The following is a 57671-nucleotide window of genomic DNA, read 5'->3' as shown; positions in this document are numbered from 1 at the left end:
TTATTATTGTTTGAAAACATATACAATGTATGTGTTAAATGAATTACTTATGTTTTAGGAGGAAACTTAATGGAAAATAATAATATCGAAAAACTAACTATTTTTAATGATGTAATAAAGAATATTGGTCTAAAGTTATCAAATTCAATTGAAAATGAAAAGTTAAAAAAGCTATTTTATAATTGCTTTATAGATACAATTGATACCACAGTATTATATAAAGAAAGTGATACTTTCATAATAACTGGGGACATTCCTGCAATGTGGCTTAGAGATTCAACATCTCAAGTAGAACATTATTTACCTTTTATAAATGAATATCCTATATTAAAAGATTTATTTGTAGGACTTATAAATAGACAAATGAAATGTATAATGATTGAACCTTATGCTAATGCATTTAACAAAGAACCTAATGGTCAAAAATGGGACAACGATATAACTAAAGATAGTCCATGGGTTTGGGAAAGAAAATATGAAATTGATTCACTTTGTTTTCCTATAAGATTAATTTATAAGTATTGGAAAAAAACTAATGATTCAACATTTTTCAATGATGAAATATTAACAGTTTTTAATACAATAATAGATTTATGGATAACCGAGCAACATCACTTTGAAAAATCTGATTATTCCTTCCAAAGATTAAATTGTGCACCAAGTGATACTTTATGCAATAATGGACTTGGAAATCCAGTTTCATATACTGGTATGACTTGGTCAGGATTTAGACCTAGTGATGATGCTTGTAAATACGGTTACTTAATACCTTCAAATATGTTCGCCTCAGTAGTATTAAAATATGTTGAAGAAATTGCAGAGGTTATTTATAAAGATTCCTCATTAGCTTTAAAAGCTAAAAATTTAAGATTACAAATAGAAGATGGAATTGAAAAGTTTGGTATAGTTGAGCATAAAGATTTTGGAAAAATATATGCTTATGAAACTGATGGTCTTGGAAATTATAATTTTATGGATGATGCTAATGTTCCTAGCCTTTTATCTATTCCTTATATTGAATATAAGTCAATTGATGATGAAATATATCAAAACACTAGGAGATTTATCTTAAGTAAAAATAATCCTTATTATTATGAAGGGACAGCTGCCTCTGGTATTGGAAGTCCCCATACTCCTGATGAATATATTTGGCATATATCACTTTCAATGCAAGGATTAACTTCTAATAATGAAGATGAAATTAATTCTTTAATTGAAACTTTAGTTAAATGTGATGGAAATACAAACTACATGCATGAAGGCTTCCACTGTGATGATCCAGAAAAGTTCACAAGAGACTGGTTTGCATGGTCTAATTCTTTATTTGCGGATTTTATATATAAAAAAGTATTAAAGAAAAATAAGTAACAGTAATCATTTGTGAAGTATTAATTTTGTAGTTTACATGTAAAAGAGTTACAAATAAAACTACCCTATAGTTTGTAAAAATTAAAGACTGTCATAAAGACAGCCTTTAATTTTTATCTTATAAATTTCACATTGTTCCAAGCAAATTCTTAATTTAGTTCTGCTAAATCACTTCCTAAACTCTCCACTTTCACCTTTCAATTCTTAATTAAGAAACCAACTGTGAATTGTGCATTGTGCACTATGAACTTAAAATGATTGTTTAACTTTTCCTTAAATTTCAATGTATTGTGATTTATACAAGTTATAATACATTCCTTTTACTTTAAGTAAATCTTCATGTGTTCCCTCTTCTAATATTTTCTTATCTCCAACATACATTATTTTATTTGAATTTACTATTGTTGATAGTCTATGAGCAATAACAAAAGATGTTCTTCCTTTTAAAAGTTCTTCTATTCCTTCTTGAAGTAATGCTTCTGTTTCTGTATCTATACTTGATGTAGCTTCATCTAAAATTAATATCTTAGGATCTGATAATAAAACTCTGGCAAAGGATATAAGCTGTTTTTGACCAACTGAAAGACCACTTCCCTGCTCATTTAAATATGTGTTGTATCCATCATTAAAGTCCTTTATAAAATCATCTGCTCTTACTATTTTAGCTGCATTTATTACTTCCTCATCAGTAGCACTTAATCTTCCATATCTTATATTTTCCATTATTGTTCCTGAAAAGACAAATGGATCTTGTAGCATAACACCAACTTCTTTTCTAAGAGATTTTAATGTAACATCATTTATATCTGTTCCATCAATAAAAATATTTCCAGACTTTATCCTATAGAATCTAGATAAAAGATTAACTATAGTTGTTTTGCCTGCTCCTGTTGGTCCAACTAATGCCACTTTTTCTCCAGATTTTATATTCATATTTATATTCTCTAGAATAGGAATGTCTTTTTCATATTCAAAGTAAACATCTTTAAAAGTTACATCACCTTTAACATCTTTGAAAGTCTTAGCATCCTCTTTATCATATTCTGGCTTTTCATCCATAGCCTCAAAAATACGCTCTAAGTAAGCCATAGCATTTATTAAGGTGTTATAGAAGTTTCCTATATTGGTTATTGGAGCCCAAAATATCCAAACATATGATATAAATGCCACTAAAAGCCCAACAGAAATTCCACCTTTAAAAACTAATATACCAAAAATATAAATAAGAGAAATTGAAATTACAGATACAGTTTCTATACTTGGCCATACAAGAAAATTTAAACTTACTGCTTTCATCCAAGAATCACTACAATCTGTACACAATTCTTCATATATATTCATATTTTCTTTTTTTCTTGAAAATGATTGTGTTACCCTTATTCCGTTTATACTTTCATGTATATACGCATTTAAATTTGATTGCTTTGAACTTAATCTTTGATAGGCTCTTCTTTGAGCATTTTTAATAGATAACATAACTGTAAGAAGTATAGGAATACCTATTAATGTTACTAGTGTTAGTTTTATGCTTAAAAATGACATAAATATTATAGTCATAATAAGTGTAACCATATCTGCAATTAAGTTTACAAATCCATTAGATAAAATATCACTTAGTGAGTTTATATAATTAACTACTCTTACTAATATTTTTCCATGTGGTCTTGAATCATAATAATCAAATGGTACGTATTGTAGATTCTTAAATAAATCATGCCTCATATCCACCAATATACTTTGTCCAACTTCCCCCATTGTGTACATTCTATGTCTCATTATTATAGCTATTGATATAAATATTAATATATATAAAGTGGAAAGTAATATTAATCCATTAATATTGTTATTAGGTATATAGTTATCTAGTGCTGTTTTTACTATTACTGGTCCAATTAATGAAATTGAACTTGATAATAACATTAATAAAACAGATATAAAAATTTTAACTTTATATGGCTTCATATATCCTAATAGTCTTTTTAAATATTCTAAATTAAAGCCAGTTTCTAATTCTTCATCAACGTTATATTTATTTCTTGCCATTTCTTATACTCCTTCCACTTTTAAATTCAAATTTCCATATTGAGTATAAAATATATTTGAGTAATATCCATGCTCTCTTATTAATTCATCATGGGTACCTCTTTCTACTATTTCTCCATTATCTAAAACTAAAATTAAATCTGCTTGTTTTAAAGATGATATTCTATGAGCTATTATAAAAGTTGTTTTCTTTTCTTCCATATTTTTAAGCTCATATTGTATCTTTTTCTCTGTTTCCATATCAACAGCTGAAGTTACATCATCTAATACAAATATTGATGCATCCTTCATCATTGCTCTAGCTAAAGATACTCTCTGTCTTTGGCCCCCTGAAAGACCTACCCCTCTTTCCCCTATAATTGTTTCATATCCATCTTCTAAATTTTTAATAAAATTATGTGCTTGTGCCTTTTTAGATATCTTTTTTATTTCTGAAAAACTTGCTTTCGGATTACTAAAAGCTATATTATCTTTTACTGTATCTGAAAATAAAAATATATCTTGCATAGCAGTTGCTATATTTCCTCTTAATGTATCTAACTCTATATCCTTTATATTTATTCCATCTATATATATTTCACCTTCAGTAGCATCATAAAATCTAGATAATAAATTAATTATTAATGATTTACCAGAACCAGTATGTCCAACTAACCCTATTGTTTGTCCGGCATTAGCTTCAAAGCAAACATTATTTATAACTCTTCTTCCATCTATATCTAAACTTACATTTTCAAATCTTATATTACCTTTAAACTTATTAAGGTTTATTGTTTCTTCATTATTTTTTATACTACTTTCTGTTTTTAATAACTCTATGATTTTTTCTGATGATGCTATAAATCTTTGGGTATCATTTATTAAATATCCACACATTCTCATTGGGTTATTTAATGCCCATAATAAACTATTAAATATTATTAATTCTCCAAAGGTTATTTTATTTGTAGCTACTAATATTCCCCCAACTAATATCATAACAACAGATAAGCTGTTTGATAAAAACTCTAGTTTTGGAATATATTTTCTAGTAACTTTAATTGTATCCAAATTTCTTTCCTTATAATTTTTGTTTTCTACATTAAACTTATCTATTTCAAACTTTTCTCTTCCAAATGCTCTTACTACTCTATTTCCACTTATATTTTCTTGAACAATTGAATTTAATTTTGAATAAGCTTCTCTTATATTATGAAAAGTTGGTGAAATTTCTTTACTCATTTTGTAAGTTAATAAACCTATTAGTGGAGATATTAAAAGCATAAAAATTGTCAAGGTTGCATTAACATACATCATAGAAATTATTGCAAAACAAAATGTAGTTATAGAAGATATAATGTTATAGACTACCCAAGCAACAAAATGTCTTATTGCATCTGTATCTCCTGTCATCCTTGCCATAAGATCTCCTGTTTTAACCTTACTATAAAAATTAATATCTAACTCCATTAATTTGTCATATAAATCTTTTCTTATTTTAAATAATATATCTTGAGATATTTTTTCCAATATCATTTGATATATATAAGCTATAATTCCCTTAAATACAACAATAGAAATCATAACTGTTATAAGAGGAAGCAATAAATTAGTTTCATTTTCTCCTAAAACTTTATCTACTATCTTTCCTGATATAAATGGATTAACCATATTAATTGCACATGTAAATAATACTAACAATAATGCAAAAATATATTTGTATTTGTAATTCTTTAAATAACCAAATATCCATCTTAAATTGTCCATAATTAAGTCTCTCCTTATATTCTCCTTTATTTCTTTCTAAGTATGATTATATAGAAGTTATTGAAAATAAAAATGTATTATATTAAACTTTAAATGTATATTATTATACTAATAACTAATAATTATTTTGGAGATTTAAAATGAGTAATACCTATACAAATATAGATAGCTATAATCCTCAAATACTCTTTGTGATAGATGGATATTGTTCACCGGATATACCTGTCCCAGAAACTAACTACCATTGTCACGAAGATTTTATAGAGCTTTCCTTTGTAACTTCTGGTTCAGTTGATTATTTAATTGAAGGTGAAGAGTACACATTAAAGAAGGGACAAGTTTTAATATCTAATCCTGGAATTTATCACAAAGAATTATTTAATTCAAATACAAATTGTAGAGAGCTTCACCTTGGGCTAACTGACATTAATATATTTAATAACTGTAAAAAGGATTTTATAGATATAGGTGATAAAAATGTATTAACACTTAATACTTATAAGGATGAAATTTTGAAAACATGCCAAGATATAGTTGATGAACAGAAGAATCATAAACAAACTTCTCCCTTTATGCTAAAATCTCTTGTTATGAAAGTACTTGTACTTTTACATAGAGAAATAAATGAAGAAATCCCCAATTTAAATTCACAAGAATTTTCCTTTAAATCTCGTGAAAAGAAGGTATTGGTGGAAAGTATAACTAAATACTTAAATGAAAACTATACAGAAGATATTTCTTTATATACATTATCAAAAAATATGTATTTAAGTCCTGTATATATTTCTAAAATTTTTAAAGAACTTATGGGGGATTCTCCAATAAATTATTTAATACAAATAAGACTTATAAAAGCAAAGAATCTTTTAGAGGATTCAAAGCTTTCAATAAAAACTATTGCTAAGATGGTTGGGTATAATGATCCTTATTACTTTAGCAAGCTTTATAAAAAATACTATGGAATTTCTCCAAATAAAGCCAGAAAGATTGTTTAATAAATAAAACTCTGTCCTTAAAATTTAAAAATTCTTAAGGACAGAGTTTATTAATAAAGGAGCTGTCTATGCGACAGCCCCTTATTATTATCTACTACTTTTTCCATTCATTTATTTGTTTTTGCATTTCTGCAATAACTTTATCTATTCCTTGTTCTTTTAATTTAGAATTTAACTTTCCTAAATACTCATCAACATCTACAGAACCACTATAAATAGTTGCTTTAAATTCTTCTAAAACATTATTTATTGCTGCAATTTCAGTAGATACACTTGAAGAATCAAATTTAAATCCTAATGCTGGTGATACTTTTGATTTATCGTTGAAATCCTTAAATTCTTCCCATTTAGTTTCTGGCTCACCTTCTAATTTATAAGTTAAGAATAAGTTCCCTACTGAGAAGTATGGTACATCATAATTCTTTTGATCTGGATTGATTAACTTTATATGTTGATCTCCAACTTTATCATAGTGAACTCCTTCAATACCATAGTTGATTAAATTTCTAAAATATTCATCTGTACTTAATAAAGATAATACTTCAAAAGCTTTATCCTTGTTTTTTGAATTACTAGATATAGCAATTAATGATCCTGTAGTTGATCCATTAGTAATTAATGTATCACCGATAGGAGATGATACTACTGGATAATTTAATGCTTTTGACCAAAGTACATCTGCATATGGCTGTCCGTCACCTTTTGTTACAAGACGTTTAACTGATTTATCATCTTGTGCTGTTGCTGCATCTGCATTTATATATCCTGCTTTATAATACTTTCTTAAAGTTTCTAAGTCTTCTTTCATTTGTTGTGTTTCAAACATATTCTTTATAGTTAGTGAATTATCATTTATTTCTACTCCAACTGGATCAACTAATTGATCAAAGAATACTGTATATGAGAATCCCTTAGTTATATATAAAGGAGTTACATCTGGTTCATTTTCCTTTATTACCTTTAACCATGGTTCTAAATCCTTTAAGCTATGAAGGTCTTGATATGGTATATTGTATTTATCAACATATTCTTTAGTAAATACCCACATTGGTGCTACTCCAAGCTCCTTTTGATTTGGTACTCCATAAATTTTTCCATCTATAGTTGCACCTTCCCAGAATCTTGAATCAACAGTTTCTTTTAAATTTTTTCCTGCTTCTGAATTTAAATAATCATCTAATGCTAAAAAAGCACCCTTTCTTGAATTTCCTAAATAGTCACCAGCCCATGAACATGTAAATGCTAAATCATAATCTTCGCCAGAATTTATTACTACTGACATTTTTTGATTATAATCTCCAAAACCTATAAATTTCATGTCTAGGTTGACATTTATTTTATCTCCTAAGTATTTATTTGCTTCAGCTAAAACCTTGTCTAAATCTTTTGGTTCTTCACCGATTGCATACCAAGTTAGTTTAGTTGGTGTGTTACCTTTTGAGTTAGAATCATTTGTTGCCTTACCGCATCCTGTAAAAATAGCTGAAGTTGCCATTATAGCACAAGCTGCTAATGCAATCATCTTTTTTATTTTTCTCATGATTTTTTCTTCCCCCTTAATTTAATAACGTTTACAAGATGATTATAATATTTTAGTATATTATTTTATAGTGTACTTATTTTATATTTAATTAACTAAATCTAGATACATTATACTAATATGTAGATTTTTATTTCAATTAAAATAAAAAAGCCTTAAGTAAATATCTTTTATAAAGAATACTTACTTAAAGGCTTGTGTTTATCTTTTTAACATTTACCATTTCTTTGTAAATAATTAAATAATGCTCCTAAAAGATTTGCATCATTTTCAAATTTACATTTTTCAATTATAGGTCTTACTTTTGCAACAGGGATATTTTTCATTATTAAATCTAATTTTTCATTTATCTTATCTATAAAATCTTCTCTGCTGCTTATAGCTCCACCAATAACAATTTTTTCAGGATCATACATATATTGAATATTAAATATTCCTTTAGCGTTATTTAAATAAAATTCATCTATAGCATTAATACAGTCATAATCACCTTTTTCGGCTAAATCAAATATCTTTCTCCCATCTAATTCTTCTACATCTATATTTTTTAATTTTGCTACTGTATTTAATAATCCTCCTGTTGCAGCAATGGTACTCCAAGTTTCAAATATTATATTTTCTCCTTCTTTCTTAGTATTTAAAATACAATATCCGAATTCTCCACCATGAAGATTATTTCCCTTATGAATTTTTTTATCCTTTATAACTGCCCCTCCAATACCTGTTCCACATACTACAAATAGTACATCTTTATTATCCTTAGCTGCACCCTTCCAAACTTCTCCTAAAGCTGCACAATTTGCATCATTTTCTATTTCTAAATTAACCCCTAAATCCTCACCAAAGATTTTTTTGAAATTAGGTCCATGAATACAAGGTAGTGCACTAGCGCCTCCTATTATTCCAGTATCGCTATCTACTCCACCTGGTGCACTAACAGCTACCCCTGAAATTGAGTATTCTTCCTTAGCTTTATTAATTGCATTTTCCATATCAGTTTTAAAAAGTTCAAAATTATTTCTTTCTGATTTATAGCTTCCCTTAGTAATAAAATCTCCCTCTTCTGACATTATGGCATACTTCACACTGCTACCACCTATATCAAATACTATATAATTACTCATATATTTCCCTCTCATTCTTTAATATATTATATATAAATTATAAAACGTTTTCTTTCAAATTTCCAATTTAATGGACCATAAAGGTCCATTAAAATCCATTGTTCTCTGTAACTTCTTTTATCCATCTTCCTGATTTCTTTATTGTTTTCTTTTGTGTTTCTAAATCTAGTGCAATAAATCCATATCTATTCTTATATGCATTACACCAAGACCAACAATCTATAGGAGTCCAAGTATGATACCCAAAACAATTTGCTCCTTCTTCTATTCCTTTGTGAAGATGTTCTAAATGCTCCTTAAAAAAGTCTATTCTATAATTATCTTCTACAATACCTTCTGCATTTATATATCTTTCTTCACCTTCTACTCCCATTCCATTTTCTGAAATGAACCATGGTATATTGTTATAGTTATTTCTTATATTTATAGCTATATCATAAATTGCTTTAGGATATATTTCCCATCCCCTATATGGATTCATTCTTCTTCCTGGCATTTCATAATTATCAAAGTACTTATCTGGCATCCATTCCTTACTGTTACATGTTGTTTCCTTTGCCTTTACTCTTCTAGGAAAATAATAATTTACTCCTAGGAAGTCTATGGTATTTTCCTTTATTATATTAAGTTCTTCTTCTGTTGATTGCCAAATTACTCCTTCTTTTTCTAAAATTTCTATTAATAATTTTGGAAATTCCCCTTTTACTGCAGGAGAAAGGAATGATTCATTAAAGAATGTATCTGCAATTCTAGCTGCTTCTACATCTTCACTATTATTTATATCTCTTGGATATGATGGTGTTAAATTAAGTATTGTACCTATTTGACCTCCATCTTTATTATAATTTTTGTTTTTGAATACTTCTATTACCTTTGAAGATGCTAAGTTTATATTATATAATACCTGCATTGCCTTCTTACCATTAACTACTTTAGGATAATGGAATTGATATAAATATTGTCCCTCTACAATTACTACAGGTTCATTAAAAGTAGTCCAATATTTAACCCTATCTGCAAATAATTTAAATGCCGTTTCTGCAAACTTTACAAATAAATCTACTACATGCTTTGATTCCCATCCACCATACTTATCATATAATTCAACTGGTAAATCAAAATGATGTAAATTTATTACTGGAATAATTCCATTTTTTATAGTTTCATCTATGACATTATTATAAAATTCAATTGCATCTTCATCTGCTTCACCAGTTTCTAAATTTTTTATAAGTCTTGTCCATTGAATTGATGTTCTAAAACTATTTAATCCTATTTCTTTAAGCATTGCTAAATCTTCTTTATAGCTATTATAAAAATTAGATGTAACTTCTGGTCCCACTTTATTAAAAAATACTTCTGGTTCTATTTCATACCAATAGTCAAATATACTTTTATGTTTTTTATCAAATGATCCTTCACTTTGAGGTCCTGATGTAGCAGACCCCCACCAAAAGTTCTTAGGAAATATAAAATTCTTGTTCATACTAATTCCTCCTTTTGTTGTAAAATTAAAACTTTATATAAAATAAATTTATATATTCTTTAAACATTACAAGAAAATTATATAGCCATATTTTTTATTTGTCTAGACATTTAATATAACTATATATACTTATGTTATTGTAAAACTTATTTTTTATAGTAATATATTTATATACTGTATTTATATTTTATTAAAAATAATATATAGCTAGTAAAAGTGTAAAATTTGAAAAATTACTAACTTATTTAACAATCTTAAAGTAAAGGACGAAAGGATATTTACTATGCCCAAATACAAAGATATAAGTGATGAAATTAGATTACGTATAAGAAATGGAATATATAATTCTCCGACTAATCAAATTCCTGATGAGATAACACTATGTAAGGAATTTCATTGTAGCAGAATGACTATGAAAAAAGCTCTTGACTTACTAGTTTTTGATGGAATAATTTATAGAAAAAGAGGTCATGGAAGCTTTATTATGGATGTTCTTCCTGTGGATTCAAGAATAAATATTTCTGATAGAGATTTGAAGGGATTAACTAGATTAGTTAATAATAATGTTAAAACTGAAATTATAGAATTTAAATTAATCTTTGCTGATTATAATATATCAACTAAGTTAAATATTAATGAAAATTCTCCAATTTATGAAATAATACGTCTTAGATTAATAAATAATGAACCTGTTGTTATAGAAAATACTTACTTAGATGCAACACTAATAACTGGTCTTAATAAGGATATATTAAAAAAATCTATTTATGATTTTATAGAAAATGATTTGGACTTAAAAATAAGTAGCGCAAATAAAGTTATTCGTGCTGATAAAAGTACTGATATAGATAAAAGATACTTAAATCTATACGACAATGATCCAATTTTAGAAGTTGAACAAATAGCTTATTTAAATAATGGAAGAGCCTTTGAATATTCTATTTCTAGACATAGATATGATAAGTTTCAATTTACATCCTTTTCCGTAAGAATGTAAATTGCGAAGCAATTTTCTAGTGCACAGTTCACAAGGCACAGTTCACAGTTGTTTTCATTTTTTAGGTAACAGGGAATAGGTATCAGGTAACAAGTACTAAGTTTAGTTATCCTTACACTCAACTTCACTAAGTATTCGTCAAATGAACATCTACTTCAGATAAGCTTCAGTAGATGGGCTTTCATACTAAGTTTAGTTATCCTTACACTCAACTTCACTAAGTATTCAATGCCTGCTGTTTAAAATTTAGAATTTAATTGATATAAGGTAGGTCTTATTTAAAACTAAATTAAGCTTTCCCTTATATATTTAGTCATTATTTTTCTAAAAAAGAGCTAACACTGTTACCTGTTACTTTATCCAAGAAACTGTGAACTATGAATTGTACACTGTGAACTGAATAAAATTTCTTTGCAATTTTAAGCTATTACTGGATAACTTTTTAATACTGTAGCATTTCCTTTTATTTTATATTCTCCTAAAGTAGCAGGAATTAAATAGCTATCTCCTGTTTTTATTACTTCTTCAAAATCTTTTCCTACTATTACTCCTTCACCATCAACACAAGTGTACATATCAAACTTTTCTATATTACTTACATCTTTATACTCTGAAGTTATTGATATTTTCTCTATTCCAAAATATTCATTTTTGCATAATAAACTATGCTTATATCCTTCATAGCTAACTTCTTGCTTCTCACTTAAGTTTTCGCATTGAAGATCAAAATTTATAACCTCTAAAGCTTTTTCAACATGAATTTCTCTTGGTCTTCCATAATCGTAAACTCTATATGTTACATCACTGTTTTGTTGAATTTCTGCAATTATAACTCCTTCACATATAGCATGAACCAGTCCACTATTTATTAAGAAGCAATCTCCTTTTTTAACTTCAATTTTATTTAAATAACTTTCTACATTATTATTTTTTATAGATTCTTCAAACTGTTCTTTTGTACAATCTTTTGTGCCAACTATTAATGAAGCACCTGGTTTGGCATCAATAACATACCAAGCCTCTGTCTTACCATAATCATTTTCATACTTTGCTGCATATTCATCTCCTGGATGAACTTGAACTGAAAGCTTTTCCTTTGAATTTATAAGCTTTATAAGTAATGGAAACTTTTCAAGAGTTATCTTTTCTCCAACAAGTTTATCTCCATATTCTTTAATCAAATCATCAAACTTAGTTCCTTTTAATGAACCATTTTCAACTATTCCTGTTCCATTAGGATGACATGCTATATCCCAGCTCTCCCCTATTTCACCCTCTGGCATATTGTTTCTAAAGGTTTCAAAATCTCTTCCACCCCATATTTTTTCATAATATAAATTTTCAAATCTAATTGGATACATTAAATTACCACCTTACTTTAAATATTCTTTATTATCTATACCATTCAAAATTTATTGAATTTAAAACGTTTTGTTATTATATGTCTTGTAGCATTTTAGTGAAACTTACTAAGTTAATTATTACTTAAGTTTCATGTAATTTTATATTAAACCATATTGCCACATTTTTTAAGTATCATAATTATAGATTTTCATAAAAATTTATAGTTATAATATATAATCTTCTATACAATGAGAAACTGAATTTACAATATATCTTGTATGTTTTTTTAATTCTTCTTCTACATGATTAAAAGTAAATGAATTTGGTGTTATATTAAACATACTAATATCATTCCATGAATCACCTATAGTATATAAATTTTCTGATTTTATTAATTCTTGATTTGCTAGATATTCTACTCCATTTCCTTTAGAACATCCTATTGGAACAATATCTATATAAATATCATTTCTATATGCAATTATTTTGTCTCCATATTTGTTATTTATTTCATTTTTTAATTCTTCTATTTCAGCTTTTTCTTTATTTGGCATATGCAGAGAAATTAAGCTTAAATCATCATCTATTTCTTGTATTGAATTAACCTTTATTTTATTAGGATAAGGCAAGTTATTACACTCTGTTAATATATATGTCTTAAAACCTGATTCAACAGATATATCAACATTATCCTCATTTATTTCATATAATACTTTTTCTATTAATTCTTTTTCTATAATTTCTTGCTTTATTTTACTTCCTGTTGAATCCATTATAAGTGCACCATTTAATAAAACGAAATAATTCGCATGTATTTTGTATTGGTCTTTTAACATTTGAATTGCATTATAAGGTCTTCCTGTTGAAACAACTACTAAATTCCCCTTATTTTGAAGATTAAGTAATGCTTGTCTATCATCTGATTTAATTTTATTATTATTTATTAATGTTCCATCCAAGTCTGTAGCAAATAGTTTATTCATTTCTACCTCCAAATTTACTTGTTTGTAAGTATATATTTTTATAATATAATTCTACCACAATAATTCTTTTCTTCATAAATATAAAAGTAAAATATGTAAATTTTATTCTTCTATTATGACTATTTTAATGCCTCCCAGTGAAGCTTGTGAGAAAAAATTAAATTAACTAATTAATTTAAAAGGATTTATTTAGCTTTTAACTACTTTAACAGAAGTTATATGTGCTATAATTCATAAATTAAAAATAAATTTATAGGCTTAAAAGATAACCTTTTAAGCCTATATCATTAAAATTCTATATATGATTTAATTAATAATCTATACCATTATATTATTATAAGGTTAAAAGTTAGTAAAGCTTACTTAATTAAAATATAAAATTTGAAATCATACATATTATTTAATTTTTAAATATGCACTTTGAGATACTATTATTTAAATTCTATATCATCTCCGTAAACTAATTCAGAATTTTCTTTTATATATTTAACCAATTCATCTATTTGTGCATATGCAACTGCTACATATGTATCTGCTGCACCATAGTAAATTGCAATTCTTCCTGTTTCAGCATCTTGTAGTGTTGCACAAGGGAATGCTACATTTGGAACAAATCCTGTTGTTTCATAATCTTTTTCTGGTGTTAATAAATAATCCCTTGTTCTATATAAAACTTTTGATGGGTTTTCTTTATCTAGTATAGCAGCTCCCATGCTATAAACAAATCCATTACAAGTTCCAGATACACCATGATAAATTAATAACCATCCTTCTGATGTTTCTATTGGAGTTGCTCCACCACCAATTTTAGTTGCTTGCCACCAGCCTGAGCCACCTTTGCTCATAACTCTTCTATGTCTTCCCCAATGAACTAAATCTGGGCTTTCACTTAAGTATATGTCTCCAAATGGAGTATGTCCACTATCACTTGGTCTGCTTAATAATAAATATTTATCATTAACTTTCCTTGGGAATAAAACACCATTTCTGTTGAATGGAATAAATGGATTTTCAAGTCTAACAAATTCTTTAAAATCCTTTGTTGTTCCAAGCCCAAGTGCAGCTCCGCCAAATTCAGCACACCAAACAATATAATAAGTATCTTCAATTTTAACTAATCTTGGATCATAAGAATAGTTTGATTGGTAATTATTTCCACATTCATCTTTCCAATGAATTTCTTCATCTTCAATATCCCAATCTAGTCCATCTTTACTTCTACCAACATGTAGTTGTGGCTTACCATTTTTATGATCTGCTCTAAATATTCCTATAAATCCATCTTCATAAGGTAATACTGCGCTATTAAATATTCTTGCTGATTTCTTTGTAGGATTCCAGTTTATAATTGGATTACCATCATGTCTCCATATAACTCCATCAAAGCCTTCTGGCTTATCTTGCCAAGGCATATTACTTAATTTTTCTCCAAATATCTTTACTTTTTCCATAAAAATCCTCCCAATCTTACTGTTTTCAAATTAAATATTCCTATATTGAATATAAATTAATAATTTTACTAGCTAAACAAACTTGTTAACAATTACATATTAAATTTACTATCTATTAACTTTAATTTCTATATTTAAGCTGTTTATACTTTATTATTGTTTATATTTCTGTAATAATGTTATATTTTTTAATAACAAACTTACTTCCATATATATTCTCCAAAAGATTCTATATAGCTAGTTAATTCATTTGCCATTTCCTCTGCTTCCGGAATTCTTATGTGACCTGGAGTTCCACATCCATTTCTCTTAAACTTATATCTAACTATCTTTTCATCATTTAACTTATCAACCATTTCATCAAGAGCATCATCCCACCCCTTACTATGAGCTAAAATAGTTGTTATAACTATAAATAAAGCATCTGGATATTTGCTTCTTAAATCTGTTATTATCTCGGCATATTTAGATTTCCATATTTCCCTTTTTTCTCTATTCTTATCTATATAATTTTCAGGATGAGCATCATTTTGTCCTAGTGCCATAATTACTACATGTGGTGTATATCTTGAAAAATCCCAATCATTACAATATCCAAGCTCTGGGTTATATCTAAGCTTATCGTAAGTAGATTCTGCACCTAAATACCCCCTATCTGGATTAAAATAACCAGTTCCATCCATTACTGCAATTCCACCTTGAGCATTATTATTAATTTCTACTCCTAAGTTTTTTGCTGTTATCATTGAATATGAATACCATGAATTAGAGTAAATTCCTTCATGCCCTTCTGGATCTACTTTACCAACATAATCAAGTGCTTCAGATACTTCTCCTGCTGAAACTGAATCACCAAAGCACTCAATTCTTCTATTATATTTTTGCTTTGTTTCTTCAGTATAAGAATCTTTATCTATTATGATTCCGTAAAAGTCAAAATAATGAGCTGAATCAGATCTTTTATACAAAATTAACTCATGTAATTTATCCTCTAAATCTTCTGCAATATCTATTACTATATCTTTATAATGCTCTTTTATTACAACTTTGCCATCTATTTCATTATCAATAATAAATCCAATAGCATTTTCATAATGATTATGGTAATTCTTTAAAGCAACTTTTAAACTTGTCCCGCTAAATTTAATTTTTATCATGCTACCAGCGTAAATAATTGTTGGTGTCTTCGAATTTTCAAAATCAATTCTTCCCATATATTTATAATGAGAATTATCAGCTTCTATAAATTTATAATCTTTCATATTAAATTCTTCTAAGTACATAAATCCTTGCCTCCTAAGATACTAAAAATCCCATTATATATGTTTCTGTTAATTTTTCTTCATCAACTACACTTATTTGAATCTTATGATTAGATATATTTTCAGATTCAACTAATAACTCTGTTGCCGAATAATCTCCCCATCCATCTTCGAAGTAAGTATCAATTATAATCGGATCATTTTCATCTACTATTACTTCTATTTCACCTGCTGTTTCTTTAATTGATTTTTTATATAATAAAAATATATTTTTTCCTTCAATATTAACTGATAAGGATGCTGTCTTTCCTTTTTCTAAATTGCATTTCCATCCATCCTGGAATACTTGGAAGCCTTCATTATCTTTAATAAATCCTTCTATTTTACTAACTTCTAAACACTTATTATTTTCTATAAATCCATTCTTATATTTTTCTCCAAAGACTGTGCTTTCAAAATCGATTTCTTTTTTATCAATCTTAGTATTATCAGTTTTATTAATATCATCTAATACGTTTTTTATAAAATCAATTAATAGCTCTGATATTATGAAATGACCATAATCATTTGGATGAACTTCATCAGTAGCCACGTCTCTCCATTTAAAATTTCCTTTTTCTATTTCTGAGTGTACAGTATCTCTGAAGCTTATCATTGGAATATTATATTTTTTCCCAATTTCTATTTGCTGAGCTTGTACATTACTTCCATCGAAATTACTCATAAATACTTCCACTATAGCTGGAGGATTTTCTATTGATAATATACTTCTTATTAAGCTTTCATAAGCTACCTTGTCATAAATAGTACTTTTATCGTTTACAGCAAAGTCAATAAATATTATATCTGGATTTTTATCTATTACTTGTCTTTGAACTCTATGAACTCCTATAATTGATCCAGTTGCTCCAACACCTGCATTTATAAAATTGACATTTGTATTGCTAAACGTATCTTTAAACCATAAATATGCTCTACTTGCATAGCAATTTTCCTGTCTAGTTGCATTACATCCTTGAGTTATAGACCCGCCTAAAAAAGCTACTGTTATATCTTGTCCACTTTGTGCTTTCTTTAAAACCTCAGTAAGTCTTGATATATCTCCTTTACTAACTAATGAGTTCTTTATCATTTCTTTAGTAATTACATACTCCATATTAAACCTCCATAAAAATATAATAAAAATAAATTAAATTTTTAGTTATTATAAGTAAACTATATATAAAATTTTTATAAATATATATTTATCATTAAACTTCATATAAATCTACTATAAATCTGAAAAAATGCTTATCTTAAAAAAACTTAAAAGAACTTAAAAAATAAAAAAAGCAGATAATCTTGAAAAGTATCTAACATACTAAACAAAATTATTTGCTTTTATTTTTAATTATTTAAAATCCATTTTTTTTTGATACTTCTTTAATCCATCTACCAGATTTTTTAATTGTCTTCTTTTGAGTTTTTAAATTTACAGAAATATATCCATATCTATTTCTGTAAGCATTACTCCATGACCAACAATCTATTGGTGTCCATGAATGGAATCCAAAGCAATTAGAACCTTCTTCTATTCCCTTGTGTAAGTACTCAAGGTGTTCTCTAAAGAATTCTATTCTATAGTCATCTTGTACTACTCCATTTTCATCCATATATTCTTCTTCACCCATAACTCCCATTCCATTTTCTGAAATGTACCATGGTATGTTATTATATTTATCTTTCATATTTATAGCAATATCATACATTGCCTTAGGATATATCTCCCAATTCTTAGATGGATTTATTCTCTTATTAGGCATATCATAGTAATCAAAATACTTATGAGGCATCCATCCCTTTGAATTATCAAATTCGTATTGCTTTGCCATTACTCTTCTTGGCTGATAGTAATTAACACCTAGAAAATCTATTGTATTTTCTTTTATTATTTGTAATTCCTCTTGAGTAGAATCCCATATAACATTGTCTTTTTCAAGCATTTCTATTAGTAGTTCAGGAAATTCTCCCTTAATTGCTGGATCTAAGAAAGAATCATTAAATATTGTATCTGCATACTTTGAAGCTTGTAAGTCCTCTTTGCTATTACTTCTTGGATAAGCTGGTGTTAAATTAAGAATTATTCCTATTTGTCCACCTTCTTTGTTACATCCAAGTTCTCTAAATTTCCTTATAGCTTTTGCAGATGCAAGATTTATATTATAAAGAACCTGCATAGCCTTTTTACCATCTACAACTTTTGGATAGTGGAATTGATATAAATACTCGCCTTCTACAACAACCATTGGTTCGTTAAAAGTTGTCCAATATTTTACTCTATCTGAGAATAATTTAAAAGCAGTTTCTGCAAATTTAACAAATAAATCTACAACGTGCTTAGATTCCCAGCCGCCATATTTATGGTATAATTCAACAGGTAAATCAAAATGATGTAAATTCATTATTGGAATCATACCGTTTTTTATAGTTTCATCGATTACAGCGTTATAAAATCTTATTGCATCCTCATCTGGCTCTCCAGTTTCTAAATCCTTTACAAGCCTTGTCCACTGAATTGATGTTCTAAAGCTATTTAGCCCTATTTCTTTTAGCATAGCTAAATCTTCTTTGTAGCTATTATAAAAATTTGATGCAACTGTAGGTCCTACCCTATCATAAAAAGCTTCTGGTTCTATTTCATACCAATAATCAAATACGCTTTTATGTTTTTTATTAAAATCACCTTCACTTTGTGGGCCTGATGTTGCAGAGCCCCACCAAAATCCCTCTGGAAAATTATACTTATTGTTCATAATCTACCTCTTTTCTAAAATATTACTTAATAAATAAAATCCTAATAAATAAATTATTATAGCAAATTTCTCAAAATAATTTTACTACAATAAGCATAACTCCATATTCTTATATGTTTAATTCCTTATTATTTGTATATTATTCATACAAAAAGTTTAGTTTATTTTTTAATCTTGTTGAACTTCTAATTCATTCCAATTATTATTCATTTTATTTCTTAAACCTTCTACATCATTAGTTGTAATGTAATCTTGCACAAATGAATAGTCTAATCCTGATAACCTTCTTAATGTATCATATTTTTCATGCATAGCTACTTCTTCCTTAGATTGTTTACTGGCAGTATTTCCAGGAAAATCAATTGGAATATTATATACTTCTAATTCTTTTATTAAATCTTTATTACTATTATTATTTTTTAATGGAGATGCTATATTTACAGCTTTTGCATATCTATCTTCTTCAAATATAAATTTTAAAAATGCTTTTGCTACTTCTGGATATTCCGTATTTTTAGCAATTCCAATCTTATAATCTCCATATGCCCTTACTAAGGTACTACCTGGTAACGGAAATATCCCAATATGCTCCTTGTCCATTCCTGCATCTTCTAATTGAAATTTAAAGTTTGAATCTAAAAATACCATAGCAGCCTTACCATCCTTAATATCATTTTTACTTTGCTGCCATTCAGAGCTTAATAAGTTTTCTTCTGCATACCCATTTTGCACTATATCTCTTACAAAGTTTAGCGCCTTAAACACCCCACTGCTATCACTTAAAATATCTTTATTTTCAACCATAACATCATTTTCAAGATTTTCATTAAATAAATATGCTGCTATATCAATCCATGGTCCCATAGTCCATGCTTGCTTATAATTTACTATAAATGGAGTAATACCTTTTTCTTTTAATGTTTCACAAACTTTAAAGAACTCTTCTTGTGTACGTGGCACATCATTTATTTCAGCTTCTTTAAAAACTTCTTTATTATATATTATGCCTCTCCATGAAATTGAAGTATTTAAGTTATATAACTTTCCATCTCCTCCTAAACCAGTAATATAGTTATATATGTTTTCATCAGTAAACTCTAAATCGTCTATAGGTATAAAATATTTATCATATTCACTCACCTTTATAGCTCCAGGTACTAATGTTACATCTGGAAGCTCTTGAAGCATGGCTCTTCTTTCTAAAACTTCTCCTACATCTCCTATAAGCTCCAACTTTATTTTTGTCTTTGGATGCAACTCTTCAAATTCTAATATTAAGTTGCTTAGCTCTTCTTTTTTATCTGTTCTATTGCTGACAAAGACTATTTCTCCTTCTAAATCCTCATTTTCCTTATTTATAACAGCTTTTTCTTTGTTATAAGCTTTAAATATATATGACCCCATACCAAAAGCCATTAAGCTTACAATTATTAAAGAAGTATATAATTTCTTACCTTTCATTAATCTAACCTCTCTTATCAAGTGAAACTTGGTTCAGATGTGGGTTCATCCCCAGCTGAACCTTAGTTGAACTTATCTTCAGATAAAATCATACATTTTTGCTATTTCTAAAGCTATTTGGCGTAAGCCCTGTTATCTTTTTAAAAGCTCTTCCAAAGGTAATTGCATCATTATACCCTACCCTTCTTGCAATTTCATAAACCTTTAAATTTGTTTTAGTTAATAACTCTTTAGAAACCTTAATTCTATAATCCGTTAAAAATTCATAAAATCCTTCTCCAACTTCCCTCTTAAATAATTCTGATAGATAGTTTTGACTTAAGAAAACTTCATCAGCCACTTCTTGTAGAGTTATATTTTTATTAAAATTATTAATTATATATCGCTTGGCAAGTTTTATTACTGTTAAATTAGGATTAATGCCCTCTATACTATCCTTGATTTCTTTCTCTTCTAGAAGTTTCAATGAATACTTCCTTACTTTTTTGCCATCATGTATTGTTTCTTTTAATTCCCTAAATTTTCTTGATTGTTCTTTTAATCTATGAACTTGATTTATACTTTCCATTATGAATACATTTTTATTATTCTCTATGAATATATCAGTTTTATCTTCTATGTATTTTTCTATGTCCTTGTCATGGGAATTCTCAATAGCATTTAAATAAAATACAATATATAAATTACCCTCAAAATTAAAGTAAATATATTCAATATAATTATACTTATTAATAATTTCTTTAATAAAGGATTTAACTAGTTCCTTATCTTCGCTACTTCTATCAGTTACTATAAGTTTATATATGTAATTTTCATTTAATTGTATACCTTCTAATAATGCTTTACTTATTTTATAGCTTTGTTCTACATTAGAGAACAATATATGTTTGAAAAAATCCCTTTTTAAAACCTCTATAGATTTACTTAAAACTTTATCTTTTTGTCTTTTTTCTTTAATTTTTATAATTACTTCTTGAATTACCTTCTTAAGTTCATCCTGCTTAATAGGCTTTAGAAGATAATTAAGAGCTCCAAGTTTCATAGTATCTCTAACATATGTAAACTCATCATATCCACTTAACACTATAAATACTGGTGAATCTTTTAGTTCAGCTACTGCTTTTTCTATTAATTCGCTGCCAGTCATTATTGGCATTTTTATGTCTGTAATAACTAAATCTACTTTATTTGCCTGCAAATATTCAAAAGCTGCTAATCCATTTTGACATTCTGATACAACTTCATATTCTGGAAATAATCTATTGATTATTTTCTTTAATCCCATTCTTATAATTTTATCATCATCTACTACTAATATCTTCATAAGTACCTCTACTGTTGAATATTTTTTAAAACTATTATATATTTATATTATATATTAAATGTTTACACTTTTAAATATTTATAATGGATACAAATATTTACTTAAAAGGTCTAGGTACAAGCTATGAATTATTTCAAAAAATTATCTATAAAAAAATTCACTTTATTTATTTTTACATTTCTTTATGCAATTTTCCTTATTGTTACTGCGTTTAACTTATATTCTTACTCTAAATACGAGTTTAATAAAACTGAAAAATTAATAAAGAATTTTAATATTAGTATTACTAACCAAATTAAAGAAAAACTTAACAATATTTCTGATGTTTCTAAGTATCCCCTATTAATTCCAGAAATAGATAATTTACATACAATATTAAAAAATAATGAAACTTTTAAAATAGATAATTATAATTATCTAAAATATATATGTGAAATGATGCTAATTCAAAATTCCTCTATTAGCGGTTCATATATTTATGATTTAAAGGGAAGAGGCGTTTTTGCCAGCAGAAATCTTTCTAACTATAACCTTATAAATCCATCAACTGAAAGCTGGTTTCAGCAAAGTATTTTATCAGATTCTTCAACTTCAGTATTTACGAATATTAATTCTAGCAGAATTTTTGATATAAACTATTATGACGGAGAAAACCTTATATTTTTAACAAGAAAGGTAATAGACATGAACACAAATGAAATTACTGGGATTCTTTTAGTTACTCTTTCTCCTGATGAATTTTATAGTCTTTTGAATTTTGATTTACCATTTCCTAATGAAGTAATTTCAATATATGATTCTTATGGTAAATTGATATTATCAACAAATAATAAAAAGTCACAAAATAATTATTTTAAAGAAATAGATATTTTAAGTACTGATCCTGAAATTAATTATGTTAATGAAGATGAATCTTATGTGATTTGTTCTAATGTTATTAATGATTATAAATGGATAGTTATTAATAAAATTCCAAAGAAAACTGCCTTTAGGTTAGATACATTATATATTTTACTGTTTATAACTAATATAATATTCTTCTTGATTTCATCTATTATCTTGTATTTATTCTTTATTAAGAGAATTTTTAATCCTATACAGTATCTTATTAATAATATGTCCTCTAACTCAATAGAGAAAAACTTAAATGTTGAGTTTCAGTATGATAAAGATGATGAAATAGGTCAATTAGTAGATTCTTATAATAATATGAAAAGCCGAATAAATAATTTAATTAATATAAATTATAAAAATAAAATAGAGCAAAAGGAACTTGAATTACGTCAGCTTCAAAATCAAATTAATCCACATTTTATATATAATACTTTAGAATCAATCCATATGATGGCAGAAATAAATGATGACTTAGAAACATCAACTATGGCAGAATATTTTGGTGCAATTATAAGATATAGTATGAACAGAAAGGTTAACACTGTAACCTTGAGACAAGAAATAGATATTATTGATAATTATATCTATCTTCAGAAAATAAGATTTGATCAGCTTTTTATAATTGAAAATAATGTGCCTGAAGAATTATTAGATTGTGAAATAATTAAAATGATAATTCAGCCTTTAATTGAAAATGCTATTTACCATGGATTAAGCGAATGTGATAGTAACGGTAAAATAATAATTCAGGGTCATCATATTGAGAATAATTTACTTCTTACAATTTCTGATAATGGAATAGGAATTAAAGAGGATAACCTCAAAGATTTAAATGCTTATATTAATGATAAAAATAACAAATTTAACAGTATTGCATTAAGAAATATAAATCGCAGATTAAAGCTTAATTATGGAGAAAACTATGGACTCGAAATATTTAGTGTCTATGAAAAAGGTACTTCAACGGTTCTTACCTTACCTTATAAAGTGCAAGACACTTTATAAATTCACAGCACACAATTCACAGTTTTCTTATTTAGTGGACAGTTTTAGAAATAATTCAGAAAAGTTAAATTAATAAAGGGCTGTCCCAGTTAGTATAATCCCTTTATAGTAGACACATAAAAGAAAAGACTATAAAATTTTCTTAGTGTGAAACTATAAGGGGGGTTTTCTTTATGTCTAAAAAAAGTAATAACAACTATACTAAAGAATTTAAGCTTAAAGCTATTAAAATGTACCTTGATGAAGGGTTAAGTTCTTATCAAGTAGCATCAAATCTAAATATCAAGAGTAAAACTCAAGTTATAAATTTGGGTGAAACAATTTCAATCGAATGGAGAAACTAGCTTTGATATTGAAACTCGTGGCAGAGCCACTGGTGGAAAGAAAGGTAGACCTAAAACAAAATTTAACTCTTTAGAAGAAGAAGTCGAATATTTAAAAATGGAAGTTGAATTTCTAAAAAGGCTACGAGCTCTATCATAAAACTTAAAATAAGAGAAATATATAATATTATTAAATTGATGTCTATTAGATATTATATAAGTAAGCTTTGTAAGCTAGCTAGTGTATCTCTCAGTGGATATTATAAATGGATTAGTACCGAAGACTTAGTGATAGAGCAAAGGAAAATAAGCTTATTAAACAACTAATATTAGAAATACACAATAAATATAGAGGTACCTATGGACATAAGAGAATGTGTATAGCTATTAATAATAATCTAAGTTTTACTGTAAATCATAAGAGAGTGTATCGTCTTATGAAAGAACTTAATATAAAATCAGTGATTAGGAAGAAAGTTTATAACCGTAGATTTAAACCTTCAAGTGTAGCTGATACTATACTTGATAGAAATTTTAGTGCAGATAATTCATTTAAAAAGTTATGTATGGATATTACGTATATACCTATTGATAAATCAACGCGACTTTTCTTATATCTTAATGCAGTAAAAGACGTTTTCGATGTCCAAATTATTGCTTATGATTTAAGTTTGAGAAATGATGTAATTCTAGTTCAAAATACCCTTAATAAATTATCTGAGATGAATTTATTCCAAAACTGCATCTTACATACAGATCAAGGATTTCAATATACAAGAAGTCAATATTCGAATTTTCTAAATAAAATTGGCATGAGTCCGATAGAATATCTCACTCATGCCGCTTAATTTGGCTTTTTTTATTACTGTCTACTTGACAGGGACAATACTACAGACAGCCCCTTTAATTTCATAAACTACGCAGTAGTTTCATCTACAACTGTGCACTGTGAACTGTGTACTAAAAAATATAACTAATTGGAAGATAATTTATCATTGTAATTTTTTCAAATTAATTTAAATAATTATATATTTAAAGCTCTTAGCTTATGTATTATTTCTATTTGATTGCTATACATATCTTCTCTTTCATTTATATATATTCTTTTTAGCTCTTCATCCTTTTCTTTATTTATCTTATCATCCATTTCTTTTATTAGCTCTCCAAGCTTATATAAATGCAATGCAAGCTCTAATGCATTAGTTTCACTTCCCATGACTTCACCCCTTACAGTAATTTAATAATCTAGGTTTAGGTAAGTTTTCTAGATTAATAATATATAGGCTATTATTAATTTTCACATCATCTTCTTATACCTAACTATTACTACTTTTATTGCTAAGATATCTTATAGGAATTCTTCCAAAGATAACTACAAATAAACTTATAGTTATACATATTGTATATAGAACTTTTGCCTCTTCATTATCTAAGCTAAGTAATATCCCTATTAAAGATATTCCTAACATTCCTGCAAAAATAGCTTGTATAAGTTTTATAAAAGTTATTATTGAACTTAATTCTATATTGCTTTGTTTTCTAACCTTATCTTTTCTACCTCTTGTACGTGATGACATGCTACATAGCCTCCCTTATATTCAAGTAATTTAGGCTCTTCTTTTTCACATTTTTCTGTATAATAAGGACATCTTGTATGAAATCTACATCCTGTTGGAGGGTTAGTTATACTTGGCATATCTAATGTCCTAAGTGGTAATTTTTTAGATGAACCTGCCTCCCTTTTCCCAGCCTTTTCTGGAACTGCTGCAAGTAAAGCATGGAAATATGGATGTTTTGGATTATCTATTGCATCATAAATATTATTAAGCTCAATTATTTTACCTAAATACATTACAACTAATCTGCCATTTTTAGCAACATATCTTGCTGTTGCTAAATCATGAGTAATATACACAAAGGATATATTATATTTTTTATTCATCTTAGTCATTAAATCAATAAGTGCTATTCTTAAAGATACGTCTACCATTGATACTGGCTCATCTGCAACAATAAGCTTTGGTTTAACTGATAATGCTCTAGCTAATAATATTCTTTGTCTTTGTCCTCCACTTAATTGATGTGGATATTTATATAAAAATTGTTCTTGTGGAACTAATCCAACTTCTGCAAAATATTCTTTTAATATTTTTTCTGCTTCATCTTTGCTTTTTGCTATTTTATGTTGTAATAATGGAAGTGATAAAGATTGAAATATAGTCCTATTAGGATTTAATGCTGCAAAGGAATCTTGATGAACCATTTGTACCCCAAGTCTATAATCCTTAAAATCACCCCTTTTGAGCTTTGTAATATCTTTACCTTTATAATAAATCTTACCTTGGCTTGGTTTATGAATCCCTACAATAAGCTTTCCTAAAGTTGTTTTCCCACATCCACTTTCTCCAACTACTGCAACAATTTCTCCTTCATTTACTTCTAAATTTATATCTGATAAAACTGTAACCTTTTGTTTCTTATTAACTTTGTTGTCAAATTCAATACTAAGGTTATCTATTTTTAATAGGCTCATTTCCAACCGCCTCCATATAATATTCAATATTTAAGTTTTCTGCATATTTGTAACATCTTGTACATTGTGTTTCATTTACAAAATACATTTTCTTAGTCTTTTCTCTATCTGCTTCACATTTGCCTTCTAAGAAAATACTGCAACGTGGTGAAAACTTACATTCTCTAAAATCTTGTATAAGATTTGGAGGATTACCTGGTATTGCTTTTCTTTTTGTTACATCATCTCTAAGCGTTGGTATTGCATTTAATAATCCTTTTGTATATGGATGTGATGGATCTTGAAATACATCATCAACTTCTCCATATTCCACCAATTCACCTGCATACATTACAGCTATTCTATCTATAACTCCTGATATCACTGATATATCATGAGTTAAAAATATTAATGTTACACCTAAACGTTTGTGTATATCTTTTAATATATCAAGGATATACCATTGAGTAATTACATCTAAAGCTGTTGTAGGCTCATCAAGTAATATTACCTTTGGATCTAAAATAAGACTTAAGGCTATTAAAACTCTTTGCTTCATACCACCACTTAATTGATGTGGATAATATTCTAATACACTTTTATCTAGTCTTACATGCTTTAATACTTCTTCAGCTTTTTTTAGTATATCCTCCTCTTTTTCATTAGGAGAATGAGCTAATACTGTTTCTATAAAGTGCTCTTTTATTTTTAAAACTGGATTTAAGGCATTTTGTGCTGCTTGAAATACTGTAGCTATTTCTTTCCATCTATATTGATTAAATTCATTAACACTTAAGTTTAATAAATTTATTTTATTGTCTTCATCATCATAATAGTAAACTTCACCAGATGTTATTTTACCTGGAGCTTGAACAAGATTTAATATTCCTGAAGCTAGTGTTGATTTACCACTGCCGCTTTCCCCTATTATCCCTACAACTTCATTTTTATAAATTGTAAATGATATATTGTCACAAGCTTTTAAGTTACCATTTTTCAAGAAAAATTCTATTGTAAGATTTTTTATTTCAATTAACGGTTTCATAAATAATCCTCCTATTGTTTACGTAATCTTGGATTCATTGCTTCATCTAACCCATTTGCAAATAAATAACAACCTAATTGGAATAATACGATTCCCATAATTGGAGTTAAGAAATATACTACTGGTCCAATACCACCATAAAGTACAGCTGATTGTGACATTGCCATTTGTATCATCATTCCCCAATGGCTTCCTTCAAATGGAACTAAACCTAAAACCATTAATGAAACTGAAGTCATTATAGCTCCCTTCATTATTGATATGAAGTTAATTGCTATAAATGAAACTATATTAGGTACTACATCTTTTATTATTATATTAAAAGTGCTTATTCCCATTATTCTGCTTGCTTCAATAAAATCCTTATTTCTAATTACAAGCACTTGTGATCTTATTGCTTTAGCAAGCCCTGCCCAAGACCACAAACTAAGTACTAATCCAAATAATACATCATTAGTAACATTTACAACCATAGATAAAACCATTGTTACTGGTAAAGTTGGCATTGTTAAAACTATGTCTGTTATTAGCATTAATATGCTATCTGTCTTTCCACCCAAAAGCCCTGCAGTTATACCTATTCCACAAGCAAATAATATTGAAAATACTGCTGCATAGAAAGCAACTAACAAAACTGCTCTAGATCCATTTATAAATAATGCTAATATATCTCTTCCTGCATAATCTGTTCCAAGTAAATGCTCTGCTGATGGTGCTTTTAATCTAGCTAAATAATTTGATTTTGGTTCTTCAAATATCATATGTCCAAAAATAGCCATAAGTAAAAATATACCTAAAATTATAAAACCTACTCTTGCCATTTTATTGCCCCAAATAACTTCAAAAAATTCTTTTAGAGAATTTAAAAATGAGCCTTCTTTATTTAAATTTTTATTTTTTTCCTTTACTGCAACTGTACTACTCATATCTTATTTCTCCCTTAATCTTGGATTTAATTTAGTATTTAAAAACTCTGCAAATACTCCTGCTAATAATACCATTACTATTATCATTAAAAACATTCCTTGCATAAGTGGATAATCTCTTCTAGAAATAGCTGTTGTTAAATAATATCCAACTCCTGGATAAACGAATAAATTTTCTATTAATGGAGAACCACCAAACATCATTCCAAAAGATATTGCAACACTAGTTACCATAGGCAACATAGCATTTCTACCTAGATAGCTAAATATTATGCGTTTATCTGATATTCCTCTAGCCTTTGCATAATTTATGTAGTCCTCTCCTAGTACTGACATACAATTTGCTTTCATCCCCATAATCCAGCCTGCTAGTGTTGTTAAGAAATATGATAATACTGGAAGTGCTGCATGCTTTAAAACATTTAATATAAATTGAGCGTTAAATCCCGGAGTTACTGATGAACTATAAGCTCCTTTTGATGGAAAAAGTCCAAGAGATAATGAAAATAATAAAACAAGTAAATAAGCTATTATATAATCTGGAATTGATCCTAATATAGCTTGATATCCCGTTAATACTCCATCTAATGTTTTGCTTCTCTTCCAAGCTACATATATTCCAAGTATTACTCCTACAGTAAAGGATAAAAATAATGATATTGAGCATACAAGTAAAGTCCATGGTAATGCTCCTAAAACTATTGTTGAAACTGATTCTTTAAAAGACATTGATTGGCCTAAGTTTCCTGATAATATTGCTTTTACATATGAAGTAAATCTTTCAACTACTGGAATATCAGGATCGTAATTTAATGCTAATTTTGCTTTATTATATGCTATATCATATGGAAGTTGGCTTGTTCTTATATATTCTTGTGCAAGTGTTTCTACTGGATCTCCAGGCATGGCCTGTATAACAAAAAATATTAATAGTAATGAAACTAACATTGTTATTAAGGCAGTTGCTAACTTCTTCATTGTAAAATCCCCCTTTAGTTTTGAATATAGGGTTGTTCTACTTAACAACCCTATACATTCTTAATTTAATTATTTAACATAATATAATTCTTCTGATCTTATTGCTTTACCTAAAATAGCACTTGGTGTACCTGACCAATAAAAATTATTTGTTACAACTCCTGTTTCTACTTCTGGCATTGAAAGTTCAGGATTATGAATTCTGAATATATAATTTTTTTCTGTTACAGGAATAAACCATACATTATCATTAAAAAACTTAGCAAATTCTTCTGTAACTGCAGATATTTCTTCATCTGTACCAGCCTCAAATAATTTTGTCATATGTTGAGAATAGTTAAAGTCTTCGCCTGTTTCTTCATCCTTCCAAATTAACTCACCTTGTTCAGGGAACTTAAGATTCATACCTCTTTTTCCATACCACCAAATACCACTGTAAGATTCATTTGGATGTTGAGTGCTTATTGCACCTCCAAAATTATCCACTGTCATATGTGCATCACCACTAGCTACATAATCATTGTATGCGGCTGCTTCTTTTGGCGTAAATACAGCATTTAATCCAAAATCTTTCATCATATTTGTAGTTGCTTCTGCTATAACAACATGGTTTGGATATTCACCTGCTCCTGCTATTATAATTTCTGGACTTTGTCCATCTTTATCAACCCATTGATCTGCTTTTTTAGTCCATCCGGCTTTTTCCAGGTATTCCTTAGCTTTATCTAAATTAACATCATAATTTTCTAATGTATTTAAAAAGTCTTTACTTAAATATTTATCTCTAACTGATGGAGGTAATGCTACAGCATATTCATCTCCCTTTACCATTCCTGGCTCTGATACTGGTGCTATTTGTGCAATATCTATTATATAAGCTATAGCCTTTCTTACATTAACATCGTTAGTTGGGTACTTTTGTGTATTCATACAAAATCCAACTGCACTGAATTCTGGAACTACAATTTGTCTAATTGTATCTTTATTATTTTGTGCAACCTTTAATGCCATATCTGGTGATAATCCCATACCTTCAGCATCATAATCTCCATTTGATATTGCTAGTGCATTTGATTCTGTACTAGTTGGCCTGATACCTATAATTTTTTCTATGTGTAACGGAACTCTATAATAAGGGTTTTGCTCAAAGATTATTTCTGCTGAAGTCATAGTCTTTGGAACATATGCTCCTGAAACCTTTATACTCATTAAATCTGGTAAGTAATTATTTAAGGCTTTAGTTGCTTCAGCAACCTTCTTATCTCCCTCTTCTGTAAATTTATAATTTCTATTATCACCAATTACTCTATAATTTTCAAAAACATCTTGATACTCTTTTGCAAACTCTCCGTAATTTGATACTGGATACTTTAATGCTGTTTTTAAAATATAATCAAGTAATAGTGTTGCATCTTTTACATACTTAACTTGTATAGTTAAGTCGTCCACTTTTTTTACAGATTCAGCATAATAAGCAATATTATTTACTGTCATATCCATAAATAAATTACACATCAAATCATCTATTGTAATATCACTTCCGTCACTCCATTTGAGATCTTTCTTTAACTTTAATGTTAAAACCTTATCTTTAAATTCATAACTTTCTAATAATGATGGCTTAAAAGTCTTCTCTGGTTTAGAACTATAATCTGTTAAGTAATCATAAATTATTGGTTCCATTGACCATTCCGGACCACCATTTACCGCTGGATTTCCATGTGCAGCTGCTCCTGGTGTAAAGTATACTGTTGTACTTAATGTAGTTCCCTTAGCATCAGCCTTTTCTCCAGCAAGCTTTGCATTAGTCATAGTAGTTTTAACGCTAACAACTTCATCCATAATTTGTTCAGCTGTTTGACTTTCTGTCCCACTGCTCTTACATCCTACAAATATAGATGCAGTTAATGCTAATGTCATAGTTAGTGCTATAAGTCGTTTTAACTTATTATTTTTCATAACCTTCCCCCTACTTTCATAGTAAATAACTATCATTTAGTTTACATCTAGAGTATAATTTATCTAAAAATCCAGGTAAACGTTTCACAAAGAATAGAATAAGTATGGTTTATATATATTAAAAATTGCATACTTTTTCAGTTCACAGTGCACAATTCATAATTGGTCGCTAGTTTACAGGGAATAGGTAACAGGGAACAAAAAAAGAAATTCAGCTTCACTGAATTTCTCTTTTTATAATTGTTAACTGTTAATCGTTTTAAGGTGAATTAATTTTCCCTTAAAGTCTCCGTGTAAATTAGTTAAATTAATTCCTGCATTCATTAATGCTCCACCAGATATAACTTCTCCACTTTCTCCATTTTTATAGAACTTATCTTCTATTAATCCTTTTAATTTTATTCTTATGCTATGGTAATTTGGTCTTCCAAATACTTGTATACAAGTAACTAAAACTTCACTTTTATCTTTAGATACTACTGACCAAACATCAAAGGAATTATTTTCAGAGAAATTTTCTATTCTATAATAATCTCCTCTTCTTATTAAATCATTATATTTATGATACATTTCTATTTGTTTTGGTATCATTTCTCTATCTTCCTCTGGAATTCTAGTTACATCAAGTTCATATCCAAAAGTTCCTGATAAAGCTACATATCCTCTTGTTTCAAAAGGTGTTGTTCTTCCAACAGTATGATTTGGACAATCGCTAACATGAGCACCTATGGCTGAAAGTGGATAAACCATAGATGTTCCTTCTTGTATTTTTAATCTTTCTATAGCATCAGTATCATCAGAACACCAAATTTGTGGACTATAATAAAGCATTCCTGGATCAAATCTTGCTCCACCACCTGAACAGTTTTCTAGTAAAATATGTGGAAAATCTTTAGTTAATCTATCCATCATATCATATACTGCTAAAACATATCTATGAAATAATTCTCCTTGATTTTCTGAACTTAATCCATAGCTTCCTAAGTCTGTTAACTGCCTATTCATATCCCATTTTACATATGTTATATTTGCACTAGATAAAATTTCCTTTATGCTGTCATATATATAATCTACTATTTCTTTTCTTGATAAATCTAGTACATATTGTTCTCTACATAAAGCTGGCTCACGTCCTGGTATTTTAATACACCAATCTGGATGCTTTCTAAACAATTCTGAATCCCCTGAAATCATTTCTGGTTCAACCCATATTCCAAATTCCATTCCAAGTTTATTAACTTCATCAACTAAATTTTTAAGACCACCATTTATTTTATCTTCATTTACAACCCAATCCCCCAAAGATGAATTATCAGAATTACGTTTTCCAAACCACCCATCATCCATAACTAGCATTTCAATACCTAGCTTTGATGCTTCCTTTGCAATATCTATTAATTTTTCTGTATTAAAATCAAAGTAAGTTGCTTCCCAGTTATTTATTAATATTGGCCTCTTCTTATCCTTATACTTTCCTCTAATTAAATGGTTACGATATAAATCATGAAAAGTCCTTGTCATTTTTCCTATACCTTCATTTGAATAAACCATAACAACTTCTGGTGCTATAAATTCTTCATCTTTATCTAATACCCAACTAAAATCTGTTGGATTTATTCCCATTACAAATCTTGTTGTGTCAAATTGACATCCTTCAATTTGTGAAAAGAAATTTCCTGAATAAACAAAATTAAAACCATATACATCACCATAATCATCTGTTGCTTTATTATCTAATAAAGCTATAAATGGATTATCTTGATGGCTTGACTCACCTCTTTTACTTGATACTACTTGCTTTCCATATCCAATTTTCTTTCTTTGAATATGTCTTTCTCTGGCCCATGAACCATGAAGTGATATCATATCGTAATCAATTCCTTCAATGTCAACACAAGTTGATAAGACCTTAGTTAAAGTAATTTTATCTTGACTAGAGTTTTTTACTTTAACACTTCTTGTAATAGCATCTAAATTCTCAAATACAGTATAAACAAGTACAACTTGTAAATTTAAGTATCTATCTATACAAGTTATTTCAAGAGTTGTACAATCATTTTCACTTCCATAAGTAGACGGTAATCCCCTAAGTTCTTTTTTTCCTTTATATATTTCATGTGATTTATATTCAAGTTTTACTTGTGAGTGTCCATTTTTATCTTTCACTTGTATTGAAGATTCTCTAAAATCACCTATTCCATGAGTTGAATATTCTGTTGGAAAACTATCATAAAATGATACTCTATCTCTATTATTTTTTGTTGGATAATATGGTGGTTCTTCAAGCCTCATTAAATAATTTATATTTTCATCTATTACTTTCTTTCCAAAGTAAACATGTCCTAAAAACTTTTCTTCATCTACTATAGCTATAATATATGATGTGTTTTTTGCATCAAGCTTAAATACGTTATATTTTTCTATAAATTTTATACTCATAATTATTCCTCCGCTTTCATGATATTTTTAATTATTATTTCTTTGTAAGTAATTAAATAATCCACCTAATAAACCTACATTATTTTTAATTTCTAAATTAACTCCTTGGAATTAAATATTCTTCTTTTGCTTTATTAATTTTCCATATCATAATATCTATAAACATTTCAGAAAAATTATATATATATCATATAATACATGTCTATAAATTTATCTCTTTAATATATAACTGATTATTTATTGTATATTTTTATGTATTTTATACTATAAATTTTTATTTAGCATAAGAAAAATAAATTGCAAAGCAATTTATAAATGAAAGAATGAAAAAATTAAAGTTGTTTTACTAGGCATTGAATACTTAGTGAAGTTGAATGTAATAATAACTGAACTTAGTATGAAAGCTCATCTACTGAAGCTTGCCTGAGGAAAATCTTGCACGTACACTTTATTCTATTTTTTACTCTATAGGAATACCTTTAACAAATTAGATTCTATAAACAATTTATCCACAGATTCTTAGAATATAGTTTCCTATAGAGCAAAAAAGCCTCTGCTTTATACAGAGGCTTTTATAATTATATCTTCATCGTCAATCCAAACCTAAATATATCTACTTGAAAACTTAAAAAAGAAAATTATAAAAGGTTATTCATAGATTTAACTTTATTATAATTTTATAAGGAATAAAGTTATAGACTTAAAAGATTAACTTTTAAGTCTATTATTACAACTAATTTATATAATTGTTCTTTCAAGTAATAATTTTTCTATTACTAATTTATCTGTAGTCTTTTCAATTTCTTCCCTAAATTCATCATCCATTAAGCTTACTGCTAAAATTTGAAGAATTTTTAAATGCTCATTTCCTTCTCCATCTGGGACTGCTATTAGAAATACCATATTTACTTTTTCATCATCTAAACTTTCCCATTCTATTCCTCTTTTACTTTTACCTACAATAACTGTAGGAACCCTTACCCACTTAGATTTAGCATGAGGAATTGCTACTCCATCACCTATTCCTGTTGTTGAAATAGCTTCTCTCTTTCTCACGTCTTCTATATACTTATTTACATCTATTAACCTATCCTTAGCTAATTGTGCTAGGTAGCCTATTGTTTCTATTTTTTCATTTGTTTCTAAATCTAAATCCATGTATTTTATATCAAATAATTTATTGCTCATTTTGCTTACCTCTCTTTAGCCTCTTCTTAAATTATCTTACTTTATTTTTCTGCTTTTCTATCTCTTATAGATTTTAAATAGTTTACCATAATAGCTGTTACTCCTGAACCTACTACTATTGCAACTAAGAACATTACTACTCCATCTACTCCACCCATTAGTGCTACTATAGGTCCACCATGAGGAACTCTATCTGCTACTTTTGCAAACATCGCTATATTTGCTGCAACTATAGATCCAACAATTAATGATGGAATAACTCTTAATGGATCAACTGATGCAAAAGGTATTGCTCCTTCTGTAATTCCACAAAGTCCCATTGCAAATGAAGCCTTACCTGCATCTACTTCATCCTTACTATAATGTTTCTTTCCTATGAATGTTGCTATCCCCATTCCAATTGGAGGTACAGCTATAGCAGCAGCTATTGGTCCCATTATCTCCGGTCTTCCTTCTGTAATCATTGCTACTCCAAACAAGAATGCAACTTTATTTACTGGACCACCCATATCAAATGCAATCATCGCACCTAGTATTGTGGCTAAAGCTACTGAACTTGCTCCTGATAATCCTGATAAGAAGTTAGTTAATCCTTCAAATATTGATGTTATAGGTCCACCTAAAACTAGTATAAACGCTAGGCCTGTTGTTAATGTTGATATTATTGGTATTATTATTATTGGCATAATTGGTTTTATTATTTCTGGAACTTTTATAGATTTTAAACCTTTAGTAACATATCCAGCTAAGAATCCTGTTACTATTCCACCTAAGAACCCCGCATTTGCCTCTGATCCATAGAAAGATCCGTTCGCTGCTATATACCCACCTATTAATCCTGGAACTAAACCTGGTCTATCTGCAATTGAAAATGCTATAAATCCTGATAATACAGGAACCATAAATGTAAATCCTGCTCCACCTATCTTCTCAATAGTTTTCCAAAATGAATCTTCTGGTATTGCTAATCCATTAGGTGTTGGTTCACCACCAAAAGCTAGTGCTATTGCTATAAGTAATCCAGCTACGACAACAACTGGAATCATGTATGAAACTCCACCCATTAAATGCTTATAAAATGATGGTTGTTTTGATTTCATTTCTTTTTTAGCTTCATCAACTGATTTTATTTTAGTTGTTTTTTTCTTTTCAACCTTTCCATCTAAAAACAGTTGAATTATAGCATCTGGTTCTTTTATCGCCTTTGCTATAGGGCACTCGTAAATTGCCATTCCTTCAAATCTATCTAAATTTACTGATTTATCCGCTGCTATTATAACACCATCTGCTTCTTTTAAATCTTCATCGGTTATAATATTTTCTGCTCCTGTTGATCCTTGAGTTTCTACCTTTATTTCTACTCCCATTTTCTTTGCAATCTTATTTAACTTTTCTGCTGCTATATAGGTATGTGCAATTCCTACAGGACATGATGTAACTGCTAATAATTTCATATTTATCTCCTCCTACAAATTTTATTATATCGTTTTGCTTCCTTTGATGATTTAATTATATAGCCGATGAAAACATATTCACAGTTATATAATTTCACCTACTAGAGGAAATTTTTAATCAATTATTTTTATAAACTCATCGAAATTATTGGCCTTTATTAATTCAAATACTAAGTCAATATCTAAAATTTTTTTATAAACTTGCTCTAAAATTACCTTTAATAATTGATGATCTTTTTTAGCAATGCCAACTAAAAATACTACTTGCACTTTTTCCTTTTCCCATGTAATTGCTTTTCTTAATATTGCCACAGCTATAAATGACTTTTCTATTCCATCATGCATTGTATGCGGAATTGCCACCAAATCTCCAATCTCTGTACTAGATAATTGTTCTCTTTTAAATATTTCTTCTTTCACAATATTATTTATATAATTTAACTTTAATAAATTATTAGTTATTTTTTCAAGAACATCGTATCTACCCAATCCATCTATTGATTTCATAAATAACTCTTCTTTAAATATATCTAATAATCTCGTACTATATATATTAGAATCATATATTATATCTTTTATTAATTTAACTTCTTCCTTATCTAATAAGTTTTTAATATATATAACCTTTTTAGAGTCTATGTCTAAAGGGATTGTTGTAATTATTAAATCTATATTTTCAAGTATATCTTTATCAAATTCATACCAAGGAATAGTATCAACTATATCTAACTTATCTTTAAATTTACTTTCTAATTTAACTTTAAGTAATAAAGATGTTCCAACTCCTGTGGTGCAAACTAATATACCCTTTTTCACATTTACCTTTTTACCTTTTATTCTCTCTAAGGATGCTGCAAAATGTAATGTTAAGAATCCAATATCATCTTCGCTTAGTCTTATACCGACAATTCTTTCAATTGTTTTATTTGCTAAAACACCTAATTCAAATGCAAAGGGGTAATTATTTTTTATTGTCGAAAGCATGCTATTTTCAATTTTAATTTCATATTTAGCTCTATTTATTGCAGCTCTTAAATGATTATCTAAAAAGTTTATTAGTATATCATCCTTACTTAAATCTATATTATATATTTTTAAAATCTCTTTTGATATTTCATTTATTAAACTAAAATTAGATTTTTCTGTTTCTAAATACGATTTTTCTGAGTCTGTTATTATTAAGTTACTTGAAATAATATACCTTGTTATATAGCAAATTCCTTGCTTATCTAGCTTTATATTTAAACTATTCTCCAAATCTTTACACAAACTTTGTGCTATCTCTATCTTGTTTTCTTTATGTAATAACGCTATTTCTTTATCATCATACTTTGCATCTTTATTTTTAATATTTCTTATTACCATTATATACGTAAAGTTTAATAAGTTATTAAAGGCTATATCTGTTAATCTTAATTTATATTTTTGTAGGTTTTCTATTAAGATTCTTTCTATATTATTTAAAGCTCCTTTGCCTAATTCCCTTTCAAAGATGATTTTAAATTCACTAATAAAAAACTTATTATTAGATTTTAGATATTTTAATATACATTTTCGTATATCATCTTCTTTACCACTTATAACTATGCCTTTATTACTATTTTTTACAATATCTAACTTCATACTATGTAAAATATTCTTACTTAATTTAATATCATTTTTTAATGAAGATAAACTTATAAAAAGTTCATCTGCTAAATCCATTTGAATAATTCCATCAAATCCAATAATCTCATTCAAAAGAAGTCTTATTATTATATATTCTGCTCTTTCTTTAGTGCTTAGATTAATATAATAACTTTTTTTATTATCATTTAACCGATTTAAAAACTCTTTAAAAATATCCTTTTTCTGAATATCTAAAAAGTAACCTTTTCCCTTTTCTGATGATATAACTGCTCCATGATTTTTTAATGTATCATTCAACTCTTTTATGTCACTTCTTATAGTCCTCGAAGAAACTCCTATTGTAGTACATAAATCTTCACCTTTTACTATCTTATTTTTATTCATTAATATATCAATTATTTGTTTTTGTCTTTCACTATTTATCATAAATCATCACCTTTTAAAATTATATATTTTATGAAAACATATTCAAATATATATAATTGCCTTATGTAGAGGAAATTTCCTACCTACAAATTTAAATTTCAAATTTTAAAGATATTATATTTTACCCTAAAATTCAAATAAATCTTTATGCATTTTTAGAAGATAATACTAGGGATTAAAAAAAATATAACTCAAATAATATAAACATAAGGAGGGATTATTATGCCAACAAAACCTAACAGTAAAAAAATTTATTTACCTAATGATAGAACTGGGTATGCTCCAGAAAAACATGCTTTAATTAGTCATGGAAAAGTTGATTCTGAACCAAGTCCATTACCTAGTACTGTAGAAGATGATATAGTAGTAAATAATATTGCTTATATGGAATTTGATTATACAGAACAACCTGAACTAGACAATGAAAGTGATACTAGAACTGAAACAAGTAAAAATAGTAAGAAATAAATATCACAAAGGAGAGATTCGATATGTCTAACAATAAGAAAAATAGAACAGATGGAACAATTCCTATGAAAAATAAAGATGTTGCTACTCCTGTTAATTCAAATAATACATCTAGTTCTGCTTATGAATATACAGATTTAGAAAATATAGCTAGAGTTTCTAAATCTAATCAAAAACGTTAATAAAAATAAATAAAGGAAATCTTTTAATGAACAACTACTAAATTTTTCTATCTATGTATCGATAATTTAAGTAGTTGTTCATTTTTATTTTAAATTTATCGCAATTTAGGGGGAGGGCATATGAGAAAAATACTAAAAGACAAAAATACTAAAAAAGAAAAAACTAAAAATATTAATAAAACTAAAAAAAGTCACAATAAAAAGCTAATTAAAATATCTAATAAACTTAGAAGTTGCTTTGCATTAATTATAGCTTTATTATTATTTATCTGGGGACTTGGACTATATAATATGAATAAAATTAATAGTTCTTCTGAAAAGCTTTACTCAAATAACACTTTAGGAATTATATATATAAATGAATTAAGCGAAAATTCTACATATAATTATCTTAGCAGCAAACTTTTAATAACAAGCAAGGATGAGGCTGAAAAGAAGATTTTAACTCAAAACATTTATTATAATAACAAAAGAAATTCCCAACTTGTTCAGCTTTATAAAGACTTAATTACTAAAGATGAAGATAAACAACGTTTTGATGAAATAATATCTTCTTTAGCTAAATTAGAAGAGCAATCTGATAATATAATTAAAGCTGTAAATGAAAATAGATTAAATGATGCTACTTTATCTTCTTATGATTTAGATAAAATTCGTGGAGACTTTATAATTAAATTAGATAGACTTGTAGAATTAAACAGCAAATGGGCTGAAGAAACTTTACAAATGAATAAAGATACATATAATGATTCATTAATACTTACGTCTATTATTTTAGGGCTTTCAATATTTATTTCTATACTGTCTGCTGCTAGTATAACTTTAAGAATAACTAAGTCTTTATCTAAAATAATGTCTTTATCTAATAGAATAGCTAAATATGACTTGTCTGAAAAGATTGAAATAAAGCATAATGATGAATTTGGACAAATAGCTACGGCTCTTAATATAGCACAAGATAACTTAAAAGAAATAGTACATTCAGTTATCTCTAGCGCCGATGAAGTTAATTTATCAAGTGAAGATTTAGCTTCATCTATTGAAGAAGTAACTTGTCAATTTGATTTAATAAATGATTCATCAAGTGAAATTAACTCTACAATTCAGGAAACTAGCGCTATAACAGAAGAATTATCTGCATCTATTTTAGAAGTAAATGCAAGCATAGATACTCTTTCTGAAAAAGCTACTGATGGTAATATTAATTCAGAAAAAATTCAAAAAAGAGCAACCACTATAAAGAAAGATACTGAATTCGTAATCGATAATACCTCAACTTTATATGAAAGTGTAGAAAATGATATAAAACTATCTATCGAAAAAGCAAAAATAGTTAATGAAATAGTTAATATGACTAATTCTATTGAGGAAATTGCTGAACAAACTAATCTTCTTGCTTTAAATGCATCAATTGAAGCTGCTAGAGCTGGAGAACAAGGTAGAGGATTTGCTGTTGTTGCTGAGGAAGTAAGACTACTTGCAGAACAATCCAGGAGTTCAGTTCAAAGCGTAAAAGAGACAATAAATCAAGTCAGACTTGCCTTTAATAATATCACTGATAGTAGTAATAAATTACTTGAATTTATGGATAGTGAAATAATGAAAGAATTTAAACAGTTCATAAAAATAGGTGATAAATATGAAAAAGATGGAGTATTTATTAGAAAGATGAGTGAGGACATTGCTGCTATGTCTGAAGAAGTATCTGCTACGATGAATGAGCTAAGTAATGCTGTTCAATCAGTTGCATCTATGACTCAAAATTCATCAGCAAATGTAAATTCAGTAAAGAATAGTATAAATGATACTACTAGTGCTATAGAAAAAATGTCCGAAACAGCTATAAATCAAGCTGAATTGGCTATAAAACTTAGAAGTTTATTATCTCAATTTAAATTTTAAATCAAGTAGGTAGATTCATTAGAATCTACCTACTATTATTTTTCTACTCCGTATCTAAATCCCATCATAGAGCCAGATCTTCCACAGTTTCCTCTTCCTCTATTTTCTGAATTTAATCCATATCTATTTCCTTCTCCATTTCCTTGCCCTTGACCCCTGTTTTCTTCCCCATAATAAGGACAGTTTGGATTTCCTAAGCCGGAATTATTATCCTCAGATATATTGTAATTTTCTGTATCACTCACTACTGCTTCACCTGAATTTATTACTGGACTTTCTTCCTCTGCTGCAAAGGCTATGGCTCCTGTACCTATTGTAATAGCCCCTATTATTGATAATGATAAAATTAATTTTTTCATAGTTATTATACCTCCATTAAATATTACTTTATAAGCAAGAATTTTTATTAATTATTCTTACTTTAAGTTCTTTAATAATATAATAACTTTTATTTTTTATAAGTTAATGATTAATTTGTGATTAATTTGTGAAATTTATTTTTGTTTTATTAGGTCATTAGGGATAATAAAATAAAATTTACTTCCCTCCCCTATTTTACTTTCTACTCCATAATTAAATCCATGTGCTAATATTATTTCCTTAGAAATAGCTAAACCTAAACCCATTCCTCCACTTTTATCTTCCTTATAGTATCTATCCCAAATATATTTTATACATTCTTTTTCTATTCCTTTTCCATAATCCTTTATATATATTTCTATATTTTCTTCATTTTCTATTACTCCAAATACTATATTCTTATTATCACTTTTAGAATGTTTTATTGCATTTATAAAGAAGTTTGATAATACCCTAAATAAATAATTATTATCTATATAAACAACTATCCCCCTATTTTTTAGACTTTCTTGTATTTTAAGCTTTAAACTAAAATTACTATAACTATTTTTATTTAAATAATTATTTAACTTACTATAAGTTTCTTTTATGAAGTTATCTAGCTCATACTCTGATAATTTAATTATTTTTTTATTATCTCTTAGTTTGCTTAAAACTAATATTTCTCCTACAAGTTCTGTTAATATATCAACTTCTTCAATAATACTAGATGCATATTCAACAGTTTCGTTGCCAGAAACTAATTTATCTCTTATAACTTCACTATTTGCTCTTATAACACTTAATGGAGTTTTTAAATCATGGCTTACATTTGCAATAAATTCTTTTTGCATATTATCCTTTACTTCAAGTTCTCTTGCCATGCTATCTATACTATCATTTAGTTCTTGAATTTCATCTTTTGTTTTAATTTGAAACCTACTTTCATATATACCCTTTGAAATATCATTAGCTCTCTTTTGTAAAAATACTATTGGTTTTGTAAACTTTTCGCCAAGATAAATAGCAATAAATGTTGATATTATTGCTGAAAATAAAAATATTGCTACCATTATCAAATTAACGCTTTTTATTAATGACTTTGTTCCTTCATAACTTTTATAAACAACTATATCTCCATAACTAGAATTCTTTTTTATACCTATATATGTATCGCCATTATTTGACTTAAAAATTTGTTTTCCTTCTATTTTTTCAAAGTTTATAGATTTACCTTGACCCATCATTCCCATTTGATTCATATGTCCATTACCATTACTTGATTTGCACATATTAATAATTTTTCCATCATTAATTAATACTGCATATATATTGGTAAATTCTGTAACCGTATTGTTTTTTGCCGCTTCTAAAACATATTCGCTGGCCTCTTCTAAATCAATATACTCATTATTTATATATATCTTTGGTAATATAAATGATGTTAAAATCAAGCTAACAATTGCTACTATTACATTCATTAATATCATATACTTTATTATTCTTTTACTTATCTTGTTCATTATTCTATAGTTAGGCTATAGCCTACCCCCCATACAGTTTTTAAATTACATCTAAAAAATTCTACTTTTTCTCTAAGTTTTTTTACATGAGTATCTATAGTTCTAGTATCTCCATAAAAATCATATCCCCAAACACTAGTTATTAAATCTTCTCTTGTAAAAACCTTGTTTTTATTTTTTATTAAAAACATTAATAAGTCATATTCCTTAGGAGTTAAAATAATTTCCTTCTCCTTCTCAAAAACCCTTCTATTATTATCATCTATTCTTAAGTCACACAGTTTAATCTCATTAATATCTTCATTTTTGAAACTATTAATTCTTAGTTTAACTCTTAAAACTAATTCCCTCATACTAATAGGCTTTACCATATAATCATCTGCTCCAAGCTCAAAGCCAAAAATTCTATCTTCCTCTTCTCCTCTAGCACTAGTTATAATAACTTGTGTATATTTATTTAAAGATTTTATTTTCTTTAAAAGGTACCATCCATCTTTATATGGCATCATTACATCTAATACGGCCAAGTCATATATATTTTCTTCAATTAAGTTCTCTGCTACTTTTCCATCATTAGCTAAAGTAACATTATAACCCTCTTTTTCAAGATATAACTTCATAACTTTTCCTATTTGCTTTTCATCCTCTGCTATTAGAATTTTTTTCATATACCCTCCAATTATAAGATAAAATATAAATTATCTAATACTTTCTAATAAAATAATAATCTAGTTATTTAATGCTAATAATTTACACTTGTGCTTATATTAATTTATATATCTTATATTAATATTATTCAATACTTATTTATAAATAATATAGCAGCTAAATACATTTATCAAGTTACGAAAGTTAATACTAAAATATTTTTTAAAAGAATAAAATTACAAATAATTATCCACGTGATAAACTTTTTATAATTTCTAAATATTAAAAAAGATACTAATAAAACATCATTATGCTTTATTAGTATCTTTTTATTTATATTTCCATCACATTAGTATTAAGCTACTATATCTGATTTTCTTCCTTCTATTTTTTCTGCTATTTTTTCTCCAACATTTTTTAGTGAAACTGAAATAGCTAAAAATACTACTAGTATTACTCCTAGAATTAAGAAATCTTTTCCTACTACACTGCTATTTATTACCTCAGCTGATATTACTTCTCTTAAAGCTTCAACTGCATAAGTAAATGGCATGTATGGATTTAATACTCTAAAGAATTTAGGTACTACTTCTAATGGGAATGTACCTGCACATGCAGTAAGTTGAAGTATTAATAAAACTATACCTAATAGTCTTCCAGCATCCCCTAGTAATGAAATTAAACATTGAATAATTGAAACAAAAACTAATGATAGGAATATATTTGTTCCTATATATGCTGCTGGATTACTTGTTTCTAATCCAAGAATTAGCACTACTATACTTACTAAAATTGCTTGTAAAATTCCTACAAATGCATAAGATAAATATTTAGCCATAACTCTATCGAATTTAGATAAATTTTCTTCTTCTTTCAATTTTGAAGGAATTACAAAGAACATCATTATAGCACCTATCCACAATGAAAGTGGAATAAAGTATGGTGCAAATCCTGTTCCATAGTTCGGAATCTTATTTATTGAATCGAAATTCATATTTATTGGTTCCGAAACAAATTCTCCCATTGTTTCTGATGAATTTTTTAATCCATCTTTCATTTTATCTGCACCTTCATTAAGCTTTGTGCTTAATTCATTACTTCCATCATAAAGTTTTTTAACTCCATCAGTTAATTCTGGAACCTTTGATGCTAATTCTGAAATACCAGAATTTAATGATTTTTGTCCATCTAATAATTTGCTTGAACCATCTTGAAGTTTAACTGATCCATTTGCTAATTCATTTGAACCATTATAAAGTGCTGATATTCCTGAAGTTAATGTTGGAATATTAGATTTTAAAGCACTAGTTCCATCATTTAATGCATTAGCTCCTGCATTTAATTTAGTTAATCCAGTATTTAAATTGCTTGCTCCATCTGATACTGATTTTAATCCTACTCCAAAATCACTAGTTTGAGGATCTAAATTAGTATATAAGCCATTTAATCCTGCATCTAATTTTGAAACTCCAATTGACAATTCTTTCATACTTAAAGTTAAATTAGATACTCCATCTGTTAATTCTTTTATTCTTGGTGCATTTTTTGACGCATCAGCTTGAACTTTTTGAGTTATTTCTAATGCTTGTTGTATTAATAATTTTTTTTCTTCAACAGTAGTCTCACTGTTTGCTGCTTTAGTTAAAAGCTCTTGAACCATATCATTTGCCTTGCTTGAATCTGATACTCCTTTAACTAACTCATTTACGCCTTTATTTAAATCTACTATTCCACCTTGTCCATTTGATAGATTTGAATTTAATAAATTAGCTCCTGCTTTTAGCTCCCCAACAGCTGGATATATTTTCCCTATATAAGCATTATATAAATTTTTATTTCCATCAGCTAGTTGCTTTGAACCTGCTAAGGCTTCAGATGTTCCTGATTTTAATTCATTAGTTCCATTTGCTAAAGCGCTAACTCCACTACTTAATGTTGGAACTTTTTCATATACTTGTCCAAGTCCTGAATTTAGTGCATTTGCTCCATTTATTATTGAGCCTATACCATTGTTTAAAGTTGCTTGCCCATCTAACAATTGAGATGATCCATCACTTAACTTAGTTGCACCTTCTGCTAAGGTTGGGACTTTTTCATTTAAAGTATTTATTCCATCATAAATTTGTTTGCTTCCATCAGCTGCTTGTGTTAATCCATCTTTAGCTTCATATAAACTATCAAAAGCTACTTCAACATAATTTTGTGATATTGTTTTTGTTATTTTGGCATTAAGTTCTTGCTCTACCTTTGAGTTTATTTGTGATGCTAAGAAGTTTTTCTTATCATTTGATATAAAATCAATTTTTGCAACTTTGGGAGCCCCTTCTTTTGCTGCTATAATCTTAGATGAAAAATCTTCTGGAATAACTACTTTTGCATAGTATCCTTTTCCCTCTAAACCATCATTAGCATTTACTTCCGAGGTTATTTCCCATCCAATTTCATGGTTCCCTTTGAGTTCTTCCTCAATATCTTTACCATAGTTTACCTTTGAGCCATCTAAAGTAGCTCCTTCGTCTTTATTTACCACTGCAATGTGGACATCTTCAAGTTTTGCATATGGGTCCCAGAATGCATATAAGTATAATAATGAGTATAATAGCGGTACAATTATAATTGCAATTATCGATACTCGTATGAATCTGTTTTTAAATATGCTCTTGATGTCTTCCCTTGCAATCTTTAGGAAATTCATACAATCACCTTCTGTTTAATTTTTTGTACTGAATAGTCAGTCAATCAGTATGATATATTTATACTACTTTTGTACTAAGTAGTCAATATTATTTTTTTAAATTTTTTTACAAAAAAAACTAGATTAATACTTACATGTATCAATCTAGCTTTTAAAATTAAAAATCAAAACTAAAAAATATTAATTAAAACAAATTTAATTCTAAGTTATCTTAATTTTTAATTACTCTACATTTTTAATTATTCTAGCTGGATTTCCTCCAACTACTACATTATCTGGAATATCTTTTGTAACTACTGAACCTGATGCTATAACTACATTATTTCCTATAGTTACTCCTGGATTTATTGTTGAATGTCCACCAATCCAAACATTATCTCCTATACTAACGCTTTTTCCAAATTCATATTTAAGCCTTTCATTAGGATTTATTGGGTGTGTTGCTGTATAAATATGTACTCCTGGTGCAATAAAACAATTCTTTCCTATTCTTATTTCACACACATCAAGCATTACGCAATCAAAATTAGCATAAAAACCTTCACCAACATGTATATTGTACCCATAATCACATCTAAAATTAGGCTCTACATATAAATTTTCACCTGTTGATCCTAAAAGTTCTTTTAAAATCTTTTTACGTTCATCCAGTTCTGTTTCTATAGTATTATTAAATAATCTAGTTAATTTCCTTGCCTTTAATCTTCCATTTGTTAACTCTTCATCACTTGGATCATATGGTAATCCTTGCATCATTTTTTCTTTTTCTCTCATACTATTCTCCTACAATTTTATTTTTTAATTGTTTTCATCTTGAAATAGATAAATTATATCATTATAATAACGATTTCATTATCTTTTTACGTTTATTCCATATTGAAAATACTTCATAAATTTCTCCACTACCTCTTCATGATTATACTTATCTTCATTTAAAATTTCATAAAGAGCCGAAGAAACTAATACACCTATTAATCCATAACTTAATAATATTGGATCATCATTTTCTATAAAGCCTCCGTCCATAACGGCTTTGAATTTAACTGAACTCTTATCTATAAGAGTTCTTATTTCTTCCCTTAACATATTGTTTCTTTCTCCGGTTCCCCAAAGTTGACTTATTATTACTTTAAATAAATCTTTATTTTCATAAACATATTTAAGTTGAACCTTTGCTGAAACTTTTATTATTTCATATGGATCTGTAACATCTTTGGTTGCTTCTTCTATTTCTTCATTTATAAGATTTATTCCCTCTTTAATTATGAAAATAAAAAGTTCTTCCTTGCTTTTAAAATGATAATATAAGCTTCCCTTTGCTACTCCAGCTCTAGCCACAACATCATCCATTGTTGCTCCTGTATAGCCATAATTTGAAAAAACTTTTATAGCTGATTCAAAAATAGCCTTTTTAGTTTTGTTCATCTAATTTTCACCTTCTTAGAAATTATCTTTTCTTATTCTACCATAATAATCTATCATATTTCTCTCATATTCTTCATTAAATTTATTAGAACTTAAAAGAAAATCTGCTGTAGATTTGCTCATTGCTATCGCTACATCGTACAATACAGCTATTCTTAGCAAAGCTTTAACATCTGGATCATGAGGTTGTGATGTTAATGGATCCCAGAAAAATACCATTAAATCAATTTCTCCATTTACAATAGCGGCTCCAATTTGTTGATCTCCTCCCATTGGTCCACTTTTAAATCCTTGAACCTTTAATCCAGTTTTTTCGCTAATAAGACTAGCAGTTGTACCAGTACCACAAAGTATATGTTTACTTAGCATTTCTTTATTTTCTTCTGCCCATTCAATCAAAGCGGATTTTCTATTGTCATGAGCTATAAGTGCTATTTTTTTTGCTTTACCCATAATATAGTCTCCCATAATGCTCCCCCTAGTTCTTATAAAATATTTATTTTTAAATAAAGTTGTTAATTTTTATATGAATCTTAATATAGTAAGCTTTCTTAAACTAGACTCAAATCATTTATATAACTTTACCTAATACTAAAATTATACATAATTAAATATTAGTTTACAACAATATAAAAATATCGCATATTCATTTCTGATATGCGATATTTAATCAATAACTATTTATCTTTTAGCCATACTTGAAAATTAAATGCTAATTCTTGCATCTCATTAATAAATCTACTAGAATGATATCCATCACAAATAGCATGGTGTGCTTGTATTGATATAGGAATAAACACTTTATCAAATTAATTACTTGCTTTATCACTTAAAACTTTATTAGAGTTAAAACTTTCTTTTGCAAATTTAATACATACACCTAAAATCATTCCTACTATAGCTGGAATTATCCAAGCTAGTCCTTCTTTATAAAAAGGTAGTTTACTAATAAAGCTTGTAACAAATCCTAAAGTCAATCCAACTTGTCCTAAAGCATCGACTACGCTTATTACTCCTGTAAATAATATTGTTAATTTATAAACTACAGAACTTCCTTTAAGTATATTGTCCATCATTGCAAGTATTATAAGCATTATAGCTACTGGATAAATGGCATTTAATACTGGTACTGTTACGCTAAGAATCTTTGTAAGTCCCATGTTTGCAAAAGTCATACTAAATATAGTTAATATTCTTACCCAGTTTTTATATGATATTTTCTCAGTTAATGTCGAGAAATATTGACTACATGAAGTAATAAGTCCAACGCAAGTTGTTAAGCATGCTAATGTAAAGATTAATGCTAATAATATAGCTCCTGGCTTTCCAAATATATATGTTGTGATATTTGTTAAAGTTTGAGCTCCATTTTCAGTTGCTCCAAATCTTCCTCCGCTAGCAGCTCCTAAATGTGCAAGTAAGGCATATATAACAGCTAATAAAATTCCTGCTATTATTCCTGCTTTTATTGATGTATTAACTATTTCTTTTTCATCATTAATTCCTTTAGATTTTATAGCTACTGCAATAACTATTCCAAAATTAAGTGCAGCTATTGTATCCATTGTTAAATATCCATCTAAAAATCCCTTAACGAATGGAGAGGTTGCATAATCTCCTGTTGCTGCTCCGTATCCTCCAATTGGCTTAATTATAGATCCAATTACCATAATTAAAATTAGAATTAATAAAGCAGGAGTTAGTACTTTTCCCATACGATCTACTAACTTACTAGGCGATAATGAAAGCCAATATGCTATTGCAAAAAATATAAATGTATATATAAATAATGCTAATGCTATTGATATATTTTCAGGCAAATATGGTGCTACTGCCATTTCAAATGGTAAACTTCCTGCTCTTGGAATACCTAAGCATGGTCCTATTGATAAATATACTAAAATAGTGAATACTGTGGCAAATAAAGGATTTACCCTTCTTGATAAATTAGTTAAACCTCCAGATTTTGCTACCGCAACAACTCCTAATACAGGAAAACCAACTGCTGTTATAAAAAATGAACTTGTAACTATCCAAGTGTTTTCCCCTGCTGCCTCAGCCATAAAAGGAGGAAAAATTAAATTTCCTGCTCCAAAAAATAAAGAAAAAAGCATCAGTCCTATTAATATTAAATCTCTTTTTGATAATTTCTCCATGTCAAAATCCCCCTAACTATATTCTAATTAATTCTTAATAATCTCACCTTCAATATCCAAATAATCTCCCCCTTTTTAAACAAAAAAAACCGTCCCTTGAAAACAAGGGACGGAAATATCCGCGTTACCACCCTAATTCTATAAAATTAGCTTATTTTTCATAAACCTTTTATAGCACTTAGCTACATATCTATCAATACGCTTATCTTTTAACGGTGAAAGACTCCGTCAATACTTACTACAAATTGTTTCAGTACTGCTTCTCAGAGATGATATTCGGTTAACTTTGAACATTGGCTTTCAGCATACACCAACTCTCTGTTGAACAAATTAATAACTTACTTTTTCTCTTCATAGAATTTTTATTATTATCCATTTATTATTATAATAAGCCCACCTTTTTACAATGTCAATACATTTTTATACATTTAACTATTAACAGTTTAATGAATTTTAAGTTTTGTGCAGCAAAAAATCCATAATTGTTAATTACATTAACTGTTAATTATATTACGACTTCTATATGTAGCTTTCCTTTATCTTTCGGAATTAAATTATCTTTAACTTCTTCTCCATCAATTATAATCTTTTTATGTTCTCCACGCTTAATCTTTATATTGTAATCTTCGTTTTCATTATTAATATTTATTTCATATTCCTTCCAAGTTTCAGGGATACACGGATCTATTTTATATCCTTTACCTTCTATTTTCTTTAAACCTAATATGTCTTCAAGACCAACTTTATACATCCATCCTGATGCTCCTGTGTACCAGCTCCATCCACCTCTTCCGCCATGAGGCTCTTTTATATATACATCTGCAGCCATTACATAGGGTTCTACTTTATAGTTTCTTGCTTCAAGTTCTGTATTTGTATGATTAATTGGATTTATCATATTATAATATTTCCATGCCTTATCTCCTAGACCAAGCTTTGTTAATGCTAATATAACCCATACTGCTGCATGTGTATATTGGCCACCATTTTCTCTAACTCCAGGTACATATCCCTTTATATATCCTGGCTCTAAGGTAGGCGATTTATCAAAAGGTGGTGCTAATAACTTAATAAGACCCTTATCCTTATCTACAAGATATTTATCTACTGCTTCCATGGCTTCTTGTGCTCTAGTAATCTTAGCCGCATTAGAAATTATTGACCAGCTTTGTGCAATAGCATCTATTTTACACTCATCATTTTCTCTTGAGCCTAAAGGCTTTCCATCATCAAAATACGCTCTTCTGTACCAGCCTCCATCCCAAGCATTTTCTTCTAGATTTTCTTGTATAAAGCTTTGGAATGTGCCATATGCATCTTCTTTTTCTTTATCATTCTTATGCTTGCATATTTCCTTAAAGCTATCTAGTATTTTATATAAAAACCAACCTACCCAAATACTTTCTCCTTCTCCCTTGTTTCCAACAGTACTCATTCCATCGTTCCAATCACCACTACCCATAAGAGGAATATTATGTCTTCCAAACTTTAAACCTCTATCTATTGCTTTTAAACAATGTTCATATATGTTTCCCTCCTTATTGGATTGATTTACTATCGTATATCTTTCATCTTCGCCATCTCTTAGTGGTTCATCTTCTAAATAAGGAGCTTTTTCATCTAATATACTATAATCTCCTGTAGATTTTATATATTCAGAAGTTACATATGGCAACCATAACAAATCATCTGAAAATCTTGTTCTTATTCCTGAGTTTATTACTGGATGCCACCAATGTTGTACATCACCTTCAAGGTATTGTCTTGATGCACTCCTTAAAATTTGTTCTCTAGTTATATTAGGATCTAATATTCCTATGGACATAGAGTCTTGAAGTTGATCTCTAAAACCATAGGCTCCGCCACTTTGATAAAATGCTGTTCTTGATAAATATCGACAACTATAGGTTTGATACATAAGCCATCCATTTAACATATAATCCATTGATAAATCTGGTGTCTTTACTTGTATATTTCCTAGGAAATTTGACCAATAATCTTTCACATTTCTTAATTCTTCATCAACATTCTCTATATTACTGTATTTATTTATTTTTTCTTTTATTAATTCTTCACTTTCTTCTTGCCCAAAAATTATTATAATCTCTCTTTCTTCACCAGCTTTTAATTTTATATCTAGCTTAGCTCCTAAACAAGGATCATATATACTTCCACTTAAGTTATCTAAACTATTTTCTAGTAATGCTTTAGGGCTAGATAATTCTCCTCCAACTCCTAAAAAGCTTTTTCTATTACCAGTAAAACTTTGATTTTTATCGCCATTAATAGATAAATAAGCTTTTAATTTCCCAAAATATTTTGAATAAGGATTTTGGCCATATATATATTGGCCTTGGATTGATGTGCTTATGTATTTAGCACTTCCATAATTATATACACCAAGTACTAATTGAGCATAATAGAATATTGATAAATTCTTATCTACATTAGATAAATTCTTAAGAGATACTTTACATAATTTTATCTTTTCTTCCTTAGGACAAAATACTTTCATTTCACTACATATATTGTATGCAGTATGTTTGAAGGTTGAATACCCAAAGCTATGTTCGATTATGTATTCTCCTCCATCTCTTATTGGCATAGGAGTTATTGTAAAGTATGCTCCTATATCATTATCTCTTATATATAAAGCTTCTCCTGTTGGATCACTTACCCAATCATTGCTCCAAGGCGTTATTTTATTTTCCCTACTGTTTCCACACCAGGTATAAGTTGAACCCACCTCGGAAATATGGAATCCAAAATCCTTATTAGAAACTACATTTATCCATGGTGCTGGAGTATTTTCATAATCTTTAAGTCTTATGATATAGCTTTTATCTGATTTTTTAAATCCTCCATATCCATTAAAGAAGTCTAACTCACTAATATCAAAATGATTGTTTCCAATTTCAGTTTTCCTTAATTCTGATGCTTTATTCATATTTTCTTTTTCATGATTACTATGTTTTACTTCTTTTAATACTTCATCTGAATCATTATCGATCTTATTTATTTGTCTATCTACAAAACCCTTTATATAATCACTTTCATTTATATCTACTTTTATTCTATTAATGTGTGATAATTCTTCTTTGTTTCTATATTCATTATACTTATACTCTACTGCTTCCGTTAACTGCTTAGCAAGAGCTCCTTCTTTTGAATTTATATATAGTTTTGAAATACCTATAATAAAATCTCTTATATTATCACTCATTGTAGATTTATTATGAATGAAAATACCTCCTGATTTATTTATATTTTCTCTTGCAACAGAATTTCTAATTGTTGAAATTATATTTTTTTGGAGTGGTTCTTCATAGGATAACTCTTCTTCATTATAAATTACTAAGTCTGTCTTTATCCCTTTATTTCTAAAGTAATAGTGCATATTAATAACTTGCCTTAACAAATCTATATCATCTTCGCTTTCAATAATTAAAAATATTATAGGTAAGTCGCCTGATATTCCATATGACCATAAGTTTTCTTGATTCATTTTAATATTTCTTATGTAATCTTCTCTATTCTTTCTTCCACTATGAAGATATAAAATATAAGATGCTAAACTTTGGTATATATTTGCTTGCGCTGATCTAATTCCAATATGCTTAAGTTCTAACTGATTAGAATAATTATAAGCATCGGCACTCTTTTCTATCTTTGGAACATCTTTATATGATCTTATAAGTTCTAAAATTTCTTCTTTTGATTCTCCAACTCCTGTTAAATAGTAAATTGATTTTTCTTCTCCTGGCTTAAGTGTGATTCTACTTCTTATACTCATTATAGGATCTAATACTGTTCCAACTGTATTTTGAAGTGGGGCATCATTATCCATTACTTCTGGATATCTCAGATTTCTATTTCTTCCTATAAAGTTTAATCTTGATGTTTCGTAAGTTAAATCACCATCTAAATCATGATTTGAAGCTATAGTATGGAATATATAATTAGTAATTGCTCCTTTTGCTCTGGGCCTCCTATTTCCTATCAGACTCTTAGTTTCTTCATTATATTCTGTACTAATAAACAAATTAGAAAAACTTGGGTGAACAGCATCCCCTTCAAAAGATTGAAGAGTTACTTCTAAATAACTTGTTATTTCTAAAGTTCTTAGCTTTTCTCCTGTATTCTTTAATGATAACTTTCTTACTTCTACATTATCTTCAGAAGCTAATGTTACTTCATAATTCGTAGTTATACTTCCATCTTTTCTTTCATACTTTGCTTTATCAAGAGTAAATTCTACTAAATAGTCTTCATTACTTTCCTTGCAAGGCTCATAAGTAGCACTCCAATAATCATTTGAATTTAGATTTTTTATATAAAAGAAAGTTCCACTTGAATCTGAAGTGCTATCTCCCTTCCACCTATATACCGTCATATCATCTTTTTTAGAATATCCACTACCATCATGAGCTATCATAGTTGAATAAGTACCATTAGATAATAATAAAACTTCTTGATCCTCACCTTTATTTCCTTTAAATATTCTAGGAATAAAATCTTCCTTTTCTAACTTTTTATTATTAGCTATACTAATATCTACTTCTCTTTCAAAGGTTATGTTTTCAGGAACTTTTTCTTTTAAAAGAATTTCAGCTGCCTTTATTTCTGGAATATTATGAAATCTTTCTTTTAAAATATCATTATTTAATATATTATCTAAAGCTAAAAGAGACATTCCTAAATGATGAACCATATAACAACGTACTTCTTTTGCTTCTTCCTTTGGTTTTTCATCACTATAATCTATTGCTTCTATAAAACCATATCTACCATAAAACTTCATATCATACAGCTTTTTTAAATTTTTTATTGAAGATTTAGCATCATATGGTAAGGCCATTATTGAAGAGTATGGAGATATAACTACTTCTTGTTCAAGTCCTCTCTTTAAGCCTATTCCAGGTACCCCAAAAGCTTTATATTGATAATTTTGATTTACATCAAATTCATAATAAGCTGATTCTGATATTCCCCATGGTGTATTTTTCTTTTCTCCATAGCCTATTTGGGCACTTACAACTGATGAATATGTCAAATCCCAAATTGTATTTTTAAAACTTTTCATTATTTGAAATGGCATAAAATATTCAAACATAGTACCGCTCCAAGATACTAAAGTTTTATGCCCAAATACCTTGGTCATATTTCTACTTAAATTATACCAATGCTCCTTTGGAATTTCTCCTCTTGCTATTGATAAAAATGATGATATCCTTGCTTCTGAAGCCATTAAATCATAGTAGGAATTTCCTAAGGATTTTTCTTCTACATTGTATCCTATTGCAAAAAGCCCTCTATCTTTGTTATATAAAAATTTGAAGTTCATATCATTCATAATACTGTCTATTTCACATGCAAGAAGCTTAAGTCTTTCATTGAATTCCATAAGCTTACCAATTTTTTTATCTAAAATTATTTGGAATTCTTCTCCTGATGACTTCTTTATATCTTCTAATATATCTATCAATTGTAATAAAGTTGGAGCCTTATAATTTTTAAAGGTATCTATGACTATTTTTTCTATACCATCGAATATAAAATCATAAAAATCTATTTTTGTTTCTATTTCATTTTTTAATTTTTTTATCCAATAATATTCATTATCATTTTTCTTATTATCTTTATCACTTTCAAGTCTATCATTTACTATTTTTAATTCATCTAATAATATATTCTTATATTCTCTTAAATCAATATTATCTGGAAGCCTATCATAAAATTCTTCTTTTTCATCTTTTCTTACTATGTTGTAAGTATCTTTTATAGCTGTTATTTCTTTTTCTCTTATTATTGGGTTATTATTAAACTTTCTTATAACATCTTTAATTATCCAAAGATATCCTAAGAGGTTTCCACTATCTACTGTGGATACATACCTAGGCCAAAGTGCTTCTTTCGTCTTTGTATCATACCAATTTAAATAATGTCCATTAAATTTTTCAAGTCCTCTCATTCCATCTAAAATTGATTCTACTCTATAAATAACTTCACCTATTGATATATACCCTAAATCATAAGCCGTTAAATTAGTAATAAGCCCCATACCGATATTAGTTGGTGATGTTCTGTGTGCCAAACCCTTAAAAGGTTTTTCTTGAAAATTATCTGGAGCTAAATAATTATTTTCTTCATTTATAAAGTCTTCATAATAAGCCCATATTCTTCTACTACTTTCTCTAAGAAATTCTTCATCTTCTAATTCTAATCTATCTTTTATAAGCTTTTCTTCTTGTGATATTCTGCATGCCATTGCTGGTGCTATAGCCCAAAGAATAGAAATTACTATTGTAGCTATTAATATTTCTATAGAATTATCTAAACTAAGTAATAGTACTACTAAAGATACTCCTACTGATATCCACATTTTTTGATAATACCACATATAAGTATTCTTTACTGATTTCTCAACCCTATCAGCAGTTTTCCATTGAAGTAAATTCTTTTTAGATATAGTAAGCCTATAAATTGTTCTAAATATAGCATCAAACATAAGCCAAGCTTGGTATGGAATAAAGCTTAAAATCAATACTATTTGTTTTAATGTTTTAAAAGTTCCCATAATCTTTTTCTTAGGTGTAACAACAAAATCTGTTACTGTAAACATTAATGGAGTTATTAAAGCTAAAAATAACAATATAGATATTTGAACTGCTCCACTTAAAACTGTTAATATAGCTAATAATCCTAATAATAAGCTTGGGGCAAGTAAGCTCCTTCTAAGATTATCTATTATCTTCCACTTAGATATTGCTGATATCTTCTTTGAAAATGCAAAACTTGCTATTTGCCAATCTCCTCTTACCCATCTATGGAGCCTTAAGGCACTAGCTAAATAACTAGATGGATATCCATCTATTACTTCAACATCTGTTATTAATGCACATCTTGTTAAGACTCCCTCTATTAAATCATGTGAAAGGACTTTATTTTCTGGTATTTGATCTTTTAAAATATTATAGAATGAATCTATTTCTATAATCCCCTTACCAGTAAATATTCCTTCTCCAAATAAATCTTGGTATGTATCTGAAGATGCTGTTGAATAAGCATCTACTCCTGCATCTCCTGCAAAAATTTCAGAAAAATATGTTTTATGCTTATCTTCTAGATTAACACTTACCTTTGGTTGCATAATACTATATCCTCTTAATACAGAATTATTTTCTATATAAGGATTATTTAAAACATGGCTCATTGCTGAAATAAGCTTTTTAGCGCTTCCTATTGGTAAAAATGTATCACTATCTAAAGTTATTATGTATTTTGCACTTTTTAAAGAACCTATATCACTACTAATTATATTATAAGTAGTTTCTTCACTACCTCTAATTAAAGCCATAAACTCCATGAGCTTTCCTCTTTTTCTTTCATAGCCCATGTAGACTTTTTCTGATTCGTTATATAATCTCTTTCTGTTAAAGAAGAAAAATCTATCTTCTCCATCTTTTGCATACTTTTTATTCAGCTTATTTACAAATTTTATTCCTTCCTCATTTATTGCATTGTCTTGTGTCTCACTTTCATTATTGCTATCACATAAATCTCCAAGTAAAGCAAAGAAAATATTTTTATCTCTATTGGCTAAGTAATATATTTCTAATTTTTTTAGTAAATCAATTGC

At 27.9% G+C, this 57671-nt stretch carries 42 protein-coding genes, 1 pseudogene and 1 other annotated feature (1 of these 44 running past the window's edge); of the genes and pseudogenes, 9 read left to right on the top strand and 34 right to left on the bottom strand.

Annotated elements, in window-relative coordinates:
- Positions 1 to 69: 69 nt before the first annotated feature.
- The gene (locus ABDZ60_RS04915; RefSeq protein WP_343776516.1) at positions 70 to 1368 is read left to right on the top strand and encodes a glycoside hydrolase family 125 protein; all 1299 of its coding nucleotides are present in this window, start codon (positions 70 to 72) and stop codon (positions 1366 to 1368) included.
- A 273-nt stretch (positions 1369 to 1641) separates the two neighbouring features.
- Here ABDZ60_RS04915 and ABDZ60_RS04910 read toward each other — a convergent pair whose 3' ends face one another.
- A complete protein-coding gene (locus tag ABDZ60_RS04910) occupies positions 1642 to 3411 on the bottom strand; it encodes an ABC transporter ATP-binding protein (RefSeq protein ID WP_343776514.1) in 1770 nt (589 codons plus the stop codon).
- Positions 3412 to 3414: 3 nt separating this feature from the next.
- Entirely contained in the window at positions 3415 to 5157 is a 1743-nt protein-coding gene (locus tag ABDZ60_RS04905; protein WP_343776512.1) for an ABC transporter ATP-binding protein, read from the bottom strand.
- A 140-nt stretch (positions 5158 to 5297) separates the two neighbouring features.
- Between ABDZ60_RS04905 and ABDZ60_RS04900 the strand changes: the two genes are divergently transcribed.
- Positions 5298 to 6152: an AraC family transcriptional regulator gene (locus ABDZ60_RS04900; protein WP_016205651.1), complete on the top strand. Its 855-nt coding sequence runs from the start codon at positions 5298 to 5300 to the stop codon at positions 6150 to 6152.
- A gap of 94 nt (positions 6153 to 6246) precedes the next feature.
- Here the strand turns inward: ABDZ60_RS04900 and ABDZ60_RS04895 are convergent, their stop codons facing one another.
- The 3 genes from ABDZ60_RS04895 to ABDZ60_RS04885 all read right to left on the bottom strand — a co-directional run bounded on the left by ABDZ60_RS04895 (position 6247) and on the right by ABDZ60_RS04885 (position 10302).
- Positions 6247 to 7692, bottom strand: coding sequence for an ABC transporter substrate-binding protein (locus ABDZ60_RS04895; RefSeq protein WP_016205652.1), 1446 nt, complete (start codon positions 7690 to 7692; stop codon positions 6247 to 6249).
- Between the two features lie 209 nt (positions 7693 to 7901).
- Positions 7902 to 8816 (bottom strand): ROK family protein, encoded by a 915-nt coding sequence (locus tag ABDZ60_RS04890; RefSeq protein WP_343776508.1) that lies wholly within the window; start codon positions 8814 to 8816, stop codon positions 7902 to 7904.
- Positions 8817 to 8904: 88 nt separating this feature from the next.
- Positions 8905 to 10302 carry a glycoside hydrolase family 1 protein gene (locus ABDZ60_RS04885; RefSeq protein ID WP_343776506.1) on the bottom strand — a complete coding sequence of 466 codons (1398 nt, stop codon included), beginning with the start codon at positions 10300 to 10302 and terminating at the stop codon, positions 8905 to 8907.
- Positions 10303 to 10585: 283 nt separating this feature from the next.
- On the opposite strand from ABDZ60_RS04885, the gene ABDZ60_RS04880 reads away from it, so the two are divergent.
- Positions 10586 to 11299 carry a GntR family transcriptional regulator gene (locus ABDZ60_RS04880; RefSeq protein ID WP_047001009.1) on the top strand — a complete coding sequence of 238 codons (714 nt, stop codon included), beginning with the start codon at positions 10586 to 10588 and terminating at the stop codon, positions 11297 to 11299.
- A 419-nt stretch (positions 11300 to 11718) separates the two neighbouring features.
- Here the strand turns inward: ABDZ60_RS04880 and ABDZ60_RS04875 are convergent, their stop codons facing one another.
- The 8 genes from ABDZ60_RS04875 to ABDZ60_RS04840 form a co-directional block, all read right to left on the bottom strand.
- Positions 11719 to 12660 carry a type I phosphomannose isomerase catalytic subunit gene (locus tag ABDZ60_RS04875; protein ID WP_343776503.1) on the bottom strand — a complete coding sequence of 314 codons (942 nt, stop codon included), beginning with the start codon at positions 12658 to 12660 and terminating at the stop codon, positions 11719 to 11721.
- A 207-nt stretch (positions 12661 to 12867) separates the two neighbouring features.
- Entirely contained in the window at positions 12868 to 13626 is a 759-nt protein-coding gene (locus tag ABDZ60_RS04870; RefSeq protein ID WP_343776501.1) for an HAD-IIB family hydrolase, read from the bottom strand.
- A 431-nt stretch (positions 13627 to 14057) separates the two neighbouring features.
- Complete coding sequence (locus tag ABDZ60_RS04865; protein ID WP_343776499.1) at positions 14058 to 15077, bottom strand: glycoside hydrolase family 130 protein; 1020 nt, start codon at positions 15075 to 15077, stop codon at positions 14058 to 14060.
- 200 nt (positions 15078 to 15277) lie between these two features.
- Positions 15278 to 16360 (bottom strand): GDSL-type esterase/lipase family protein, encoded by a 1083-nt coding sequence (locus ABDZ60_RS04860; RefSeq protein WP_343776497.1) that lies wholly within the window; start codon positions 16358 to 16360, stop codon positions 15278 to 15280.
- Positions 16361 to 16373: 13 nt separating this feature from the next.
- Positions 16374 to 17495: an SGNH/GDSL hydrolase family protein gene (locus ABDZ60_RS04855; RefSeq protein WP_343776495.1), complete on the bottom strand. Its 1122-nt coding sequence runs from the start codon at positions 17493 to 17495 to the stop codon at positions 16374 to 16376.
- A gap of 238 nt (positions 17496 to 17733) precedes the next feature.
- Positions 17734 to 19131, bottom strand: a complete 1398-nt coding sequence (locus tag ABDZ60_RS04850; RefSeq protein ID WP_343776493.1) for a glycoside hydrolase family 1 protein — start codon at positions 19129 to 19131, stop codon at positions 17734 to 17736.
- A gap of 168 nt (positions 19132 to 19299) precedes the next feature.
- Entirely contained in the window at positions 19300 to 20592 is a 1293-nt protein-coding gene (locus ABDZ60_RS04845; protein WP_343776491.1) for an ABC transporter substrate-binding protein, read from the bottom strand.
- 88 nt (positions 20593 to 20680) lie between these two features.
- A complete protein-coding gene (locus ABDZ60_RS04840) occupies positions 20681 to 21916 on the bottom strand; it encodes a response regulator transcription factor (RefSeq protein WP_343776489.1) in 1236 nt (411 codons plus the stop codon).
- Between the two features lie 123 nt (positions 21917 to 22039).
- Between ABDZ60_RS04840 and ABDZ60_RS04835 the strand changes: the two genes are divergently transcribed.
- From ABDZ60_RS04835 to ABDZ60_RS04825, 3 genes are all read left to right on the top strand, one after another.
- Positions 22040 to 23815 carry a sensor histidine kinase gene (locus ABDZ60_RS04835; RefSeq protein ID WP_343776487.1) on the top strand — a complete coding sequence of 592 codons (1776 nt, stop codon included), beginning with the start codon at positions 22040 to 22042 and terminating at the stop codon, positions 23813 to 23815.
- Positions 23816 to 23988: 173 nt separating this feature from the next.
- On the top strand, positions 23989 to 24159 hold the full coding sequence (locus tag ABDZ60_RS04830; RefSeq protein WP_343776485.1) for a transposase: 171 nt from the start codon (positions 23989 to 23991) through the stop codon (positions 24157 to 24159).
- Between the two features lie 293 nt (positions 24160 to 24452).
- Complete coding sequence (locus ABDZ60_RS04825; RefSeq protein WP_343776807.1) at positions 24453 to 24986, top strand: IS3 family transposase; 534 nt, start codon at positions 24453 to 24455, stop codon at positions 24984 to 24986.
- A 176-nt stretch (positions 24987 to 25162) separates the two neighbouring features.
- On the opposite strand, the gene ABDZ60_RS04820 is transcribed toward ABDZ60_RS04825, so the two are convergent.
- The 11 genes from ABDZ60_RS04820 to ABDZ60_RS04770 form a co-directional block, all read right to left on the bottom strand.
- Entirely contained in the window at positions 25163 to 25354 is a 192-nt protein-coding gene (locus tag ABDZ60_RS04820; RefSeq protein WP_343776483.1) for a hypothetical protein, read from the bottom strand.
- Positions 25355 to 25454: 100 nt separating this feature from the next.
- Positions 25455 to 25715: a hypothetical protein gene (locus ABDZ60_RS04815; protein ID WP_343776481.1), complete on the bottom strand. Its 261-nt coding sequence runs from the start codon at positions 25713 to 25715 to the stop codon at positions 25455 to 25457.
- Positions 25661 to 26671, bottom strand: a complete 1011-nt coding sequence (locus ABDZ60_RS04810) for an ABC transporter ATP-binding protein (protein ID WP_343776479.1) — start codon at positions 26669 to 26671, stop codon at positions 25661 to 25663. Before ABDZ60_RS04810 ends, ABDZ60_RS04815 begins: the two co-directional genes overlap by 55 nt.
- Positions 26649 to 27695 carry an ABC transporter ATP-binding protein gene (locus tag ABDZ60_RS04805; RefSeq protein WP_343776477.1) on the bottom strand — a complete coding sequence of 349 codons (1047 nt, stop codon included), beginning with the start codon at positions 27693 to 27695 and terminating at the stop codon, positions 26649 to 26651. The genes ABDZ60_RS04810 and ABDZ60_RS04805 overlap by 23 nt, the downstream gene beginning before the upstream one ends.
- 11 nt (positions 27696 to 27706) lie before the next feature.
- Complete coding sequence (locus ABDZ60_RS04800; protein WP_343776475.1) at positions 27707 to 28621, bottom strand: ABC transporter permease; 915 nt, start codon at positions 28619 to 28621, stop codon at positions 27707 to 27709.
- A 3-nt stretch (positions 28622 to 28624) separates the two neighbouring features.
- Positions 28625 to 29599 carry an ABC transporter permease gene (locus ABDZ60_RS04795; RefSeq protein ID WP_343776473.1) on the bottom strand — a complete coding sequence of 325 codons (975 nt, stop codon included), beginning with the start codon at positions 29597 to 29599 and terminating at the stop codon, positions 28625 to 28627.
- A 69-nt stretch (positions 29600 to 29668) separates the two neighbouring features.
- Positions 29669 to 31558, bottom strand: coding sequence for an ABC transporter substrate-binding protein (locus ABDZ60_RS04790; RefSeq protein ID WP_343776471.1), 1890 nt, complete (start codon positions 31556 to 31558; stop codon positions 29669 to 29671).
- A 243-nt stretch (positions 31559 to 31801) separates the two neighbouring features.
- Positions 31802 to 33997: an alpha-galactosidase gene (locus ABDZ60_RS04785; protein WP_343776469.1), complete on the bottom strand. Its 2196-nt coding sequence runs from the start codon at positions 33995 to 33997 to the stop codon at positions 31802 to 31804.
- A 738-nt stretch (positions 33998 to 34735) separates the two neighbouring features.
- On the bottom strand, positions 34736 to 35185 hold the full coding sequence (locus ABDZ60_RS04780) for a fructose PTS transporter subunit IIA (RefSeq protein WP_343776467.1): 450 nt from the start codon (positions 35183 to 35185) through the stop codon (positions 34736 to 34738).
- Positions 35186 to 35226: 41 nt separating this feature from the next.
- Complete coding sequence (locus tag ABDZ60_RS04775; RefSeq protein WP_047001017.1) at positions 35227 to 36639, bottom strand: PTS fructose transporter subunit IIC; 1413 nt, start codon at positions 36637 to 36639, stop codon at positions 35227 to 35229.
- A 114-nt stretch (positions 36640 to 36753) separates the two neighbouring features.
- Positions 36754 to 38694: a BglG family transcription antiterminator gene (locus tag ABDZ60_RS04770; protein ID WP_343776464.1), complete on the bottom strand. Its 1941-nt coding sequence runs from the start codon at positions 38692 to 38694 to the stop codon at positions 36754 to 36756.
- A gap of 222 nt (positions 38695 to 38916) precedes the next feature.
- Between ABDZ60_RS04770 and ABDZ60_RS04765 the strand changes: the two genes are divergently transcribed.
- From ABDZ60_RS04765 to ABDZ60_RS04755, 3 genes are all read left to right on the top strand, one after another.
- Complete coding sequence (locus tag ABDZ60_RS04765) at positions 38917 to 39162, top strand: hypothetical protein (protein WP_343776462.1); 246 nt, start codon at positions 38917 to 38919, stop codon at positions 39160 to 39162.
- Between the two features lie 23 nt (positions 39163 to 39185).
- The gene (locus ABDZ60_RS04760) at positions 39186 to 39344 is read left to right on the top strand and encodes a hypothetical protein (protein WP_343776460.1); all 159 of its coding nucleotides are present in this window, start codon (positions 39186 to 39188) and stop codon (positions 39342 to 39344) included.
- Between the two features lie 120 nt (positions 39345 to 39464).
- Positions 39465 to 41246, top strand: a complete 1782-nt coding sequence (locus tag ABDZ60_RS04755; protein WP_084820745.1) for a methyl-accepting chemotaxis protein — start codon at positions 39465 to 39467, stop codon at positions 41244 to 41246.
- 35 nt (positions 41247 to 41281) lie between these two features.
- Here ABDZ60_RS04755 and ABDZ60_RS04750 read toward each other — a convergent pair whose 3' ends face one another.
- The 10 genes and pseudogenes from ABDZ60_RS04750 to ABDZ60_RS04705 all read right to left on the bottom strand — a co-directional run.
- On the bottom strand, positions 41282 to 41605 hold the full coding sequence (locus ABDZ60_RS04750; protein WP_047001003.1) for a hypothetical protein: 324 nt from the start codon (positions 41603 to 41605) through the stop codon (positions 41282 to 41284).
- Positions 41606 to 41740: 135 nt separating this feature from the next.
- Positions 41741 to 43075 (bottom strand): sensor histidine kinase, encoded by a 1335-nt coding sequence (locus ABDZ60_RS04745; RefSeq protein ID WP_343776456.1) that lies wholly within the window; start codon positions 43073 to 43075, stop codon positions 41741 to 41743.
- Positions 43076 to 43107: 32 nt separating this feature from the next.
- A complete protein-coding gene (locus ABDZ60_RS04740; protein WP_047001001.1) occupies positions 43108 to 43776 on the bottom strand; it encodes a response regulator transcription factor in 669 nt (222 codons plus the stop codon).
- A gap of 335 nt (positions 43777 to 44111) precedes the next feature.
- Complete coding sequence (locus ABDZ60_RS04735; RefSeq protein ID WP_343776453.1) at positions 44112 to 46451, bottom strand: YhgE/Pip family protein; 2340 nt, start codon at positions 46449 to 46451, stop codon at positions 44112 to 44114.
- A 222-nt stretch (positions 46452 to 46673) separates the two neighbouring features.
- Positions 46674 to 47225, bottom strand: a complete 552-nt coding sequence (locus tag ABDZ60_RS04730) for a sugar O-acetyltransferase (RefSeq protein ID WP_016205661.1) — start codon at positions 47223 to 47225, stop codon at positions 46674 to 46676.
- 78 nt (positions 47226 to 47303) lie between these two features.
- On the bottom strand, positions 47304 to 47876 hold the full coding sequence (locus ABDZ60_RS04725) for a TetR/AcrR family transcriptional regulator (RefSeq protein ID WP_016205662.1): 573 nt from the start codon (positions 47874 to 47876) through the stop codon (positions 47304 to 47306).
- Between the two features lie 15 nt (positions 47877 to 47891).
- On the bottom strand, positions 47892 to 48344 hold the full coding sequence (locus ABDZ60_RS04720) for a methylglyoxal synthase (protein WP_016205663.1): 453 nt from the start codon (positions 48342 to 48344) through the stop codon (positions 47892 to 47894).
- Positions 48345 to 48553: 209 nt separating this feature from the next.
- Positions 48554 to 48679, bottom strand: a pseudogene (locus tag ABDZ60_RS04715) (CatA-like O-acetyltransferase); the annotation flags it as partial.
- Between the two features lie 6 nt (positions 48680 to 48685).
- Positions 48686 to 50032, bottom strand: a complete 1347-nt coding sequence (gene brnQ / locus ABDZ60_RS04710; protein ID WP_016205664.1) for a branched-chain amino acid transport system II carrier protein — start codon at positions 50030 to 50032, stop codon at positions 48686 to 48688.
- Positions 50033 to 50134: 102 nt separating this feature from the next.
- Positions 50135 to 50396 (bottom strand) — a binding site (T-box leader).
- 141 nt (positions 50397 to 50537) lie between these two features.
- Positions 50538 to 57671: the 3' portion of a glycoside hydrolase family 94 protein gene (locus tag ABDZ60_RS04705; protein WP_343776448.1), read on the bottom strand. 1428 nt of this gene lie beyond the right edge of the window; the window shows 7134 of its 8562 coding nt (coding positions 1429-8562); the start codon falls outside the window, past its right edge; its stop codon occupies positions 50538 to 50540.

Origin of the sequence: Clostridium sartagoforme (genome assembly GCF_039521405.1) — a bacterium.
Taxonomy (GTDB): Bacteria; Bacillota; Clostridia; order Clostridiales; family Clostridiaceae; genus Clostridium; species Clostridium sartagoforme.
Note: the sequence above shows the minus strand (reverse complement) of the source record. Positions and strands in the feature narration are given on the sequence as shown.

Bases quoted from the DNA above. Each gene is read 5' to 3' on its own strand.
- ABDZ60_RS04890 (WP_343776508.1), bottom strand. From the start codon at position 8,816: ATGAGTAATTATATAGTATTTGATATAGGTGGTAGCAGTGTGAAGTAT.
- ABDZ60_RS04830 (WP_343776485.1), top strand. From the start codon at position 23,989: ATGTCTAAAAAAAGTAATAACAACTATACTAAAGAATTTAAGCTTAAA.
- ABDZ60_RS04800 (WP_343776475.1), bottom strand. From the start codon at position 28,621: ATGAGTAGTACAGTTGCAGTAAAGGAAAAAAATAAAAATTTAAATAAA.
- ABDZ60_RS04720 (WP_016205663.1), bottom strand. From the start codon at position 48,344: ATGGGAGACTATATTATGGGTAAAGCAAAAAAAATAGCACTTATAGCT.
- ABDZ60_RS04865 (WP_343776499.1), bottom strand. From the start codon at position 15,077: ATGGAAAAAGTAAAGATATTTGGAGAAAAATTAAGTAATATGCCTTGG.
- ABDZ60_RS04910 (WP_343776514.1), bottom strand. From the start codon at position 3,411: ATGGCAAGAAATAAATATAACGTTGATGAAGAATTAGAAACTGGCTTT.
- ABDZ60_RS04725 (WP_016205662.1), bottom strand. From the start codon at position 47,876: ATGAACAAAACTAAAAAGGCTATTTTTGAATCAGCTATAAAAGTTTTT.
- ABDZ60_RS04860 (WP_343776497.1), bottom strand. From the start codon at position 16,360: ATGTACTTAGAAGAATTTAATATGAAAGATTATAAATTTATAGAAGCT.
- ABDZ60_RS04840 (WP_343776489.1), bottom strand. From the start codon at position 21,916: ATGAAGATATTAGTAGTAGATGATGATAAAATTATAAGAATGGGATTA.
- ABDZ60_RS04730 (WP_016205661.1), bottom strand. From the start codon at position 47,225: ATGAGAGAAAAAGAAAAAATGATGCAAGGATTACCATATGATCCAAGT.
- ABDZ60_RS04880 (WP_047001009.1), top strand. From the start codon at position 10,586: ATGCCCAAATACAAAGATATAAGTGATGAAATTAGATTACGTATAAGA.
- ABDZ60_RS04745 (WP_343776456.1), bottom strand. From the start codon at position 43,075: ATGATATTAATGAATGTAATAGTAGCAATTGTTAGCTTGATTTTAACA.
- ABDZ60_RS04765 (WP_343776462.1), top strand. From the start codon at position 38,917: ATGCCAACAAAACCTAACAGTAAAAAAATTTATTTACCTAATGATAGA.
- ABDZ60_RS04750 (WP_047001003.1), bottom strand. From the start codon at position 41,605: ATGAAAAAATTAATTTTATCATTATCAATAATAGGGGCTATTACAATA.
- ABDZ60_RS04915 (WP_343776516.1), top strand. From the start codon at position 70: ATGGAAAATAATAATATCGAAAAACTAACTATTTTTAATGATGTAATA.
- ABDZ60_RS04770 (WP_343776464.1), bottom strand. From the start codon at position 38,694: ATGATAAATAGTGAAAGACAAAAACAAATAATTGATATATTAATGAAT.
- ABDZ60_RS04885 (WP_343776506.1), bottom strand. From the start codon at position 10,302: ATGAACAAGAATTTTATATTTCCTAAGAACTTTTGGTGGGGGTCTGCT.
- ABDZ60_RS04735 (WP_343776453.1), bottom strand. From the start codon at position 46,451: ATGAATTTCCTAAAGATTGCAAGGGAAGACATCAAGAGCATATTTAAA.
- ABDZ60_RS04785 (WP_343776469.1), bottom strand. From the start codon at position 33,997: ATGAGTATAAAATTTATAGAAAAATATAACGTATTTAAGCTTGATGCA.
- ABDZ60_RS04905 (WP_343776512.1), bottom strand. From the start codon at position 5,157: ATGGACAATTTAAGATGGATATTTGGTTATTTAAAGAATTACAAATAC.
- ABDZ60_RS04850 (WP_343776493.1), bottom strand. From the start codon at position 19,131: ATGAACAATAAGTATAATTTTCCAGAGGGATTTTGGTGGGGCTCTGCA.
- ABDZ60_RS04780 (WP_343776467.1), bottom strand. From the start codon at position 35,185: ATGAGCAATAAATTATTTGATATAAAATACATGGATTTAGATTTAGAA.
- ABDZ60_RS04820 (WP_343776483.1), bottom strand. From the start codon at position 25,354: ATGGGAAGTGAAACTAATGCATTAGAGCTTGCATTGCATTTATATAAG.
- ABDZ60_RS04855 (WP_343776495.1), bottom strand. From the start codon at position 17,495: ATGGAGTATGTAATTACTAAAGAAATGATAAAGAACTCATTAGTTAGT.
- ABDZ60_RS04845 (WP_343776491.1), bottom strand. From the start codon at position 20,592: ATGAAAGGTAAGAAATTATATACTTCTTTAATAATTGTAAGCTTAATG.
- ABDZ60_RS04895 (WP_016205652.1), bottom strand. From the start codon at position 7,692: ATGAGAAAAATAAAAAAGATGATTGCATTAGCAGCTTGTGCTATAATG.
- ABDZ60_RS04815 (WP_343776481.1), bottom strand. From the start codon at position 25,715: ATGTCATCACGTACAAGAGGTAGAAAAGATAAGGTTAGAAAACAAAGC.
- ABDZ60_RS04805 (WP_343776477.1), bottom strand. From the start codon at position 27,695: ATGAAACCGTTAATTGAAATAAAAAATCTTACAATAGAATTTTTCTTG.
- ABDZ60_RS04755 (WP_084820745.1), top strand. From the start codon at position 39,465: ATGAGAAAAATACTAAAAGACAAAAATACTAAAAAAGAAAAAACTAAA.
- ABDZ60_RS04875 (WP_343776503.1), bottom strand. From the start codon at position 12,660: ATGTATCCAATTAGATTTGAAAATTTATATTATGAAAAAATATGGGGT.
- ABDZ60_RS04760 (WP_343776460.1), top strand. From the start codon at position 39,186: ATGTCTAACAATAAGAAAAATAGAACAGATGGAACAATTCCTATGAAA.
- ABDZ60_RS04795 (WP_343776473.1), bottom strand. From the start codon at position 29,599: ATGAAGAAGTTAGCAACTGCCTTAATAACAATGTTAGTTTCATTACTA.
- ABDZ60_RS04810 (WP_343776479.1), bottom strand. From the start codon at position 26,671: ATGAGCCTATTAAAAATAGATAACCTTAGTATTGAATTTGACAACAAA.
- ABDZ60_RS04900 (WP_016205651.1), top strand. From the start codon at position 5,298: ATGAGTAATACCTATACAAATATAGATAGCTATAATCCTCAAATACTC.
- ABDZ60_RS04740 (WP_047001001.1), bottom strand. From the start codon at position 43,776: ATGAAAAAAATTCTAATAGCAGAGGATGAAAAGCAAATAGGAAAAGTT.
- ABDZ60_RS04775 (WP_047001017.1), bottom strand. From the start codon at position 36,639: ATGAAATTATTAGCAGTTACATCATGTCCTGTAGGAATTGCACATACC.
- ABDZ60_RS04870 (WP_343776501.1), bottom strand. From the start codon at position 13,626: ATGAATAAACTATTTGCTACAGACTTGGATGGAACATTAATAAATAAT.
- ABDZ60_RS04790 (WP_343776471.1), bottom strand. From the start codon at position 31,558: ATGAAAAATAATAAGTTAAAACGACTTATAGCACTAACTATGACATTA.
- ABDZ60_RS04835 (WP_343776487.1), top strand. From the start codon at position 22,040: ATGAATTATTTCAAAAAATTATCTATAAAAAAATTCACTTTATTTATT.
- brnQ (WP_016205664.1), bottom strand. From the start codon at position 50,032: ATGGAGAAATTATCAAAAAGAGATTTAATATTAATAGGACTGATGCTT.